We start from the raw sequence: 57,338 nt of genomic DNA on the forward strand, positions 1-57,338 counted from the left end.
GCATCGCCGCGGAGATCGTGCGCATGGGCGAGACCGCGGTGGCGCAGCTGGAAGCGGCGCTGGACGTGGTCGAGCGCCGCGACGACAACGCCGCGCTGCGCATCGTCGTCAACGACGAGGCGATCGACGCGCTCGAGCATGCGATCAGCAGCGACGTGATGCGGCTGGCGCTGCGTGGACCGATGGCCCGCGACCTGCGCGAGATCCTCGCCGGCCTGCGCATCCCGGCCGACATCGAGCGCATCGGCGACTACGCGGCGAACGTGGCCAAGCGCTCGATCGCGCTGAACACCTCGCCGCCGATGCCGCAGACGCTGGGCCTGCGCCAGCTCGGCAAGCTCGCCGCGCAGCAGGTCCGCGAAGCGCTGCTCGCCTACCAGAGCAACGACGCCGACGCCGCGCTGCGGGTCCGCCAGGGCGATGCGCTGCTGGACGCGCAGTACACCGCCCTGTTCCGCGAACTGCTGACCTACATGATGGAAGATCCGCGCAACATCACCCCGTGCACGCATCTGCTGTTCATGGCCAAGAACCTGGAGCGGATCGGCGACCACGCCACCAACATCGCCGAGAACGTGTGGTTCCTGGTGCATGGCGACCAGCCGCTGCCGCCGCGCGACAAGCGCGACGAAACCAGCAGCACCTCGGGCATCTGAGTCCGGATTCACGCGGCCTCGACGCGGTCGATACGTGGCGACACATATCGACACGTGCAAATGATTGAATCTCCTGGAAATTTTATCGCCTATTCATCGGCTGGCGCCTAGCGTGTCGGTACGCGTGGAGCCGTTCTCCACCGACCACCCAGGAGACACCATGAAGCGCATCATCGGTTCGGTCCTCGCCCTGTCCTTGCTGGCCTCCGGCGGCGCATTCGCCGCCGGCCAGGACGACCACGATCGCGACCGCGATCCGCAGCAGGTGCGCAAGGACCATCAGGACGACAAGGGCCGCAAGGACCAGCATGGCGATCGCGGCCCGCAACAGGCGCGCAACGACGGCCGCCGCGACGATCATCGCGACGACCGCCACGACAACGGCCGCCATGAAGGTCCGCGCCACTACAAGCGCGGCGAACGCCTGGCCTCCGATCATCGCGGCGACCGCGTGCCCGACTACCGCAAGCGCGGCCTGAAGGCGCCGCCGCGCGGCCACGAGTGGCGCCGGGTCGACAACCAGTACGTGCTGATCGCCGTCGCCACCGGCGTCATCAGCAGCGTCATCGCCAACAGCCGCTGAGGCGGCGGCGCACACCAGGCCCCGCTTCGGCGGGGCCTTTTCGTTGGCGGACGGCGCAGCGCCGCATGCGGCGCACGGCGCCAGCGGGTACGCTTGGCGGACACGGCCAGCGTGGCGACGCCGGCACCACGACCGCCTGCCAGGAGAGTCCGCATGTCCATTCCCTCGCGTCCGTCCACCGCCCTCGCCGGCGCCGTCCTGCTCGGCGGCCTGGGCCTGTCCGCCTCCGCGCTGGCGATGACCGACCTGGCCCAGGGCTATGCGCTCGGCGCCCAGGCCGCGGCGCCGCCGAGCGCCGACAAGGCAGCGACCACGGTGCCGGCGCAGCCCAAAACCAATGCCAAGTCCACGGAGGCCGCCGGCGCCGACAAGGCCGCCGAGGGCACATGCGGTGCGCATGCGCAGGACGCCGCTACGGCCAAGCCGGACAAGGCCGCCGCCCAGCATGACGACAAGGCGATGGCCGAAGGCAAGTGCGGCGAAGGCAAGTGCGGTGGCGGCGGCTGATTCCGCGCCGCGCCTGCTGCCTGCGGCGAGCGCCGGACTCGGCCTGCGCCGCGGCCTGCTGCCGGAACTGCTGCAGGCAGCGCCGGCCGCGTTCGATTTTCTCGAGTGCGCGCCGGACAACTGGATCGGCGTCGGCGGTCGCCTGGGCGCGATGCTGGATGCGCTGGCCGCGCGCCATCCGCTGAGCTGCCATGGCCTGTCGCTGTCGCTCGGCGGCATGATGCCGCTGGACGCGGACCTGCTGCGGCAGACCCGGCGGTTCCTGGATCTGCACCGCGTCGCGCTGTACAGCGAACACCTGAGCTACAGCGCCGACGACGGCCAGCTCTACGAACTGCTGCCGCTGCCGTTCACCGACGAGGCGGTGCGCCATGCCGGCGCACGCATCGCCCAGGCGCAGGATGCGCTGGGCCGGCGCATCGCGGTGGAGAACGTGTCCTACTACGCCGCGCCCGGCCAGGCGTTGGGCGAAGCCGAGTTCGTTGCCGCGGTGCTGGCCGAAGCCGACTGCGACCTGCTGCTCGACGTCAACAACGTCTGCGTCAACGCCGCCAACCACGGCTACGACGCCCGCGCCTTCCTTGCCGCGATGCCGAGCGCACGCATCGCCTCGTACCACATCGCCGGGCATCGCGACGACGCCGCCAGCGCGCTGAAGATCGACACCCACGGCGCGGCGGTGGCTGCCGACGTGTGGGATCTGCTCGACACCGCCTATCGGCTGCATGGCGTGCGCCCGACCCTGCTGGAGCGCGACAGCCAGTTTCCGCCGCTGTCCGAGCTGCTGCACGAGGTGCAGCGCATCCGCGACGCACAGGCGCAGGCCACGTCGGCGCAAGCAGCGCAGATGGCGCAAGCGGCGCATGGCTGATTCCCTGCACGCGCAGCAGTTCGCGCTGGCCCTGCACCTGCGCGATCCGCAGCGGCACGCGCCGCCGGCGGACATCGAGCCGCGGCGGCTGGCGGTGTACCGCGCGCTGTTCTTCGACAACCTCGCGCAATTGCTCGCCTCGCATTTCCCGGTGCTGCGCGCCACCCTGGGCGAGGACGCGTGGCAGGCACTGCTGCGTGCGTTCTGCGCCGGGCACCGCGCGCGCACGCCGCTGTTCCCGCGCATCGGCGGCGAGTTCGTGCGCTTCCTGCAGCAACGCGGCGAGGACGCGCAACGGCCATGGCTGGCGGAACTGGCGCACTACGAAACGGTCGAGCTGGAGGTGCAGATCGACGATGCGCCATTGCCGCCACACGATCCGCACGGCGACCTGCTCGACGGCGTTCCGCAACTCTCGCCCTGGCTGCGCCTGCTGCGCTATCGCTGGCCGGTGCAGCGCATCGGCCCGGCCTGGCAGCCGGGCGAGGCACCGGCGCAGGCGACCTGCCTGCTGGCGCGGCGCGATGCCGACGGCCAGGCCCGCTTCGCCGAACTGGCGCCGCTGGCGCATGCCCTGGTCGAGTGGCTGCGCGACGGCGAGCACAGCGGACGCGCGCTGCTGCTGCGCCTGGCCGCCGAGCACGACCAGGACCCGGCCGCGCTGCTGCACGACGGCGCCGCGCTGCTCGAGCGCCTGCGCCAGCAGGGCAGCGTGCTCGGTACCCGCGTGCCGGCCTGAGGCGCGCAACGCGTTAACCAAGCACGGGGGCATTTCGGTCCACCGGTCCTGCCACTGTGGGAGCGACTTCAGTCGCGACGGGCCTTACCCGGAACGCCCGTCGCGACTGAAGTCGCTCCCACACCACTCCGCCGACGGCGCTCCCTCGATCCGGACGTCGCGTCACCGATCCGCAGAACTTCGTCGCGCCGCGTGGCGCGGCGCCTGTGTCGAAGGCGCGCGCCCGACTCGATCCGTCTTCGCCAGGCCCGCGCGCCCCATCGCGGCCGAGGTTTAGCCGCGCTCTGCTACCCTGCACGCATGAACGATCACGTCGAAAGCCCGTCCCAACCCCTTGCCGCCACCCCGATGTCGCGGCGTTTCCGCGGCTATCTGCCGGTGGTGGTGGACGTGGAGACCGGCGGCTTCGACTGGAACCGGCACGCGCTGCTGGAGATCGCCGTGGTTCCGATCGAGATGGACGACGCCGGCCAGCTGTACCCCGGCGCCACCGCCAGCGCGCATGTGGTGCCGGCGCCCGGCACCGCCATCGACCCGAAGTCGCTGGAAGTCACCGGCATCATCCTCGACCACCCGTTCCGCTTCGCCAAGCCCGAGCGCGAGGCGCTGGACCACGTGTTCGCGCCGGTACGCGCGGCGGTGAAGAAGTACGGCTGCCAGCGCGCGATCCTGGTCGGCCACAACGCCCACTTCGACCTGAACTTCCTCAACGCCACCGTGGCCCGCTGCGGCCACAAGCGCAACCCGTTCCACCCCTTCAGCGTGTTCGACACCGTGACCCTGGCCGGCATCGCCTACGGCCAGACCGTACTGGCCCGCGCCGTACAGGCGGCCGGCTTCGACTGGAACGCCGCCGACGCGCACAGCGCGGTCTACGACACCGAGCAGACCGCCCGCCTGTTCTGCAAGATCGCCAACGCGTGGCCGGCGCCGCAGATCGGCTGAGGCAACCGACAAGCCAGAGAAGGATCGATGGACGTGTGGACTCTCATTTTTGCGATCGCCGCGTCCACTGCCGCCAGCGCAGACGTTTCCGGGGACTATCAGGCAGTCACCGAGACCGAGTATGCGATCGATCTGACTCTGCAGAAATCCGGCCAAGCGCGCCTGATCTTCCGTACGTGGGAGGCAGATGGTTCCGCAACGCCTTCCACGAAGATCTTTACCGGCGCCTGGTCCCGCTCCGGCACGATCATCGACCTGAAACTCGAATCGGGCCAATCGGCACGCTTCAGAGCGAACGAGTGTCTGCCGTATGCCGAGTTCGGACAGACCGGCTGCTCTTACGGCCTCAGCCTCGTAAGCACCACACTGCGAAAGCGCTACGGCCTGCAGCGCTTCGGGCTTTGGCGCTCCGAGTCCTTGCGGGTTCAGCGCTAACTCATTCAAACAGGCGACGGCGCTTCGCGTTCAATCGAATTCGGGTATCGGGGGACGACGTGAGAACAATGGCGAAAGCGAGCCTGGGATTCGCCACCGGATGGCTCGCCGCCATGTTGGTGTCCCTGGTCAGCTACGTTGCGTTCTGGCCGACACGCGTCTATCGCTTCGAGCCTGACGGGCTGATCGGCATCGCCCTGATCGGCGCACTGTGGGCGGCGGCCCTCCCACTGCTGGTGGTTTGGATTGCGAGCCTTCGCCGCCCGCCGCCGCCAGCGCTAGCCGCATCCGTCTGTGCCGTGGTGCTCCTGCTGCAGGGATTGTGCCGCTCGATCAAGCCCTGGCAGCACTACGGCACGTTTCCAGTGTGGATGCTGCTACGCGACTTCCTTCAGGCGTTACCCACCACCCTCACCGCTGGCCTGGTGTTCGGCCTGGTGGTACGCAGCCTCGGCCGCGACAATTCCTACAAGCCAACACCGTTCTGGCGAATGCCTTGAGCAAACGTCGGGGAACAATGGACCCGATGAACCGCTAGTGCCGCGCCTTCGGCCCTTGCGCCGAATCACGCTATCCCCCACCACGACACTTATCCAACACACACCCGGTCCCGCCCCCCGCTCTTCGCCCGATACAAGGCCACATCCGCGCGCTGCAGCAGCTGACTCGGCGTCTCCTCCCCGCTCAGCGCGACCAGCCCGGCGCTGAAGGTGACCCGCAGCGATGGCGCGTCGGCCCACTGCAGGCGCGCGTGGAACAGGTCGCGCAGACGCGCGGCCATGCGCTCGGCGTCGGCCAGCGGGGTGTCGCCGAGCAGTACCGCGAATTCCTCGCCGCCCAGCCGCGCCGGCAGGTCGGAGCCGCGGCAGGCGCTCAGCAACAGTTGCCCGACCTCGCGCAGCACCGCATCGCCGGTGGCGTGCGAGTAGCCGTCGTTGATCTGCTTGAAGCGGTCGATGTCGATCACCAGCAGGCACAGCGGAGTGCCGCTGCGTTGCGCGCGGCGCAGCTCGCGCAGCAGCACTTCGTCGAAATGGCGGCGGTTCGGCAGCGCGGTCAATGCGTCCTCGTGGGCCTGGCGCTCGAACGCGTCGGCCTGGTCCTGCAGTTCGGCCAGCAGCTGGCTCTTGTCGGCGTCGGCGCGCAGCAGCCGCTCGGTCTGCAGTTGCAGGGCGCCGGTGCGCTGCTTGACCAGCCGCTCCAGGCGCAGATTGCGCCGCTTGTAGCGGGCGATCAGGTAGCGGTACAGCGCCACCAGCGCGAACAGCAGGGCCAGCGCGGCAGCGGCCTGCACGCTGCCGCGTTGCCACCACAGCGGGGCGACGCTGAAATGCCAGACCGCCTCGCGCGCGCTCCAGGCGCCATCCGGATGCGCCGCGGCCACGCGCAAGGTGTAGTCGCCCGGCGGCAGGCCGATGAATTCGACGCTGCGCTGCTGGCCGCGCTCCACCCACTCCTTGTCCAGGCCGTCGAGACGGGTGCGGTAGCGGATGCGCTCGGGCAGCAGGTAGCTGAGCCCGACGTAGGACACCGCGATGCGCGTGGCGCCGGGCAGGCGCGACTGGCGCCGCCAGGCGAACGGCCGCCCATCCAGCAGCACGTTCTCGATCGCCGCTGGCGGCGGCAGGCGTTCGCGGAAGCGCTGCAGCCGGCGCGGATCGACCGTGCTGATGCCGCCGGCGGTGACCAGCCACACGCTGCCGTCGCCGCGCAGGATTTCCGATGGGCCGGAGCTGCCGTTGCCTTGGGCATTGGCCATGCCGTCGATCTCGTTGTAGCGGCTCACCTGCAGTCTGCCAGCGCGGCCGTCGGCGACCGCGTTCAGCGCGTCTGCGCTGGTCCGCAGCACGCCACGGTTGCTGCTGATCCAGACGTTGCCGAGGCGGTCGCGGACCAACTGGAACACGGTGTCCACCGGCATGCCCTGCTCCAGCCCGACCCGCGCCAGGCGGCCGTCGCGATAGCGGTGCAGGCCGCGGTCGGTGGAAATCCACATGTCGCGGCCCAGCGCCTGGAAGCCGAACACGCTGCGCGCGCCGCCCAGCGGCTCCAGCGGCAGCCGCTGCACGCGGCCGTCGCGCAGCACCGAGGCGCCTTCGACCGAGCCGATCCACAGCGCGCCATCGATGCTCGCCAGCGCGGTGATCAGGCCCTGCGGCAAGCCCGGCACGTCGGCCACGCGCGCCTGTTCGCCGTCGATGCGCACCAAGCCGCGCTGGGTGCCGATCCACACCGTGCCGGCGCGGTCCACGCTGATCGCGCGGACGTGGCCGCTGGGCAGGCCGTCGCCCTTGTCGTAGTGGCGGCGCACGCGGCCGTCGCGCAGCCGGTATACGCCGTCGGCGTAGGTGCCGACCCACAGGTCGCCGTCGCTGCCGCGCGCCAGGCTCAGCACCGATGGCGCGCTGCCGTCGGCGTTGCGCAGGCCCGCCGGCGCAATGCTGCCGTCCGCCGCCATCCGGTCCAGGCCGGCGGCGCTGCCGATCCACAGCGCGCCGTCGGGCGCTTCCAGCAGCGCGCGCACGTAGTCGCCGCTGAGTCCGTCGCGGCGCGTGTAGCTGGTGAACAGGGTTTCGCGCAGCCGGAACAGGCCGCCATTGGCACCGATCCAGATGCTGCCCTCGGCGTCTTCGAGCAGGCTCACCACGCGCCCGTTGGGCAGCACTTCGCCCGGCGCCATGTGCTCGATGCCGTGCCGGCCGATGCGCAGCAGGCCCTGGTTCTCGGTGCCCAGCCACAGCGCGCCGTCGCGGTCGCGCAGCATCGCGGTGAAGTGGCCGTAGCCCGGCAGGCGGTGCACCAGCACGGCGCGCTCGTCCTGCAGCCGGTACACGTTCTCGCCGGCGACCAGCCACAGCGTGCCGGCGGCGTCGCGGTACGGCCAGGCCAGGCCGGGCGGCAACCCGAAGGCGTCCGGCGCGCGCCGCAGCACGCCCTGCGCGTCGCGGTACAGCAGGCCGTCGAGGCTGCCGATCCAGACCCGGCCGCGGTCGTCCACCGCCATCCGCGGGAAGCTGTTGGCCAGCGGCAGGTCCGGCGGCGCCGGCTGGTAGTCGAAGCGGCCGTCCGGCCACAGGCAGCCCAGGCCATTGCCTTCGAACAGCAGCCATAGCCGTCCCTGGCGGTCTTCGGTCATGGCGTGGATCAGCGCGCGCGGCCAGCCCGGCGGCTGCAGCCAGAAGCGCCAGTTGCCGGCGCGGTCGTAGCGGCCCAGGTTGCCGCGCGAATCGCTGAGCCACAGCGCGCCGTCGCGGCCGACGTACAGCGCACCGACGCCGTTGTCGGGCAGGCCGGGCCGGGTGCTGCGATCGATCACCGCGAAGTCCAGGCCGTTGTACCGCACCAGGCCTTCCCAGGTGGCGAACCACAGGCGTCCGTCCGGGGTCTGCGCCAGGTCGCGCAGCGAGTTGTGCGGCAGGCCGTTGCGCGAGGTCCAGGCATCCACGGCGTAGTCGCGCAGCGGCGGCGGCCCGGCCGCGGCCGGGTCGGCAGCCGCGGCCGGCCCCATTCCGAGCGACAGTGCGCACAGCATCAGCAGCAGCCACGCATGCGCGGCGCGGCGGACGGCCGCCGCATGCCCCGACGCCGCCGCCCTCACCGGATCGATCCGGCCCGGAGGGCGCCAGCGCGTGCCATCGCTCCCGATGCGGGTCGCAAGAGGCTTGCGCGGGCGCGGGCTGAACCAGCGCGTCGGCGAGCAGGCGCCGCCGCGTCATGACGCCGCGCCGGACCGGCGCCAGCACGGCCCTGCGGGTCGGTGCTGCCAGGCAGCGGACGCCATGCCCGGGGGCACGGCGGCCGGCCAGGATCGGCGAGACGGGGGCGATGCTGGCTCATTGCCGGAACGGAACACGGGAACAGCGCACATGGTAGGCAAAAATCCGCCGCCGCGGGTGGACGCGCGTGCCGCGCTCAGTTCCGGCGCAGCGGCGCCGCCCATTGCACGCAGGCTTCCAGGCCGCCTTCGGGCAGGTTGCGCAGGCGCAGCGTGGCGCCGTCCTTCTCGGCCAGCGCACGGGCGATGGTCAGGCCCAGGCCGGCGCCGCCGGTTTCGCGCGAGCGCGACGTTTCCAGGCGCACGAACGGGGCGAACACCGTCTCCAGCTCGTCCTCGGCGATGCCCGGGCCGCGGTCGCGCACGTACACGGCGAGCGTCCCGTCGGCATGGCGCTCGGCGGCCACCCGCACCGATCCGCCGTATTTCAGCGCGTTGTCGACCAGATTGGAGAACAGCCGGTGCATCGCCAGCGGGCGCAGCGGCAGCACCGCGCCGCAGCCGTGTTCGAAGACCGCGTCGGCGCCGGCCTCGGCCGCGTCCTCGACCACGCTCTGCAGCAGCGAATCCAGGTCCAGGGCGGCGCGCTGTTCGGCGGTCTCGGCGCTGCGCGCCAGTTCCAGGCCTTCGCGGATCAACGCCTGCATCGCCGCCAGGTCGCCGATCAGGCGCTCGCGCAGCGCTTCGTCCTGCACGTTCTCCAGCCGCAAGCGCAGCCGCGTGGACGGGGTCTGCAGGTCGTGGGTGATCGCCGCCAGCATCTGCGTGCGTTCGCCCAGATGCCGCTGCAGGCGCTGCTGCATCGCATTGAAGGCCTGCGCGGCGCGGCGCACTTCCAGCGGCCCGCGCACCTGCAGCGGCGGGCGCTGCAGGTCCTGGCCGAGGTCGGCGGCGGCATCGGCCAGCCGCTGCAGCGGCGTGCTGGCGATGCGCGCGACCACGTAGGCCAGCAACGCGATGGCCAGCGCCAGCAGCGACAGGAACAGCGGGTCCACCGCCAGCGCGGTCTGCCGCGCGATCGGCTGGGTCTGCAGGCCCAGCCGCAGCGGCGTGCCGTCGTCCAGGCGCAAGGCGATCAGCCGGCAGGTCGGCGGTTCCAGCGAGGCGTCCTGGCGGTCGAAGTCGCGGCGCTGCGGCGGCGGCAGGAAATCCGGACGCTGCGGCATGCAGGCGGGCATGTCCAGGCGCGACACCTGCGCCGGCGCGAGTGCGCCGCCGCGCGCGCCGAGCACCGCGGCGAAGACCGGGTCCGGCGCCTGCCCACGCGTCGTGGCCGGCAGGATGCGGATGCCCGGCCCACCCAGCGACAGCAGCCGCGCGCGCAGTTCCGGGCCGGCGCTCTGCAACAGTTCGACGAAACTCTGCAGGCGGTCGGCGGCGCGCTCCATGTTCTGCCGGTCGAATTCCTGGCGGCGCTTGGCATTGGCCAGCAGCGTGGCGAAGCTGGCCGCGCAGGCCATGCCCAGCAGCAGGATCAGGAACAGGCGCCCGGCCATCGAGGCGAAGAACCGGCGCAGCCGCTTCATTCCAGCGCCACCGCCGCGGCCAGCACGTAACCTTCGTTGCGCACGGTCTTGATCAGGCCGTCGCCGCCGCTGTCGCCCAGTTTCTGCCGCAGGCGGCTGATCTGCAGGTCGATCGCGCGGTCCTGCGCCTCGTACTGGCGGCCGCTGCTCAGCGCGACCAGCTGTTCGCGCGACAGCACCTTGTTGGCATGGCCGACGAACACCCGCAGCAGGCGGAATTCGGCACCGGACAGCACCACCACCCTGCTGCCCGGATCGACCAGGTGGCGTTGCTCCAGGTCGAACAGCCAGCCGCCGAAGCGCGCGCGGCGGATCGCCAGCGGCTCCAGGTTGGCCGGCAGCGCCTCGGTCCGGCGCAGCACGTTGCGGATCCGCGCCAGCAGTTCGCGCGGTTCGAACGGTTTGGCCAGGTAGTCGTCGGCACCCATCTCCAGGCCGAGCACGCGGTCGATCGGCTCGCTGCGCGCGGTCAGCATGATCACCGGCGTGCTCGACTTGGCGCGCAGGTCGCGGCATAGGGTCAACCCGTCCTCGCGCGGCAGGTTCAGGTCGAGCACGATCAGGTCCACGTGTTCGCGCTCCAGCACCTGGCGCATCTGCGCGCCGTCGCTGGCGGTGCTGACCTGATAGCCGGAGCGGCCCAGCTGTTCGGCCAGGAGGGTGCGGATGTCGACGTCGTCGTCGACCACCAGCAGGCGATGCATCGTCGGTTCTTCCTTCATGCGGCGATGATCCATCCTAGCCGATCGGCGCGCGCGCCCGATCCGTGTCGCCGCGTATCGCCAGCCTGGCCGGAAACACTTCGATACGGGCCACGCTGAACCCGATACACGCCGACACAGAGCGTGCGTTGAGGCCGGGCGGGCGCGGCCGCCATGCTGCTGTCGACGCCGCAGCACGCGGCCAGGCTACAGGTCCCGCCTCCGTGAAATCCGCGCTTCCCAAGACACGACGCAACCGCATCGTGCTGCTGATCCTTGCGCTGCTGCTGCTCGCCGCGATCGCGGCCTGGTGGCTGCGGCCGCCGCCGGCACCGACCCTGGCCACGTCGCCGGTAGTGCGCGGCGACATCGAGCAGACCGTCGAGGCCACCGGCACGATCAAGCCCTCGCAACTGGTCAGCGTCGGCGCGCAGGCATCCGGCCGCATCGAGTCGCTGAAGGTCAAGCTCGGCGACAACGTCAAGGCCGGCGACCTGATCGCCGAGATCGATTCGCGCACCCAGCTCAACACGCTCAAGAGCGCGCAGGCGGCGCTGCAGAACGCGCGCGCCACGCGCCAGGTGCAGATCGCCAACCTGCGCCAGTACGAACTGGCGTTCAAGCGCCAGCAGCAGATGCTGGCCGCCGAAGCCACTTCGCAGGCCGACTACGACAGCGCGCGCGCCACGCTGGAAGGCACCCGCGCGCAGATCGCCGCGCTCGACGCCACCATCGCCGAGCAGCAGACCACGGTGGACAGCGCGCAGACCACCCTGGGCTACACCAAGATCACCGCGCCGATCGACGGCACCGTGGTCGCGGTGGTGTCCAAGCAGGGGCAGACGGTCAACGCCAACCAGAGCACGCCGACCATCGTCATGCTCGGCAACCTCAACACCATGACCGTGTACGCGGAGATCTCCGAAGCCGACGTGGTCAAGACCAAGGAAGGCCAGCCGGTGTACTTCAGCATCCTCGGCAATCCGGACAAGCGCTACACCAGCACACTGCGCGACATCGCCCCGGCGCCCGAATCGGTGACCAGCGAGGACAGCACGTCCACGACCACGTCCTCCTCGTCCACCTCCACCTCCAGTTCGGCAATCTACTACTACGGCCTGTTCGACGTGGACAATGCCAGCCGCGAACTGCGCACCTACATGACCGCGCAGGTCAGCATCGTGCTCGGCAAGGCCAGCAAGGTGCTGAGCATTCCCTCGGCGGCGCTGGGCGACAAGCGCGGCGACGGCCGCTACACGGTGCAGGTGGTCGGCGCCGACGGACGCCCGCAGCCGCGCACCGTGAGCATCGGCCTCAACAACAACGCGCAGGCCGAAGTGAAGAGCGGCCTGCGCGAGGGCGAGCAGGTGGTGGTCGGCGAGGCCACCGCCGCGACCAAGCAGGCCGCGAGCGAGAAGAACAGCCAGCGCCGCGGCGGTCCCGGCGGCGGTCCGCCGCCGATGGGCATGTGAGGCGCCGGCCATGAGCGAAGCACTGCTGCAGCTGCGCGACCTGCGCCGCGAATTCCCCGCCGGCGACGAGACCCTGGTGGTCCTGCGCGACGTCAACCTGGATATCGCCGCCGGCGAGATGGTGGCCATCGTCGGCCAGTCCGGTTCCGGCAAGTCCACCCTGATGAACATCCTCGGCTGCCTGGACCGGCCCACCGCCGGCAGCTACCGCGTGGCCGGCCGCGCCACCGGCGCGATGCAGCCGGACGAGCTGGCGCAGCTGCGCCGCGAGCACTTCGGCTTCATCTTCCAGCGCTACCACCTGCTCGGCGACCTCGACGCCAGCGGCAACATCGAAGTGCCCGCGGTGTATGCCGGCATGCCTGCGGCGGCGCGCAGCGCGCGCTCGGCCGAGCTGCTGCGCCGGCTCGGGCTCAGCGACCGCGCCGGGCATACCCCGGGCAAGCTCTCTGGCGGCCAGCAGCAGCGCGTCTCGATCGCGCGCGCGCTGATGAACGGCGGCCAGGTGATCCTGGCCGACGAACCCACCGGCGCGCTGGACACACGTTCGGGCGAGGAAGTGATGGCGATCCTCGGCGAGCTGCATGCCGAAGGCCACACCATCATCATCGTCACCCACGACATGTCGGTGGCGCAGCACGCGCAGCGCATCATCGAGATCCGCGACGGCGCGATCATCGCCGACCGCGCCAACCCGGCGATCGACGCGCGCCGCGCCGCGCGCCGCCTAGAGCCGCCCGCGGCCGGCGGAAGCCGCTTCCAGGCGCTGCGCGACCGGTTCACCGAAGCGTTCCGGATGGCGCTGCTGGCGATGAACGCGCACCGCCTGCGCACTTTCCTGACCATGCTCGGGATCATCATCGGCATCGCCTCGGTGGTCTCGGTGGTGGCGCTGGGCAACGGTTCGCAGCAGCAGATCCTGTCCAACATCTCCGCGCTCGGCACCAACACCATCGAGGTCTATCCGGGCAGCGGCTTCGGCGACATGCGCTCGGGCCGGGTGCAGACGCTCAAGGCGCGCGACGCCACCGCGCTGGCGCAGCAGAGCTATGTGGACAGCGCCACGCCCAACGTCTCCACCTCGGTCACCGCGCGCTACGGCAACCAGTCGGCCACCGCCCAGGTCAGCGGCGTCGGCGAGCAGTATTTCCGGGTCAAGGGACTGAAGCTGGCCGAGGGCGCGTTCTTCGGCGCCGAGGCGGTGTCGGGCATCGAACAGGTGGCGGTGATCGACCAGAACACCCGCGCGCAGTTCTTCGGCAAATCGCCGCGCAGCCCGATCGGCCAGGTGATCCTGCTCGGCAACGTGCCGGTGCGCGTGGTCGGCGTGGCGCAGAAGCAGACCACCGGCTTCGGCAGCAGTTCCACGCTGAGCGTCTGGGTGCCCTACACCACCGCGATGTCGCGCATGCTCGGCCAGAGCTACGTGTCCAGCATCACCGTGCGCGTGTCCGACGCCACCCCGATGGATGCGGCCGAGCAGGCGCTGACGCGGCTGCTGAAACTGCGCCACGGCAGCGAGGATTTCTTCCTCAGCAACAGCGCCGAGATCCGCGAGACCATCGAGAAGACCACGCAGACGCTGACCCTGATGATCGGTGCGATCGCCGCCATCGCGCTGGTGGTTGGCGGCATCGGGGTGATGAACATCATGCTGGTGTCGGTGACCGAGCGCACCCGCGAGATCGGCGTACGCATGGCGGTCGGCGCGCGGCAGAGCGACATCATGCAGCAGTTCCTGATCGAGGCGGTGCTGGTGTGCCTGCTCGGCGGCCTGCTCGGGGTCGGCCTGGCGCTGGCGCTGGGCCGGGTGTTCGCCGCGGCCGGCGGCAGCTTCAGCATGATCTTCTCGACCGGCTCGATCGTCGCCGCCTTCGCCTGCTCCAGCCTGATCGGCGTGGTGTTCGGCTTCCTGCCCGCGCGCAACGCCGCGCAACTCGATCCCGTGGAGGCCTTGGCCCGCGAATGAACATGCTCTCCTCGATGCGCCCGGCGCTGTTGCCGCTGGCCCTGCTCGCCACGCTGTCCGGCTGCGTCAGCACCGGCCAGTACCGCGCCGCGCCGATCGCCGTGCCGCAGCAGTACGCCGCCGGTGCCGACACGGCGGGCGACGCGCGCCAGCCGCTGGCGCTGCAGGCCACCTACCCCGCCCACGACATCGCCGCCGACGCGTGGTGGCAAGGCTTTGGCGATCCGCGCCTGGACCGGCTGGTGGCGCGTGCGTTGGCGGTCAACGCCGACCTGGCCACGGCCGGCCTGCGCCTGCGCAAGGCGCGGCTGCAGGCCGGCCTGAGCGAGACCGAGCTGTGGCCCAGCGCCAGCGGCAGCGTCAGTGCCTCCGGCAGCCGCGCCACCGACCATCACGACGACGTCGCCCGCAGCAATGCCGCCAGCGTGTCGCTGAGCTGGGAGATCGACCTGTGGGGCAAGCTGCGCGCGCAGCGCGATGCCGACCGCTGGGAAGCCGAAGCCACCGACGAGGACCGCGAGAACACCGCGCTGGCCCTGGTCGGCGAGGTCTGCGACCAATACTGGCAACTCGGCTATCTCAACCAGAGCATCGCCGCCGGCGAGGAGAATCTCGCGCGCCTGGCCAAGACCCTGCAACTGGTGCAGGTGCAGTTCCAGGCGGGCGACGTGTCGCGGCTGGAAGTGCGCGAGGCCGAGCAGAACCTGGAAAGCCAGCGCACCGAGCAGAGCAAACTGCTGCAAGAGCGCGTGGAAGCCCGCAACAAGCTGACCGTGCTACTGGACGGACAGCCCTGGCCGCAGGCCGAGGAACCGCAGAATCTGGACGCGTTCGCGCGCCCGCCGCTGGCGCCGGGCCTGCCGGCGCAACTGCTGGCGCGCCGCCCGGACCTGCGCGCGGCCGAACTGCGGTTGCGCAGCGCACTGGCCGACATCAAGGTCACCGCGACCAGCTATTACCCGACCCTGAGCCTGACCGGCTCGCTCGACGGCAGCAGCGCCACGCTGGCGAACGTGCTGAAGAATCCGCTGGCCACGCTCGGCGCCGGGCTGACCCTGCCGTTCCTCAACCTGCGCCAGGCCCAGCTCAATACCCGCATCACCGGCACCAGCTACGAGATCGCCGCCAGCACCTTCCGCACCACGCTGTACACCGCCCTGGGCGATGTCGACAACGCCTTGTCGGCGCGCACGCAACTGGAAACGCAGGTGGCCTCGGCGCAGAACGCCTTCGACGCCGCGCGCGACGTGGAGCGCATGTACGAAGTGCGCTACCGCAGCGGCGCCACCGACCTGCGCACCTGGCTGGACGCGCAGCAGACCCGGCGCAGCGCGGAACTGACCCTGGCCCAGGCCAGGCTCGACCAGCTCAACAACGACGTCACCCTGTACCAGGCACTGGGCGGCAGCGGTGCGACGCCATCGGATGAAGGTGCAACGTCGGCAACGGCCGTGGCGGCGACGAGCGCAGCAATCGACCAGCGCTGAAGCGGAACATCGCCGCGAACGGCTCCAGGCGGCTTGGGGCCATGGGCCGGACCGAAGGTCGCCCCGCAAGGGCCCGGTCGGGGCTGAAGCCCCTCCTACAGTGCACCCAGCCGGCTCGCCGCAATCCCTCCAGGAACGGCTTCGAGTGGCCTTGTGTCATCCGCCGGACGCAGCCCCGACCTTCCGCCATCATGCAGTCGGGGCTGAAGCTCCTCCTACAGTGCACCCAGCCGGCACCTCCGCCGTCCCCGCACAAACTCCTGTAGGAGCGGCTTCAGCCGCGACAGGCAGCGTGGCGGGCCTTCGGCCTTCGGATACCGAAGCCCCTCCAAAGCGCATCCGGCCAAGCACGCGGCGCCCACTGTGGGAGCGACTTCAGTCGCGACGAGCGAAGTGGGGAGTCGAACGACTTTGGTCAGGTCGGGGCTGAAGCCCCTCCTACGAATGCACCAGGCCGGCGCATGCGTTGCGTGCAGCAAAACCCTCCACGACGCGACGCGCGTGGACGGCGCCTCACCCCATGCGCTGCCGCACCGCCTCGAACAGGGTCACGCCGGTGGCCACCGACACGTTGAGGCTCTCGATGTCGCCCGGCATCGGGATCTTGACCAGGCCGTCGCAGTGCTCGCGGGTCAAGCGGCGCAGGCCGTCGGATTCGCCGCCCAGCACCAGCGCCACGTTGCCGCGCAGGTCCTGCGCGTACAGCGAGGTCTCGGCCTCGCCGACCAGGCCGTAGATCCACACGCCCTGCTTCTGCAGGTCGCGCAGGCAGCGCGCCAGGTTGGTCACCGCCACGATCGGAATGCGGTCGGCAGCGCCGGCCGAGGTCTTGCGCACGGTGGCGTTGACCGGCGCCGACTTGTCCTTCGGGATCACCACGGCGGTCGCACCGGCCGCGGCCGCACTGCGCAGGCAGGCGCCGAGGTTGTGCGGATCCTGCACGCCGTCGAGCACCAGCAGCAGCGCGCGGCCCTCGGCGGCGGCGACCAGGCCTTCCAGTTCGTTCTCGCCCCAGGTACGCGCCGCCGCATAGCGTGCGGCCACGCCCTGATGCCGCACCGAGCCGCCGACGCCGTCCAGCGCCTGGGTGTTGACCCGCCGCACCTCGATGCCCTTGCGCCGCGCGTTCTCCTCGATCTCCACCAGCCGCGGATTCTTGCTGCCCGCCTCGATCAGCACTTCGCGCACGTTGTCGGCATCGTTCTCGATCGACGAGGCCACGGCGTTGACGCCGACGATCCACTGGTTCTGCTTGCTCATGAGGCGGGGACTGCGAGGAAGGAAAGCGGGAATGGTAGGCGTTGCCGGCGCCCACGTCACATCGCCTGCGGCGCATGACCGCGCCGACCGGGCATCTGCGCCCTGCGCAGCAGGGCGACAGGACCCGGCGGCACAGCAGCCGCGCCGCGGCGATGGGCAGCCGGCGCGCACGGGCCTCCCGCTTGCCCGGCACGCCCGGAAGCCGCCTGCCGCGACCGCGACGACACCGCGGCACGCCCGAACGCCTACGCGGCGGCACTGCCCCGTGCCACCCACGCCTTTGGCGGAAACCGCGACGGGCAGACCCTGGACCGGCGTCCACCGCGCCCCTGCGACGGCACGCTCAGTCCGGCCAACGCTCGGTGTCGTGGTCCGGATGCTGGTGCGACACCACCTGCGCCAGGAACGGCGCCGCGTCCAGATCGGCCTCGGTGCGGATCGACGGCAACCGGTGCAGGCCGTCCACGAACGGCAGCTTGCCTTCCAGCCCGTACTGGATCCGCGGCGGCAGCGCCGCCGGGTCGTCGAACGCACCGGCGGCCACCGCGATGCCGTCCGGCGCTTCGTAGGTCAGCGGCGTGCCGCAGTCGGCGCAGAAACCGCGCCGCACCAGGTTGGAAGAGTGGAAATGCTTCAGCGCGCCACGCGTCCACACCAGGTCCGCACCGCGCGTGGAGACCAACGGCGCGTAATAGGCACCGAATGCCTTCTGGCACATCCGGCAATGGCAGATCGAGGCGTCGTCGAGCCGGCCGCGCACCCGGAAGCGCACCGCACCGCACTGGCAACCGCCACTGTACTGGTCGTGATTCATGCATGCTCCCTGGTTGCGGTCCTGGCAGCCGTTCGGCCCAGCGTGTTTTACCAGAACACCGCGATACGGGCAGTGGTCTGCGCGCACCTTGCCCAGGACAAGTCTCCTCGCCGCAGGGGCGACCTATTCTGCGCCGCCGCGATCGTGGAGCTGCGTTTCGAATGCCACCTTGCCCAAGCGGCTCTTGACCCGATACGTCCCTTCGCCGAGTTCCGCAGATTTAAACAGATCGCGCCTGTCGATGAATCCCGGCACTTCGTGCATCCAGATCCGTTCGACCTTTGCGCTTCCTTGGCGCGCGACTTCGCAATACCAGGCTTCGCCAACGTCGGAGTTCAACAGCTTGACCACAGTGACGTTCCGCTTGCCGTCCTTACTGCGTTTTGCAAGCCTTCCGATCGGAACCAGCAGTTGCAAACCAGCATTCAAGATCGCGTCAGCGGTGGAGTCCACGAACCTGACGAGCGCGTCGTTGCCGCCACGGCTTGTGGCAATTGCAAGCAGCGCGCCACGCAGTGCTTCCAATAGCCTGATGTCCTGGCCCGGCCGGCCCAGCGACAAAAAATTTTCGAAATCAAAGTCTTCGACAAACACATGGGTCACGCCCAACACGTTATCGAACGCATCTTCTTGGCCGCGCGGGCCCAGTGACACCACGATCTTGCTGGAGCCGTCGATCTCCACCGTCGGCAGCAGCGCCATGAACATCTGCGTGATGTGATGGCTCAACCGACGAATACCCATGCCCTCCGGGAGAACGGCCGCGTCGCTTTCCTGCAGGACGAGTAGATTCAGATGCATTGCTGTTCGCAACCATGAACCACATCGCGCGAACGGTGTGCCCGCCGCGCGCCACTTGCGCGATCGCGGCGGGCGCCAGGCGGCCCGCCGCGACGCCGCGCCGTCAGTACTTCTTTTTCTTGCGCTTGGCCGGCTGCTGCTGCCCACGTTCCGGCGGCGGCGGCATGTCGGTCATCGGCTCGCCTTCCACGACCAGGCGGAAATCGATCTTGCGCTCTTCCATGCTGGCCTTGAGCACCAGGATGCGGACCCGGTCGCCGAGGCGGAACTGCATGCCGCGGCGCTCGCCGGACAGGGTCTTGCGCACCGCGTCGAACTGGTAATAGTCCTGCGGCAACTGGGTCACGTGGATCAGGCCGTTGACCTTGGACTGGTCCAGTTCCACGAACAGGCCGAAGCTGGTGACGCCGCTGACCACGCCGTCGAACTGGCCGCCGACGTGCTTCTCCATCCACGCCGCACGGTAGCGCTCGTCGACCTCGCGCTCGGCCTCGTCGGCACGGCGCTCGCGCTCGGAGCACTGCAGCGCCAGCGCCGCCATCTCGCGCGGCGAATACAGGTACTTGTCCGGCGCGCCGCGGGTCAGCGCGTACTTGATCGCGCGGTGCACCAGCAGGTCGGGATAACGGCGGATCGGCGAGGTGAAGTGCGCGTACGCCTCCAGCGCCAGGCCGAAGTGGCCGGCGTTGTCCGGCGAGTAGACCGCCATGCTCTGGCTGCGCAGCAGCACCGACTCCAGCAAGGCCGCGTCGGGGCGCTCGCGCACCTTCTTCAGCAGCTTGGTGTAATCGCCCGGCACCACCTTGCTCCATGGCGGCAGGCTCAGCTTGAATTCCTTGAGGAACTCGAGCAGGTCGGCGTACTTGGACTCCGGCGGCCGCTCGTGCACGCGGTACGGCGCCGGGATGCGCGCCTCCAGCAGGTGCCGCGCCGCGGCCACGTTGGCGGCGATCATGCATTCCTCGATCAGCTTGTGCGCGTCGTTGCGCACCAGCATCCCGGCCTGGGTCACCTCGCCGGTGTTGTCGAGCACGAAGCGCACTTCCGAGGTCTCGAACTCGATCGCGCCGCGGCGCGCACGCGCCTTGGCCAGCACGTGGAACAGCTGGTACAGCCGCTCGATCTGCGGCAGCACCGCGGCCACGTCCTTGCGTACCTGCTCGTCTTTCTCGCCCACCGCCTGCCACACCTGGTCGTAGGTGAGCCGCGCATGCGAATTCATCACCGCCTCGTAGAAGCGCGCGCCGGCCACCTCGCCCTGGCGATCGATCTGCATGTCGCAGACGAAGCACATGCGGTCGACCTTGGGATTGAGCGAGCAGATGCCGTTGGACAGCGTCTCCGGCAGCATCGGCACCACGAAGCCCGGGAAATACACCGAGGTCGCGCGGCGGATCGCTTCCACGTCCAGCGGCGTGCCCGGACGCACGTAGTGCGACACGTCGGCGATGGCCACCACCAGGCGGAAGCCTTCGGCGTTCGGCTCGCAGAACACCGCGTCGTCGAAGTCCTTGGCGTCGGCGCCGTCGATGGTCACCAGCGGGGTCTGCCGCAGGTCCACGCGGCCCTTGATCGCGGCCGGCTCCACCGTCATCGGCACCGCCGCGGCTTCGTCGAGCACCGCCTGCGGGAATTCGTACGGCAGCTCGCGGCCGTGGATGGCGGTTTCCACCACCAGCGACGGGGTCAACTTGTCGCCGAGCACCGCGATGATCTTGCCGATCGGCGGGCGCCGCCCGTCCGGGGTGGAGGTGAGTTCGCACACCACCAGCTGGCCGTCGCGGGCCTCGCCCATCGCATCGGTCGGGATCTGGATGTTGCGCTGGATGCGCTTGTCGTCCGGCACCACGTAGGCGATGCCGCCCTCCATGCTGAAACGGCCGATCAGCCGGCTCAGGCCGCGCTCGAGCACGCGCGCGATGCTGCCTTCGCGGCGGCCGCGGCGGTCGATGCCGGTGACGTTGGCCAGCGCGCGGTCGCCATGCAGCACCTTGCGCATCTCGTAGGGCGGCAGGAACAGGTCGTCACCGCCTTCGTCCGGGCGCAGGAAACCGAAGCCGTCGGGATTGGCGATCACCACGCCGGGGATCAGGTTGGTCTGCTGCACCGGCGCGTAGCCGCCGCGGCGGTTCTGCACCAGCTGCGCCTCGCGCAGCATCGCGCCCAGGCGCTTGCTCAAAGCCTCCATGCGCGACGGTTCGGTCAGGCCGAGCTGCCCGGCCAGTTCCTCGAGCGTCTGCGGGCCGTCGCAGCGGTCCAGCAACTGCAGGATCGCCTCGCGGCTGGCGATCGGCTCGGCATAGCGCTCGGCCTCGCGGGCGGCGAACGGATCGGCCACCGCGGCGGCCGGCTTCTTGCGCGAGGACGGTGCGGGCACGGGCTCGGGCGGATGCAGCGGCTGCAACGGCGGCTTGGGGCTACGCCGCAGGAAACTGGGGAGGCTGGGCATCCACGACGGCATCTTGGATTTCTTCGGCGGCGGCGGAGCCGCCGGGGCGCCGGCCTTGCTGGCGGGCGTGTCGTGGGATGCGGATTTGCCGGGCTTGCCGGACTTGGTTTTTCTATTGGTCATCCACCCATGGTACTCGCTGGGTCGTCAACGCAGGCAAACCGGCGACCAGACCCGGCGGCAGAGCGGCCCAGAAACGACGAGGCCCGCGTCAGCGGGCCGGTCGTTGCGGGAGTTCAGCGCTCCCGCGTGTTGCATGTGGTGCCCAGAAGAGGACTCGAACCTCCACGAAGTTGCCCCCGCTAGCACCTGAAGCTAGTGCGTCTACCAATTCCGCCATCTGGGCGATGGAGGCCGCGAATTCTGCGGGCGTCGCGCGCCCTTGTCAATGCCGGCGCGCGACGCGCGGTCCGGCGACGCGCGCCACCGCCAGACCCAATGCGCATTCCGGAATCCCCCCGGCTCGATCGCCCGACGCGCCAGGCGCCGCGCATCCGCCTGCGGCATGCGACGGCGCCGCCCACAACGCAGCGCGGCGCCGGATCGCAAGCGGCGACGTCCGGGCGGCATCGGCATGCGCGAGCACGGCGCATTCGGCAGAAAACCGCATCTTTCGTGCGGATCCGGACACGACACGAAACCCGTGCCGGGGCGAGCGGACCTGCTTCGAACAAGCGCTGTGACGCAGCCGGGAGAACGCGATTTTGTCGGTTGACCGCGCAGCGCAAAGGGCTAGCGTGCGTGCGGCGAACCGCCCCTCCCCCACGCTCCGGAGCTCCGCATGAAGTCCCTGCCCCTGTCGCTGCTCGCCGCCTCGCTGCTCGCCTTCGCCCACCCCGCCGGTGCCGCCACGCGGCTCGATTCGCTCGCCGAGATCGAACGCTCGCTGGAGAGCGGCGCCTCGGTCGCGGTCGCGATCGACCTGAGCCAGTGCACGCCCAGTGCCGGCGGCGCCACCCCGACCCAGACCCGCGGCGGCCTGCGCATCGGCGCATACCGGGTGATCGAAGACGGCACCCTGTCCTTCGCCGACGAGCACCTCACCGTGGGCCGCGACGGCAAGCCGATCCAGCAGTTCCTGCGCTACCAGGTGCACCCGGACAGCCGCATCGACTTCAGCATGGCCGTGTTCGCCCTGCCCGGCTACCAGCAGAACGGCGCCACGCTCGGCTACCGCTGCGCGATCAACCAGGGCCTGCGCTTCACCGCCAGCTGATGCGCCGGCAGGCGGTATGTGCACCGCAGGCACGGCGCACGTACCGCCGAAGCGCGCGTGCAAAACGCCGCTTGACAGCGACACGCGCAACCGACAAAATTCTCGGCCTGTATCGCCCAGGTGGCGGAATTGGTAGACGCACTAGCTTCAGGTGCTAGCGGGGGCAACTTCGTGGAGGTTCGAGTCCTCTCCTGGGCACCATTCGATACAGCAGCAAAGAAAAACCCGCTCCGGCGGGATTTTTTTTGCCTGCCGTTTGCTGCCGTGCCGCGATGGTTCGCGCAGCGCCGCGGCCGGCACACGACTCCGTGCAGGCCTGCATGGATGTTTTCTGCTGGAGGGACACCTCCGCCCCGAGGCTTCACTGGAAATGGCGTGTCTGCGCTGACGCCCCTTCCACGAGGTCAGCCGCTGACGCGTCGATGCCGCACGGCGCCTCGGCGGTTGCCGATGCGGCCGGCATTCCTACCCAAGTCGCGGTGTCGCGACCGGAGCGTCATGCCGCCGATCGACCGGCATGCGCGGACCAGTTGCAGCGGCGATGCGGCGCACTACAGCCGCTGTCGTGTGGCCGCGGCGTGGGACCCGCGAAAACCTGCTTGACAGTCCCCGGCGCTGCCAGCAGAATTCCGCGCCTGTATCGCCCAGGTGGCGGAATTGGTAGACGCACTAGCTTCAGGTGCTAGCGGGGGCAACTTCGTGGAGGTTCGAGTCCTCTCCTGGGCACCATCGATACGGCAAGCGTTGTAAAGAAAAACCCGCTTCGGCGGGTTTTTTGTTGCCTGCGGCGCAGGCGATGCCCGCCGCAATCGGCAGCAGCGAACGAACCAGGCAGGATTCCGCGCCCGTGGCGCGGCAACGTACGTCGCCACGTCCCGGCCGCCGCAAGGCGCCGCCCCGCACGCAACGGCGCAGCCGCCGCGCGCTCAGCGATGCGGCGGGCGGAACGCGCCGATGTCCACGCGCACGCCGTCCACCCACACCGCGACCATGTACGCCCGATAGCCCGGGTTGTGGCGCTCGGCCGCGCGCGCGGCCAGATACGCGTTGGCGGCGTGGACCAGGACGTACAGTGCCGGCTCCAGGTGCGCCACGCGCCGCAGCTTCACTTCGTAGGTGGCCATGCCCCACCCTCCGCCGCGACGGCGGCCGCACGCCGCTCGCTCGCCGCGGCCTGGCCTGCCCGGGGAAAGAACGCCGCGGGGCGCCGCTGCGCCGTCGCTGCAACGGCAATGGAAACTAGGCGAAATACCATGCACTCCTCGGTCGTCCGTGTCCGCTGTGCGCGCCCTCACGCGTCAGCGCGGCCCGCACCGCCAAAGTATTGAATCTCCGAACATCTAGAGTCAAGCATGGCTGTACGACAAGGTTACGGATGCTCCATATCTTGGTAGGCCCCGTAACTGCAAGGCCCACCGCGATGAAAAGCTTCGGCGACCGTTTGCGCGAAGCCAGGAAAGCCGCCGGGCTCACCCAGGAGCAATTGGGTTTCGCGCTGGGCGTGACCAAGTCGTCGGTGTCGGCGTGGGAGAACAATCGCGAGACGCCGAGCTTCCGCCTGTTGCCGAACCTGCGCGGCGTGCTCAAGCGCTCGCTGGACGAACTGATCTGCGGCCAGGGCGGCGCGCGCCTGCACGACCTGCCGGCCGATTACGCGCTGCAGGCGCACGACACGCACGAACAGGCGCTGCTGACCCGCTACCGCAACCTGCCGGCGCGGCGCCGCGAAGCGGTGCTGGAACTGCTCAAGCCGGACAAGGGCTGAGCGCGCCGCCGCATCCGCCAGCTAGCCTCCCCTGTAGGAGCGGCTTCAGCCGCGACAGGCACCTTCGGCAAACTCCTGTCGCGGCTGAAGCCGCTCCTACATGGCTTCACGGCAGCGCGTTTCAACCGCCGACGCCGATCTCGCGCAGCGCCTCGCCCCAGATCCGGTAACCGTCCTCGCTGGGATGGGTGCTGTCGGGCATCAGCGCCTGCGGCAGGCGCCCGTCGGGCTGCAGGAAGCGCGCGCCGATGTCCAGCCAGCGCACCGCCGGATCGTGGCCGAAACGCGCGGCCAGCAGGCGGTTGGTCTGCGCGATCGGGGCGCGCAGCGGCGCGTCGGCGGCGAAACCGCGCGGCAGGATGCCCATCAGCACGATCTTGCTGCGCGGCAGCCGCCGGCGCACCTCGGCGACCACCGCGGCCACGCCGTCGGCCGCCTCCTGCGGCGTGCTGGCCCGCGCATTGTCGGTGCCGGTGAGGTTGTTGGTGCCGATGTTGATCACCACCCAGCGCGGCGCCAACCCGTCCACTTCGCCCTGCCGCAGCCGCCACAGCACGTTCTGGGTGCGATCCCAGCCGAAGCCCAGGTTCAGCACCCTGGCCGCGCCGAAGGTGCGCTGCCAGGCCTGCGCGCCGCCGACCCGGGTGGCCTGCGGCGGCCCGCCCCAGAAGTGGGTGATCGAGTCGCCGAGCATCACCACGTCGGGCCGCAACCCGCGCGCCGCCTCCAGCGCCGCATGGTGGCGCGCGTACCAGTCGTAGGAATCCTGCTCCAGCCACGGCACCGGCACGAGCGCGGGATTGACCTCGGTCATCGCCGCCAGCGGCACCCGCGGCGGCTCGCCGAGCAGGCGCGCCAGGGTCGGCTCGATCGCCTCGGCCATGCGCCGCTGGCCGCGCGTATCCGGGTGCAGGGCGTCGCCCGGCGGATGCAGCCGCGGATCGTAGAACAGGCTCTGGTCGAGCGCGCCGTCCTTGCGGAACACCGCGCCGATGTCGAGATAGGCGACGCGCGGATTGTCGCCGTAGCGCACCGCCAGCGCGCGGTTGACCTCGGCGTCGCGTGCGCTCTTCTGCGCCGATCCGGCGCTGGGCAGCAGGCCGAGCAGCAGGATCCGCGTCTTCGGCAGGCGCTGTTCCAGGGTCGCCACCACCGCGTCGATGCCGAGCACGGTGTCGGCGGCGCTGTGCCGCTCGTGGCCGGTGTTGTTGGTGCCGATCAGCAGCATCGCGACCTTGGGCTGCAGGCCATCCACTTCGCCGTGCTGCAGCCGCCACAGCACGTGCTCGGTGGCATCGCCGCTGAAACCCAGGTTCAGCGCGCCGCGGCTGCCGTAGAAGGTCTGCCAGGTCGGCTGGAAATCCTCGTCCGGCGCATTGGCCTTGTCGTAGTTGTGGGTGATCGAGTCGCCGATCAGCAGCAGCGGCGTGTCCGGATGCGCGCGCACCTGCGCCAGCACCTGCTGGTGGCGCTGCGCCCACCAGGCTTCATGCAGGCGGTCGGTCGGGGTGATCGCCGCCACATTCGGCTCGGCCTGCGCGCTGCCGACGCCGAGGGCGCCGAGGCACAGCAGCAGCGCTGCACACTGCCGGGCGCGTGCACCGCCGCCACGCGGCCGCGAGGAATCCGAGCGAGACCACAAGGCGCGCAGAAAACGCTGCATGTCCGAACCTGCCGATGCTTGCGAGAGAGCGGCATTCTGGTCCGCCGCGCGCCGCGGCGGCAAGCGCGCCTGCCGCCGCCGCACAAACGAAACCCCGCACGCGGCGGGGTTTCGTCGTTGCCGGCACGGCGGACTCAGTGACCGCCCGCCGCGGCCGCGCCGCCGCCGCCCGCGAACGGCGGCTTGGCCAGCCACAGGAAGAAGATGATGCCCAGGAACGTCCAGCCCAGCAGGTAGAAGATGTCGTTGAAGCCCATCTGCGAGGCCTGGTGGTTGATGGTGTTGTTGAGGAAGGCGGCACCGGTCTGCAGGTCGCCCTGCCCCATCGCCTGCACCTGCTCCTGCATCCCCGGCGTGTACGTGGAGATGTGCTCGGTCAGGTGCGCGTGGTGCAGCTGGGTGCGCTTGGCCCACAGGTAGGTGGTCAGCGAGGCGGCGAAGCTGCCGCCCAGCGTGCGCAGGAACGTGGCCAGGCCGGAACCGGCGGCGATCTCGCGCCCGTCCAGGTCCGACAGCAGGATCTGCAGCACCGGCATGAAGAACAGCGCCACGCCCACGCCCATCAGCAACTGCACCCCGGCCACGTGGGCGAAATCGACCTGCAGGTTGAAGTCCGAACGCATGAAGCTGGTCGCCGCCATGAAGATGAAGGCGATGCTGGCGAGCATGCGCAGGTCGAAGCGCGAGGCGTACTTGCCGACGAACGGGGTCATCAGCACCGGCAGGATGCCGATCGGCGCGGTGGCCAGGCCGGCCCAGATCGCGGTGTAGCCCATGTCGCGCTGCAGCCACTGCGGGATCAGCAGCGACACGCTGAAGAACGCGGCGTAGGCCACGATCAGCGCCATGGTGCCGGCGCGGAAGTTGCGGTGGCGGAACAGGCGCAGGTTGACGATCGGATCCTTGTCGGTCAGCTCCCAGATCAGGAACACCGCCAGCGCCACCGCCGAGATCGCGGCCAGCACCACGATTTTGTCCGAACTGAACCAGTCCTCGTCGTTGCCCAGGTCCAGCACCAGCTGCAGGCAGCCGACGCCGATGATCAGGGTGATCAGGCCGACGTAGTCCATGCGCGGGCGCTCGGTCGGTTCCGGACGGCCGCGCAGCTGCGAGCCGACCACGAGCGCGGCGATGATGCCCAGCGGCACGTTGATCAGGAAGATCCATTCCCAGCTGTAGTTGTCGGTGATCCAGCCGCCCAGGATCGGGCCGGCGATCGGCGCGACCACGGTGATCATCGCCAGCAGCGCCAGCGCCTGACCGCGTTTCTCGCGCGGGTAGATCGACACCAGCAGGCTCTGCGTGATCGGATACATCGGCCCGCACACGAAGCCCTGGATCGCGCGCGACACCACCAGCATGCCCATGCTCTGCGCCAGGCCGCACAGCAGCGAGGCGATGGTGAAGGACAGCGTGGCCCACACGAACAGCTTGGTCTCGCCGAAGCGCCGGCTCAAAAAACCGGTCAGCGGCAGCGCGATCGCATTGCTGACCGCGAACGAGGTGATGACCCAGGTCGCCTGCTGCGAACTGGCGCCGAGGTTGCCGGCGATGGTCGGCAACGAGACGTTGGCGATGGTGGTATCGAGCACCTGCATGAACGAGGCCATCGCCAGGCCCACCGTGCACAACGCCACGCTGGGCGGGCGGAACGCGGCGGCCGGTGCGCCCGGAGCGCCGGGCGCGGCAGGAGTGGCAGCTTGGTTGGACATGGCCGGACTCAGTTCGCCTTGGCGGCGTCGGGCAGGTTGGCGTGGATGATCTGCGCGATGGCCTCGTCGGCCTGGCCCAGCTGCTGCGCATAGACGTCGGTATCCAGCAGCGTGCCGGTGGCGAACTTGGTCGGCAGCACGCCGCCGTTCTGCTGGTGCAGGTTCACGTCCACCTTCATCGACAGGCCGATGCGCAGCGGGTTCTGCGCCAGCTGCTTGGGATCGATGGCGATGCGCACCGGCACGCGCTGCACGATCTTGATCCAGTTGCCGCTGGCGTTCTGCGCCGGCAGCAGCGAGAACGCGCTACCGGTGCCCAGGCCCAGGCTCTGCACCGTGCCCTGGTAGCGCACCGCGCCGCCGTACAGGTCCGACTCCAGTTCCACCGGCTGGCCCAGGCGCATGTGCTTGAGCTGGGTTTCCTTGAAGTTGGCTTCCACCCACACCTGCTCCAGCGGCACCACCGCCATCAGCGCGGTGCCGGGCTGCACGCGCTGGCCGACCTGCACCGAACGCCGCGCGACGTAGCCGGACACCGGCGCGACGATCGCGCTGCGGGCATTGTTGAGGAACGCCTGGCGCACCTGCGCGGCGGCGGCCTGCACGTCGGGCTGGTGGGCCACGCCGTTGTCGTCGATCAGCGCGCGGTTGCGCTCCACCGTCTCGCGCGAACCGCTGACCGCGGCCTCGGCGGCGGCCAGCTGGTCGCGCGCATGCGCCAGTTCCTCGGCGGAGATCGCGCCGGTGGCGACCAGGCTGCTGCGGCGGGCGACGTCGGCGCGGGCGCGCTGCAGGGTCACCTGCTGCGACGACAGTTCGGCCTGCGCGCCTTGCACGCTGCGGAACAGGCCGCGCACCTGGCGCACGGTGCGCGCCAGATTGGCTTCGGCCTGCTGCAGCGCGACCTGGGTGTCGGCCGGATCGAGCTTGACCAGCAACTGGCCGCGCTCCACGCGCATGCCGTCGTCGGCGCCGATGCTGACCACGGTGCCGGCCACCATCGGCGTGATCTGCACCAGGTTGCCCTGCACGTAGGCGTCGTCGGTGTCTTCGTGCCAGCGGCCGGAGACGAAGTACCAGATCGCCAGCGCGATCAGCACCAGCACCACCAGCACGGCCAGGCCGCGCAGCAGCATGCCGCGCCGGCTCGGGGCGGGAGCGGAGGAATCGGGAGTCGTTGTCTGATTCATTGCAGCGGTCTCAGGAATGCGTGGAAGCGGAGGAGGTCGACGGCGCGTCGGCGGCGGAGGTGGCTTCGTAGCCGCCGCCCAGCGCCTGGTTCAGGCGCACCGACACCAGGATCTGGTTGGACTGCAGCGAGGCCAGGCGCTGCTGCGCCTCGAGCAACTGCTGCTGCACGCTCAGCACGTCCAGGTAGTTGCCGATGCCGGCGCGGTAGCGCTGCTGCGCCAGGTCGAAGGCGGCCTGCGCGGTGCCCACCGCCTGCCCCTGCTGTTGCGCCTGCTGGGCCAGCGAACGCGCCGCGCTGACCTGATCGGCGACCTCGCGCAGCGCCGCCACCAGCGCCTGGTTGTAGGTGGCCACCGCCAGGTCGTATTGCGCATCGCGCTCGGCCAGCTGGCTGCGCAGGCGACCGCTGTCGAACAGCGGCAAGCTCACGCTGGGCGCGAACACGCCGAGCAGGGCGTCGCCCTTGAACAGGTCGGCGGGATTGGTCGCGGCGACGCCGCCGAGCGCGAGCAGGTTGATGGTCGGATAGAACTGCGCCTTGGCCGCGCCGATGCTCTGCGACGCCGCCTCGACCCGCCAGCGCGCGGCGACCACGTCCGGGCGGCGCCCGAGCAGATCGCTGGGCAGCACCGACGGCAATTGCACCGCCACCGGGTCGAGCGGCCGCGGGCGCTCGATCTCAAGCCCGCGATCCGGGCCGCGGCCGAGCAGCGCCGCCAGCGCGGTACGCGCCTCGTCGATCTGCTGCTGCGCCGCCTGCTGCTGCTGGCGCGCGGCCGGCACCCGCGCCTCGGCCTGGCGCAGCTGCAGGTTGCTGTCGATGCCGGCGCCGACCCGCTGCCGCACCAGCTTCAGGCTGTTGTCCGAGCGCGCCAGCTCTTCGCCGGCCAGGTCGTACAGGCGCCAGGCGTAGCCGAGCTGCGCATAGGCGCGGGCCACGCCGGCCGACAGGTCCAGACGCGCGGCCTGCGCATCGACCTGCGCCGCATGCGCCTGGTCCACCGCCGCTTCCCAGGCCGCGCGCTTGCCGCCCCACAGGTCGAAGCCGTAGCTGAAGTCCAGCAGCGCCTGCTCGTTGTGGATGTACTTGCCGCCGATCTCGTCGCCGGCCAGTCCCTTGGGCAGTTGCAGGCCGGTATAGCCGGCCGACAGCGACAGCTTGGCGCCGCGGTCGGCATTGGCCGCGCCGGCCTGCGCCTGCGCCAGGCGCAGCCGCGCGTCGGCCGCTTCCAGGTTCGGCGTGCCCTGCAGCGCCTCGGCGATCAGCGCGTCGAGCTGCGGGTCGCCCAGCGCCTTCCACCAGTCCTGCTGCGGCCAGGCGGCCGGCGCCAGCTGGTCGGCGGCCAGGGTCTTGCCGGCCTGCAATTGCCGGTCGGCATCGAGCCGGCGGCCCTGCGGTTCCAGGCCACGGCTGCTGGCGCAGGCGGCCAGCGCCAGGGTGAGTGCCGCGGCCGCGAACGGGCGCAGGCGATGGGACGAAGCGGAGAGGTTCATAAGCGGAGTCATGGCGAATTGAGGGAGTCGCGGACGCGGGTCAACAACGATGTGAGGTGTTCGCGCTCGTCGGCCGAGAGGTCGCGCAGCGCGCTGGCGATGGCCTCGTCGCCGCGCTGCTTGAGCTGCTGCCACAGCGCGCGGCCCTCGTCGGTCAGCACGATCTGTAGGGCGCGGCGGTCCTGCGCATGCGCTTCACGGCGCACCCAGCCCAGGTCCTGGAACTTGTCCAGCAGGCGGGTGACCGCGCTGGGGTTCTGGTCGATGGCCTGGGCCAACTCGTTGGCGGTGCAGGGCGACATGTACGCCAGCGCCTTCATGCCGATGTAGTGGCTGAAGCCCAGGCCCAGCTGGAGTTCGGTCATCGAGGCGTCCAGGCGGCGCATCAGCCCGTCGCGCACCTGCCGCAGCAGCAGGCCGAACGAGGGCGGACCAGGGAGGGAGGGAGCGCAGTTCATGGACGCCAATTATTTTCATCTGGAAATATATGTCAAGAAAATATCTCAAAAATAATTAAATGCTGCATTGCAATAGCGGAACGCTGGCGAGCGGCTACTCTATCGCCGCAGCGGCCTGGCCCAGTATTACAATCGAGACAATGGATATCGAAAACCAGCCATTCGCCTCCCTCCCCTCGCCACAGCGCGGCGCATCGGCCGACCTGCACGATCCGCGCATCGCCGAATGGTTCGATCAGGCCGACGGTCCGCCGCTGCTGGCGTTCCTGGCGCAGACCCCGGTCGCGCTGGAACACGAGGTGGACTGGCACCGGCATGTCCGCGGGCAGATGATCTGCGTGGAAGAGGGCTTGCTCGGCACCCGCACCGAGCACGGCCACTGGACGCTGCCGCCCGGTTGCGCCGGCTGGATGCCGCCGCAGGAGCTGCACACGGTGCAAATCGCCGGACCGCTGCGCATCTATGTGCTGCTGGTCCACCCGGCAGCCTGCGCGGAGCTGGCCGATCGTCCGTGCGTGATCGGCATGAACGGCCTGCTGCGCGAGCTGCTGCTGCGGGTGGCCGCGTGGGGCATGCCGCAGGCCCTGGATGCGGACCAGCAGCGGATCTGCGCGGTGCTGCTGGACGAACTGCGCCAGGCGCCGATCGAGCGCCTGCACCTGCCCATGCCCAGCGACCGCCGCCTGCTGCGCATCGCCGCGCAATTGCTGGCCACCCCTGCCGATCACCGCTCGCTGGCGCAGTGGGCGCAGTGGGCCGGACTGTCGCCGCGCAGCTTGAGCCGGCATTTCCGCGAGGAAACCGGGCTCAGCTTCGCCGGCTGGCGGCAGCAGGCGCGACTGGCCGAGGCGCTGCGCCAGCTCAGCGACGGCGCCAGCGTCGCCGACGCCGCGCATCGGCTCGGCTACAGTAGTCCCAGCGCCTTCGTCACCGCCTTCCGCAGCCATTTCGGCAGTCCGCCGGCACGCTATCTTGCCGCTGCCGGCCGCGCCGGCCGCGCCGGCGCGACGCGCGGCTTGGCATCGCCGGCCGCATCCGGATAATCGACCGGCTGACCTGCGGCGCCCGCCGCCGCGTTCCCCTATAGGTATTTCCTGCGCATGACCGATCTCGCCCGCCCCGCCTTCCATGGTTTCGAACAGCTGCCGCTGCGCGAATACGCCGAACGCGCCTATCTCGACTACTCCATGTACGTGGTGCTGGACCGCGCCCTGCCGTTCCTCGGCGACGGCCTGAAACCGGTGCAGCGGCGCATCATCTACGCGATGAGCGAGCTGGGCCTGAACGCCACGGCCAAGCCGAAGAAGTCCGCGCGCACCGTCGGCGACGTGATCGGCAAATACCACCCGCATGGCGACAGCGCCTGCTACGAGGCGCTGGTGCTGATGGCGCAGCCGTTCTCCTACCGCTACCCGCTGATCGAAGGCCAGGGCAACTTCGGCTCCACCGACGACCCGAAGTCGTTCGCGGCGATGCGCTACACCGAATCCAAGCTGACCCCGATCGCCGAAGTGCTGCTCGGCGAGCTGGGCCAGGGCACGGTGGACTGGTCGCCGAACTTCGACGGCACCATGGACGAGCCGACCTGGATGCCGGCGCGGCTGCCGCACCTGCTGCTCAACGGCACCACCGGCATCGCCGTGGGCATGGCCACCGACGTGCCGCCGCACAACCTCAACGAGATCGTCAGCGCGCTGATCCGCCTGCTCGACGATCCCGACGCCAGCGTCGCCGACCTGTGCGAACACGTGCGTGGGCCGGACTACCCGACCACCGCCGAGATCATCACCCCGGCCGCCGACCTGCGCGCGATCTACGAGACCGGGCACGGCAGCGTGCGTGCGCGCGCCACGTTCCAGAAGGAACACGCCAACATCGTGGTCACCGCGCTGCCCTACCAGGTGTCGCCGTCGAAGGTGATCGAGCAGATCGCGCAGCAGATGCGCGCCAAGAAGCTGCCGTGGCTGGAAGACATCCGCGACGAGTCCGACCACGCCAACCCGGTGCGGGTGGTGCTGGTGCCGCGCTCCAACCGGGTCGACGCCGAGCAGCTGATGGGCCACCTGTTCGCCACCACCGACCTGGAGCGCAGCTACCGGGTCAATCTCAACGTGATCGGCCTGGACGGCCGCCCGCAGGTCAAGAACCTCAAGACCCTGCTGGAGGAGTGGCTGCGCTTCCGCAGCGACACCGTGGTGCGCCGGCTCAACCATCGCCTGGAGAAGGTCGAGCGCCGCCTGCACCTGTTGGAAGGCCTGCTGGTCGCGTTCCTCAACCTGGACGAAGTGATCCGCATCATCCGCAGCGAGGACGAGCCGAAGCCGGCGCTGATCGCGCGCTTCGCGCTCAGCGAGGAACAGGCCGACTACATCCTGGAAACCCGCCTGCGCCAGCTGGCGCGGCTGGAGGAGATGAAGATCCGCGGCGAGCAGGACGCGCTGGCCAAGGAGCGCGAACAGCTGCAGGCGGTGCTGGCCAGCAAGACCAAGCTGAAGAAGATGATCAAGGACGAACTGGTCGCCGACGCCAAGAAGTTCGGCGACGCGCGGCGCTCGCCGCTGGTGCAGCGCGGCGCGGCGCAGGCGATCGACGAGACCGAACTGGTGCCGAGCGAGCCGATGACCATCGTGATGTCGGAGAAGGGCTGGATCCGCGCGGCCAAGGGCCACGACGTGGACCCGGCCGGCCTGTCCTACCGCGACGGCGACAGCCTGCTGGCCGCGGTGCGCGGGCGCAGCACGCAGCAGGTGGCGTTCCTGGATTCGGAAGGCCGCGCCTACTCCACGCTGGCGCATTCGCTGCCCTCGGCGCGCGGCAACGGCGAGCCGCTGACCGGGCGTTTCGCGCCGGCGTCAGGCGCGTCGTTCCAGGCCATGGCCAGCGGCGAGAACGACAGCCGGCTGGTGCTGGCGTCCTCGCACGGCTACGGTTTCGTCACCCGCTTCGAGAACCTGACCAGCCGCAACAAGGCCGGCAAGGCGATGCTCAACCTGACCCCGAACGCCAAGGTGCTGCCGCCGGCATCGGTAAGCAACCTGGACACCGACCGCATCGTCGCGGTGACCAGCGCCGGCCACCTGCTGGCGTTCCCGATCGCCGACCTGCCCGAGCTGGACAAGGGCAAGGGCAACAAGATCATCGACATCCCCAAGGCCAAGCTCGGCACCGAGCGGGTGGTGGCGATCGCCGCGGTCGCACCGGGCAATACGCTGCTGGTGAAGAGCGGCCAGCGCACCATGTCGCTGTCGTTCAAGGACCTGGACGCCTACCTGGGCGTGCGCGCGAGCCGCGGCGGGCTGTTGCCGCGCGGCTGGCAGAAGGTGGATGGCCTGGCGGTGGAGTGATTGAAGAGCCGGGATTGGGGATTCGGGATTGGGGATTCGCAACAGCGAGCAGCAAACAGCAAATCGGCCCTTTCGGGCCGATTTTTTTGCTCTAAAAAGCCAGCGCGCATACCAACCAGAAGCGGCTTGAGGGCTTGTCGATGGCCATAGAATCCACTCCCTTCGGCCAGAATCATGCGACCGCGCGTGCAGAGCTATGGATACGCGCGCTCTGCGCGCCAATCTCAGGGCGGAGTTGGCTGGATGATCTGTTCGCGGCCATGCGCCCGGGTCTGCAGCGCCACGCTACCGCGTTTGGACGCGCCCAGCGCTGGATCGTTCCTCGCACGGCGGCCAGCGCTGATTTGATCGCCTTCCCGCAGCGGTGTCAGGCGACTGACTGCGACGTACGCGGCGAAATGGGCACCTGTCGGCGTCCCCATAGGATGAAGGCCGCCAGCGGCAGCAGGACTGCGTTCAAGGGCAAAGCAGCGAACTCGCCACGCATCGAGTGGAACGCAATGGCGGCGAGTTGAAGCAATACGCAACCCAGCGCTGCCAGAACGGTCAAGTTGGGCCGGATACGCGTCAGCGCGGGCAAGAGGAGGCCAAGGCCGCCAGCCACGTCGATGGCGCCGGTCACGTGCAGCAACAACGGATGCTCGACCGGCCACGAGGAATGCCACATCGCTGCCAGGGCTTCGGGAGCCATGAACAATTTCTGGAAACCGAAAAGCAGGAACGCCAGGAACATCAGCGTTTGCACGATCCACAGGCTGATGCGCAAGGCCTTGCCCGCAGCAGGCTGGGAAGTGACGAAGATTTGCATTGGAGAATTCCAGTCGATTGGGGATGGGATTTACGGCAGGTTGTGCGATATGCGCCCGGGCGGCCGCCAACGCCCATGAAGCGCCGTCCGGTCCGTGGCTGACGCCTTCGATTCCGATCGTCTGCACATGGGTGATGCCCATGAAGCCGAGCACCAGGCGCAGATAGGGCCTGGCATGGTCCAGCGCCGCGGTTTGGCCTTCGAAGTGGATGCCGCCAGCAACGACCCCACTGTAGGCACGGCCACCAATCGTGTAAACGGGTAAAATATCGATCCAACTTATCCATTTTGTGGATGGACCTTGAAGCCTCACCCCACCATCGATCAACTGGAAGTCTTCGTGGCGGTGGTGGAGCACGGCGGATTTTCGGCCGCCTCCCGAGCGCTTCACCGCACGCAATCGGTCGTCAGCTACACGGTGGCGAACCTGGAAGCGCAGCTCGGTTTGACGTTGTTCCAACGCTCGGGCACCAAGCGCCCTCGCCTCACGGAGGCTGGGCGCTCGGTCCTGGAGGACGCACGCAGGCTGATGGGAGACCTGGACCTGCTACGTTCGCGCCTGAAGGCACTCAACGACGGGCTGGAAGGCCAGTTGGGCGTGGCCATAAGCAACGCGGTGCCCTCCGACATCGTGGTCGAGGTCCTGCGTGCGTTTCGCGAGCGCTATCCGACGGTGTCCTTGAACGTCACTGTCGGCACGCTCGGCACCGTGATGGAAGCCGTCCTCTCGGGCAAGGCTGTCCTCGGCTTTGGGGGTGCGATGGACAACGCAGGCAGCGCCGTCGTGACCGAGCGCATCGGCTGGGCCATGACGGTGCCTGTCGCCGCGCCGGGTCATCCGCTGGGCCGGCTGGGACGCGAACTGCAGCCGGCTGACGTGCGGGACGACACGCAAATCGTCGTCTATGACGCCTCGGGGCTGACCAAGGGACGGGACTTCAACGTGTTCTCGCTCAAGACCTGGCGCGTGAGCGACAACGCGACCAAGCTGCTGTTCATCCGCAGCGAGTTGGGCTGGGGCGGGCTGCCCGAGTCGCTGGTCCGCGAGGATTTGGCCGATGGACGCTTGGTGCGGCTCCCGTTTCCGGCCTTCGATCAGGGCAAGTCACCGATCTACGCGATTCGCAGCGCGGTCAACCCGCCGGGGCCAGCGGCTCGGTGGCTGACCGAGGAGACGGAACGCCAGTTCCAGCGTTTGAGCGCGGAGTAACCACTCTGCAGCGCGGGCGGGAGGCGGTGCCAGGGGCTCAGGCGTCCTTGCCGGACACGCCGCCGTCGCCGATCTTCGAGGTCTGGTACAGGGCCATGCCCAGGCGCTTGATCAGGCCCAGTTGCTGTTCCAGCCACCAGGCGTGGTCTTCTTCGGTGTCCTGCAGCTGCTTGAGCAGGATGTCGCGGCTGACGTAGTCGCCGCGCTCCTCGCACAGCTTCATGCCGGCGGCCAGGTTCGCGCGCACTTCGTATTCGACCTTCAGGTCTTTTTCCAGCATCTCTTCGACCGTGCGCCCCGGCTCGAACGCATGCGGACGCATGTCCGGGTCGCCTTCCAGGAACAGGATGCGCCGCAGCAGCGCATCGGCGTGCTCGGTCTCCTCTTCCATCTCGTGGTTGATGCGCGCGTACAGCGCCTGCAGGCCCTGGTCCTCGTAGCGCCGCGAGTGGATGAAATATTGATCGCGTGCGGCGAGTTCGCCGCGCAGCAGGTCCTTGAGGCATTGCACAACTTCAGGATGTCCCTTCATGGGGCAGGCTCCGTAACGTCTAAGGCGGCCATAGTGCCCGAGCCGCGCGCACCGCGTTCCAATCGGAATCATTAGCATCCCGATTTTCCATCGGCACGGACGCGTGCAGCGGCGCGAGCGAAGCTGACCCCGGCCCAACCGCTCGCGAACGCCCGCCGGATGTACGCAAGAACGACACGCAGTCGCGTCTAGAATCCAGGATTGGCCGGCGGAGATGCCTGGATGCGGAGCAAGTGGAAACGGGGACTGCTGTGGCTGGCGGCGCTGGCGATCGGACTGGTGTTGGCGACATGGCTGCTGCTGCGCGGCAGCCTGGCCACGCTAGACGGCCAGGTCGATCTGGATGGGCTGGCGGCGCCGGTGCGGATCCAGCGCGACGCGCAGGGCACGGTCACCATCGACGCCGGCAACGAGGCCGATGCGATGCGTGCGCTCGGCTATGTGCATGCGCAGGAACGCTACTTCCAGATGGACCTGATGCGCCGCGCCGCGGCCGGCGAACTGTCCGACCTGGTCGGCAACGCCACGCTCGGGGTGGACAAGCAGCGCCGCATGCATCGCCTGCGCGCGCACGCCGCCGCGCAGCTGGCCAGCTTCGGCGGCAGCCATGCCGCGGCGCTGCAGGCCTACAGCGCCGGCGTCAATCGCGGCCTGCACGCGCTGCGGGTACGGCCGTGGCCCTACCTGCTGCTGGTCAAGGCGCCGCGCGATTGGCAGCCGGTGGACTCGGTGCTGGCCGGCGACGCGATGTATTTCGATCTGCAAGGCCGCCAGCTCGAGCGCGAACTGTCGCTGTATCGCCTGCAACAGCACTTGCCGGCACCGCTGTTCGCACTGCTGCGCCACGACGGCAGCAGTTGGGACGCGGCACTGGACGCCCCGGCGCGCGGCGACGCCACGCTGCCCGACGCCAGCCTGGTCGACCTGCGCACCCTGCCCGATGCCCCGCGCGATGGCAGCACCGCGGACCATGCCGCACCGGGCAGCAACAACTGGGCCATCGCCGGCAGCCGCAGCGCCGACGGCCGCGCCATCGTCGCCAACGACATGCATCTGCAGTTGGGCGCGCCCAGCCTGTGGTTCCGCGTGCGCCTGCGCTATGCCGACGCGCAGGCGCCGGGCGGCCGCGTGGACGTCACCGGCTTTTCGCTGCCCGGCCTGCCGGCGGTGATCGTCGGCAGCAACGGTCACATCGCCTGGGGCTTCACCAACAGCTACGCCGACACCAGCGACTGGTACCGGTTGACGCCGTGCGCGGCCACGCCGCAGCCCGGCTGCACCGCGGTCGTTCATCACCGCGAAAGGATCAAGGTGGCCGGCGGCCTGGACGTCACGCTGGACGTGGAAGACACCGCGTACGGCCCGATCCTGCAGCACGAGCCGGACGGCACCGCGCTGGCGCAACGCTGGGTGGCGCAGTTGCCCGGCGCGCTGAACCTGGGCCTGGCCGACCTGGCCCGCGCCGATTCGCTCGCCAGCGCTTTCGCCAGCGCGCAGCACATCGCCACGCCGGCGCAGAACCTGGCGCTGGCCGACAGCGCCGGGCATATCGGCTGGCGCGTGCTCGGCGCGCTGCCGCTGCGCGGACCCAATTGCCGCAGCGACGCACTGGTCCATGACGTCAGCGCGGCGGTACCGGCAGCGCAGCGCTGCGCGCCCTGGCCGGTCTCCACTGCGCATTCGCCGCAGCGGATCGATCCTGCCGACGGGCAACTGTGGACCGCCAATGCGCGCGTCGTCGGCGGCGACGAATTGGCCATCCTCGGCGATGGCGGCTACGCGCTGGGCGCGCGCGCGCAGCAGATCCGCGACGACCTGCGCCTGCATCCGCAGCTGGACGAACGTCAACTGCTGTCGATCCAGCTCGACGATCGCGCGCTGCTGCTGCAACGCTGGTGGACCTTGCTGCAGCAACGCGACGGCGGCGCCGCCACGCCTGCGCTGCATGCGCTGGCGCAGGCCGGCAAGCATTGGGAGGGCCGCGCCAGCACCGATTCGGTGAGTTACCGGCTGGTGCGCGCCTGGCGCCTGGCGCTGCTGACCCGGATCCGCGACGGCCTGATCGCCCCGGCGCGTGCCGAACTCGGCGCCGACTACGCCATGCCGCCGCTGCCGCAGCTGGAAGCGGTGGCCTGGCCGATGCTGCAGCAGCAACCGGCGCACCTGCTGCCGCGCCGCTACGCCAGCTGGCAGGCCTTGCTGGAGGATGCCGCCGCCGAGGTCCGCGACCAACCCGACCAGGACGCGCCGTTGCCGCAGCGCCGTTGGGGCGAACAGAACACCGCCGCGATCTGCCATCCGCTGGCGCGCTCGCTGCCGGGAGTGCTGCGGCGGTGGCTGTGCATGCCGACCGAGGGCTTGCCCGGCGACAACGACATGCCGCGGGTGCAGCGTCCGGACTTCGGCGCCTCCGAGCGCATGGTGGTCGCGCCCGGCCACGAAGCCGACGGCATCGCGCACATGCCCGGCGGCCAGAGCGAGCATCCGCTGTCGCCGTTCTGGGGCGCCGGCCACGACGACTGGGTGCAGGGCCGCGCATCGCCGTTCCTGCCCGGCCCGGCCCGCTACACGCTGACATTACGGCCACCTGCGCGACAATGAGGCCCTTGTCGCGCTGATGCGCACCACGCGATCCGACCTGCCGCCGCGGCCCGCGCGCGGTGCCCGCGGTCCTCCCCTCCCTCCCCCAAGCGGAGCCTGTATCCGATGAATGTCCGTCCCCTGCTCGCCCTGTTGTTGCCGCTCGCCGCCTGCCTGTCGAGCGGCTGCGCCACGGCCGCCGCCCCCGCCTCTGCCGCCACCGACTGCAGCGTGCGCGCCGAGCCGGGCGACGACCTGCAGGCTGCGGTGGACCGCGTGCCCAACGACGGCAAGCCGGCCACGGTATGCCTGACCGCCGGCGATTTCCACGTGACCAAGCTGCTGTCGATCCAGCGCGACGGCCTGCGCCTGCGCGGCCAGGGCGACGCCACCGTGCTGCGCATGCAGGACGGCGTACAGCAGCCCGTGATCGTGGTCGGCGACTACCAGAACGAACGCCCGCAGCGGCCGATTCGCGACGTCGTGGTCGAGCAGTTGCAGATCGTGGGCGGCAGCGCCGAGAAGGAATTCATGCCCGAGCGCCCGTACCTGAGCAACAGCCTGGTGGTGGTGCGCGCCGGCCAGAACATCCGCCTGTCCGGGCTGCGCGTGAGCAAGTGCCGCAGCGCCTGCCTGCTCAGCGAGTACGACAGCCGCGACCTGCTGATCGAGCGCAACGACGTGTCCGGCGCGATCTGGGACGGCGTGTCGTTCAACCGCACCGCCAAGGTCAAGCTGATCGACAACTACATCCACGACAACGTCGCCGCCGGCATCACCACCGAGCACCTGGAAGACAGCGAGATCCGCAACAACCGCCTGGAACGCAACGGCAGCCAGGGCGTGTACCTGGCCGATGCGCGGCGCAACCTGTTCGTCGGCAACCAGTTCACCGGCAACAAGGGCGCCGGCATCTACCTGGCCTGCTCGATCCGCCAGCGCACCCCGGAGATCCTGTGCTGGGACAACAGCATGAGCCAGGACAACACCTTCGAGAACAATATCTTCAAGGACAATCCCTACACCTACACGATCGGAGTGGACCGCGCCGCCAACTGCAGCGGCCCGGACTTCCGCCAGAACCTGTGGCGCAAGAACAACCAGGCCGACGCCTCCGGCGTGGACATCCAGCCGGAGCGCTACGGGCGCTGCATGCGCTTCGAGTGAGGCCGGGACCCGGGACTCGGGACTCGGGACCGGAAGAACGGAAGTCGGTAGAGCCTCGGATCGCGGCAGCGCGCTTTTCCGAGTCCCGAGCCCCGGGTCCCGTTCCCCTCAAGCACATCCCGGCCAGGCCGATAACCGGGGATCGATCCTGGGCAATCGAGGCACCGCACCGTGGGCATCGCCTACGCCAAGACCCGACAGCCGCAGGTCTTGAAGGGCATAGATGACGTACCAGACCCACATCCGCCAGGTGCTGGCGCCTTCCATCATGGCGGTGCAGTGGCTGACCATCGTGGTGTGGCTGGCGACCCTGCTGCTCAATCCGCACCTGCAGCGGCCGCTGGACCACGCCTATGCGCTGGCCTTCGCCGCCCTGCTCGGCACGGCGGCGAGTTCGGCGCTGGCCAGGCGGTTCTGGCAGTGGCGCTTGAGCGGTGCGCTGTACGTACTGGCGCTGGCCGCGGCCTACCGGCTCGAACTGCACGGCATGGGGCGGCACGGCGACTTCTGGCTGCTGCCGGTGTCGGTCACGCTGTGCCTGGGCGTCAACCTGCTGTTCCTGTTCTCGCGCGACTACCTGCTGGTGCTGGCCTGCACCTGGTCGATCATGCTGGTGGCGCATCCAGCGCCGATCCCGGCCAGGTCCGACCTGCCGCTGCTCGCGCTGCTGGTCGCGGCGGTGTCGCTGATCGGCTTCGCGCTCAACCGCATGTTCGTGCGCAGCATGCGCACCACCTTCGCGCTGCAGGAAGACTACCGGCGCATCTCCGAAACCGATGCGCTGACCGGGCTGGCCAACCGGCGCGCGCTGACCGAGCAGCTACAGACCCTGGCCGCCTTACGCGGCGAGCGCGCGTTGCATTTCGCGATGCTGGACATCGACGACTTCAAGCAGGTCAACGACACCTATGGTCACGATGTCGGCGATGCGGTGCTGCTGGCGCTGGCCGCGGAACTGGCGCGACTGGGTGACGGCTGCCGGGTCGGCCGGCTCGGCGGCGAGGAGTTCGGCATCCTGTTCGAACGCATGAGCGATGCGCAGGTCGGCGAGTTGCTGCATCGGTTGTTGGACCGTGTCTGCACGCTGCGGGTGAACGACGTGGCGTTCGCGTTCAGCGCCGGGGTCGCGCGGCTGCACCCCGGCGGCACGGTGTCGGACCTGCTCAAGCGCGCGGACCGCGCGCTGTACGCGGCCAAGCGCGAGGGCAAGGGCCGCATCCGCATCGAAACCGGCGCCGGCGCGACGCCCGCGGACCGCGCCAGCGAACACGGCGGCCCGCTGCCGCAGCCATCGGAGTGAGCCGCGGCCGCTGCGCAGGCGGCCGCACGATCGCGGCAATCGCCGTACTGCCAAGCATCGCCGCTGCCGCGTAGCGCCGGCACGTCGCCGGCGCTACGCGCAGGTTCACGCCCCCAGCGCCTGCTCGTGCACTCCGGCCACCGCGCGGCCGGACGGATCGGCCATCGTCGCGAAGCTCGCATCCCAGGCGATCGCCGCCGGCGAGGAACAGGCGATCGACTTGCCGCCAGGCACGGTCTCGGCCGCGGCCGGCGTGGGGAACGCGCGCTCGAACAGCGTGCGGTAGTAATAGGCTTCCTTGGTCTGCGGCGGGTTGACCGGGAAGCGCTTGTCGGCCGCGGCCAGTTCGCGGTCGCTGACCTGCGCCTCGGCGTGCGCCTTGAGCCCGTCGATCCAGCCGTAGCCGACGCCGTCGCTGAACTGCTCCTTCTGCCGCCACAGGATCGAATCGGGCAGATAGCCTTCGAAGGCCTCGCGCAGCACGCCTTTTTCCATGCGGATCGCGCCGCTGCTGGTCTTGTCGATCATCTTGTACTGCGCGTCCATGCGCATCGCCACGTCCAGGAACTCCACGTCCAGGAACGGCACGCGCGGCTCCACGCCCCAGGCCATCATCGACTTGTTGGCGCGCAGGCAGTCGTAGTTGTACAGCGCGTCGAGCTTGCGGATCAGCTCCTCGTGGAATTCGCGCGCGTTCGGCGCCTTGTGGAAGTACAGATAGCCGCCGAAGATCTCGTCGCTGCCCTCGCCGGACAGCACCATCTTCACCCCCATCGCCTTGATCCGCCGCGCCAGCAGGAACATCGGCGTGGACGCGCGGATGGTGGTGACGTCGTAGGTCTCGATGTGCCGGATCACTTCCGGCAGCGCGTCCAGGCCTTCCTCGAAGGTGTATTCGAAGCCGTGGTGCACGGTGCCCAGCGACTCGCCGGCGATCGCCGCGGCGGCCAGGTCGGGCGAGCCCTTCAGGCCGATCGCGAACGAATGCAGGCGCGGCCACCAAGCCTCGGCCTCGTCGTTGTCCTCGATGCGCTTGCGCGCGAACCGCGCCGCCACCGCCGCGACCAGCGACGAATCCAGGCCGCCGGACAGCAGCACGCCGTACGGCACGTCGCTCATCAGCTGGCGGTGCACGGCGCGCTCGAACGCCTCGCGCAGTTCCTGCTTGCCGACCTGTACGCCCTGCACGGCGTCGTAGTCGCGCCACGGCTTGCGGTAGTACTGGTGCAGTTCGCCGCTGGCGCTGTCGTAGTAATGGCCGGGCGGGAACTGGGCGACGTCGGCGCAACTGTCGGCCAGCGACTTCATTTCCGAGGCCACGCGCAGCCGGCCCTGGGTATCGTGGCCCCAGTACAGCGGGCACACGCCCATCGGATCGCGCGCGATCAGCACGCGGCCTGCGGCCTTGTCCCACAGCGCGAAGGCGAAGATGCCGTTGAGCCGGTTGAGCAGCGCCGCCGGCGCGTCCTCGCGGTACAGCGCATTGATCACCTCGCAATCCGAGCCGGTCTGGAACGCGTACGGCTGGGTCAGCTGCTTCTTCAGTTCGCGGTGGTTGTAGATCTCGCCGTTCACCGCCAGCGCCAGCTGCCCGTCTTCGGAGAGCAACGGCTGCGAGCCGCCGGCCGGATCGACGATGGCCAGGCGCTCATGCACCAGGATCGCGCCGTCGTCGACATACACGCCGCTCCAGTCCGGACCGCGATGGCGCTGCCGCTGCGAGCAGTCCAGCGCCTGCCGGCGCAGCGCCTGCAGGTCGTCGCCCGGTTGCAGGCCGAAGATGCCGAAGATCGAACACATGGAAAAGCTCCTGGATGGTGTGTGGGGGTAACAGGTCGTTGCGGCGATGGTCTGCAGCGGTTGCCGGCCGGCACCGCGCTGCGGCGAAAAATCTCACACATAAAAAAACCCGCATCGGCCGATGCGGGTTTTCTGGATACTGGGCGTGGTGTTTCGGTAGCGCCTAGTCGCAGACCCGCATCGGCCGCGCACGATTATTCGCCAGCGCATTATTGCGGCCGTTGGCGTGGATCGGGCGGAGGGCGGACAGCGAGGTCATGCGGCGAACGTAACCCGGCTAGCGCAACGGCGCAACTGTTACGACAGCAACCGTTCGATCAGGCGCAGGTACAGCGCCGGCAGCGCCTCCAGGTCGGCGACGCGCACATGCTCGTCCACCTGGTGGATGCTGGCGTTGACCGGACCGACCTCGATGCATTGCGCGCCCAGCGGCGCGATGAAGCGCGCATCGGAGGTGCCGCCGCCGGTACTCTCCTCTGGCGCCGCGCCGGCGAAGTCGCCCAGCACTTCGCGCGCGACGCTGCGCAGGCGCCCTTCCGGGGTGTAGAACGGCTCGCCGCTGCGGTGCCAGCGCAGCGTGTAGTCCAGGCCGTGGCGGTCGAGCAGCGCGGCGATCTCCGCTTCCAGCCGCGGCGCGTCCCAGTGCGGGTTGTAGCGCAGGTTGAAGGCCACCTGCAGGTCGCCGGGGATCACGTTGTTGGCGCCGGTGCCGGCATGCACGTTGGAGATCTGCAGGCTGGTCGGCGGGAAGCTCTCGTAGCCGTCGTCCCAATGCCGCGCGACCAGCTCGGCCAGCGCCGGTGCGGCGAGGTGGATCGGATTGCGCGCCTTGTGTGGATAGGCCACGTGGCCCTGCACGCCCTGTACCGCAAGCGTGGCGGACAGGCTGCCGCGGCGGCCGACGCGCAGCAGGTCGCCGAGCCGTTCGGTGGAGGACGGTTCGCCGGTGATGCACCAGTCGATGCGCTCGCCGCGCGCACGGAACGTCTCGGCGACCTTGCGCACGCCATCCAGCGCGTCGCCTTCCTCGTCGGAGGTCAGCAGCAACGCCAGCGTGCCGGGGTGCTGCGGATGCGCGGCGACGAACCGTTCGGCGGCGACCACGAACGCGGCCACCCCGCTCTTCATGTCGGCGGCGCCGCGTCCGTACAGCACGCCGTCGCGGATCTGCGGCACGAACGGGTCGCTGGCCCAGGCCTCGCGCGGCCCCGGCGGCACCACGTCGGTATGGCCGAGCAGCGCCAGCACCGGCGCGCCGCTGCCGTGCGTGGCCCACAGATTGTCGACCTGGCCGAAACGCAGCCGTTCGATGGCGAAGCCGGCACGCGCCAGCCGCTGCGCGATCAGGTCCTGGCAGCCGGCGTCGTCGGGCGTGACCGACGGGCGGGCGATCAGGTCGCAGGTGAGGTCAACGACGTCGGTCATGGCGGGGAATCACTGTAGGAGCGGCTTCAGCCGCGACAAGATGCAAGAGTGTCACGCACGCCATCCATTGCGAACGATCCAGGTCCGATGGGGTTCTGACGTCATGGTCGCGGCGGAAGCCGCTCCTGCAGGGAGCGCAACGGCGCGCGACCGACGCTCAGCCCACGCCGAAGCGCTGCTTGAAGCCGTTGTCCGAGAATCCCTGGCTGAGCTGGCCGTCGTCGGTGACCACCAGCGGCCGCCGGATCAGTTGCGGGTATTCGCGCAGCAGCAGTTTCCATTCGGCGTCGGACCCCGGCGTTTTCTTGTTGTCCGGCAGTTGCCGCCAGGTGGTCGAGGACTTGTTGATCAGCGCATCGAAGCCGCCGGCCTTGCCGGCCCACTCGACCAGGGTCTCCGGGCTCGGCTTGTGTTCGCGGTAATCGACGAACGCATAGGCCACGCCGAAGCGGTCCAGCCACTTGGTCGCCTTCTTGCAGGTGTCGCAGTTCTTCAGTCCGTACAGCGTGGTCATGTCATGGAGTTCCTGTGGTTGCGCGGCGCGCATCGGCGCGCGCCATCAGGCCTGCGGCAAGCAGTTCGGGCGCCTGCCCGCGGGCAGGCAAGAAAATCACCGGGGCGTTGGCCGCCTGCACCCGCAGCGCCAGGCGCACCGGCGGAATCAGCCAGGCCGGCTCGACCGCGCGCAGCTCGCGCAGGTCGATGCGCTGCCGCTGCCCCTGGCGCTCGACCAGCAAGGCATCGCCGGCGTCGTAGACCTGGGCCCAGCGCGCCGGTTGCCGCAGCCAACGCAGGGCCATCGCAACCACCAGCGCCGGCACGATCCAATGCCACGGCCCGCCGGTCGGAACCGTAGGGTCGCGGGTCAGCACGCCGACCGTGTAGAGCACGACCCAGCCCAGCCAGAATGCCGGGATGCCCCACCTCACCCAGCGCGACGCGGCCCGGGAGAGGATGCCGTCGCGCGCGCCCGGTTGCGTGCTCAATCGGCCAGGCCGCGCAGCAAGTCGTTGACGCTGGTCTTGCTGCGGGTCTTGGCATCGACCTGCTTGACGATCACCGCGCAGTACAGCGAGTGCGAGCCGTCCTTGGACGGCAGCTGGCCGGACACCACCACGCTGTACGGCGGCACGTAGCCGTAGGAGACCTCGCCGGTGGCACGGTTGTAGATGCGCGTGCTCTGGCCGATGAACACGCCCATGCCGATCACGCTGTGGTGGCCGACCACCACGCCTTCCACCACTTCCGAACGCGCGCCGATGAAGCAGTGGTCCTCGATGATGGTCGGGCTGGCCTGCAGCGGCTCGAGCACGCCGCCGATGCCGGCGCCGCCGGACAGGTGGCAATGCTTGCCGATCTGCGCGCACGATCCCACCGTGGCCCAGGTATCGACCATGGTGCCCTCGCCCACGTGCGCGCCGATGTTGGTGAAGCTCGGCATCAGCACCACGTCCTTGCCGAAGTAGCTGCCGCGGCGCGCGATCGCGCCCGGCACCACGCGCACGCCGGCCTTGCGGAACTCGGCCTCGTGGTAACCGGCAAAGCGCGACTCCACCTTGTCCCAGAACGGCGCCGGCTGCGCCTCGACCACGGCCATCTCGTTGACCCGGAAATACAGCAGCACCGCCTTCTTCAGCCACTCGTTGACCTTCCAGCCGCCGTGCCCGTCGGGCTCGGCGACGCGGAACTCGCCGCTTTCCAGGCCATCGATGACGCGGTTGACCACCGGCCGGGTCGAGCCTTCGATCTCGTCCAGGGTCAGGGCGGCACGGCGCTCGAAGGCGCTGTCGATGGTGAACTTCAGTTCGTCGGCGCTGGGGCCGGCGGCCGGCTTGGAACGCACCGGCCTGGCCGGCGATTTCGGCGCGGCCACCGGCTTGGCGGCGGCGCCGGGGGTGGCGGGCTTCCTGGCCGCGGCCTTCTTCGCGGCGGTCTTGCTGGCGGCGGCGGTCTTGGCAGCAGGCTTGTTGGCGGCGGCAGGCTTCTTGGTGGCCATTAGCGGGATTCTCCAGGCGGGGTATCGGGGTCCAGACAGGCCTGCAGTGCGGCGTGCAGCGCCTGGCGGGAGGAATCGGGCAACGGCAGGTTGTGCTCGTCGGTGATCTGGAACACGTCCTCGGCGCGCTCGCCGAAGGTGGCGATGCGCGCGTCGTGCACGCGCAGCTGCTGGCGGCGCAGCACCTGCGCCACGTTCGACAGCAGCCCGGGCCGGTCCGGCGCGACCAGGCTCAGGCGGGTGCGGCGGCCGTCCACGCTCTCGCGGAATTCGATGCGCGGGGCGAAGCGGAAATGCCGCAGCTGGCGCGGCACCACGCGCCGCGCCGGGCGCAGCCGGGTCAGGTCGCCGGACAGCGCCTCGCGCAGCGCCGCTTCCAGTTGCGCGGTGTCGCCGCTGGCGAAGGCATCGGCCGGCATCACCTCGAAGGTATCGAAGATCGCCTCGTGCGGCGCGTCGAGCACGCGTGCGCGGTGGATGCCGTAGCCGAGCCGGTCCAGGGTCATCACGATCGCGGCGAACAGGCCGTCGCGGTCGGGCGAATAGACGAACACTTCCAGCGCGTCGTCGTCCGGGGTGACCGGGCGCACCTTGACCAGGGTGCCGCCCAGTTCCACTTCCATCAGCGAGCTCGCCTGCCAGGCCAGCTGTTCGGGGCGGAAGCGCAGAAAGCTCTCGTCCGGCATGCCGGCGAACTGGCGGTCGATGACCGCGTCGTCATGGCCCTGGATGTGCATCAGCGCGCGGGTCGCCTCGCGCGCCTCCTGCACCCGCTCGGCGAACGGGCGCGGATGCTCCAGACCATCGCGCAGCGCGCGCCGCGCGGCGAAATACAGGTCGGCCAGCAGCCGGTCCTTCCACGCATTCCACAGCTTGGGGCTGGTGCCGGCGATGTCGGCGCAGGTCAGCAGGTACAGATAGTCCAGGCGCTCGCGGTCGCCGACCAGGGTGGCGAAGCGGTGGATCACGTCCGCATCGGAGATGTCCTGCTTCTGCGCGGTCACCGACATGCGCAGGTGCTGCTCGACCAGCCACACCACCAGGTCGGTATCGGCCGCACTGAGTCCGTGGCCGGCGCAGAACGTGCGCGCATCCACCGCGCCGAGTTCGGAATGGTCGCCGCCGCGGCCCTTGGCGATGTCGTGGAACAGCCCGGCCAGCAGCAGCAGCTCCGGCTTGCGCAGCCGCGGCCACACCTCGTGCGCGATCGAGAAACGGTCGTCGGCGCGGGCGCTGGCGAACACCGCGATGTTCTTCAGCACCATCAGCGTGTGCTGGTCCACCGTGTACACATGGAACAGGTCGAACTGCATGCGCCCGGAGACCTGCGCGAACGCCGGGATCCATTGCCCGAGCACGCCCAGCCGCGCCATCCGGGTCAGCGTCTGCACCGCGCGCGGGCCGCGCAGCAGCGCCAGGAACCGCTCGCGCGCCAGCGCGCTGGCGCTGCCGTACGCGGGCAACTGCGGCAGCGCTTCGGCCAGCGCGCGCGCGGTCAGCGAATGCAGGCCGCGCACCTCGCCATGCGCGGCCCAGATCGCGAACAGCGCGAATACCTGCACCGGATCGGCCTGCGGCCAGGTCTCGGCATCGGCGGCCAGGTAGCCGCGGCGCAGCGAGAAGCCGGCGCCCAGCGGCTGCGGCTGCGCCTCGCCGTCGAACTGTTCCTCGAAGCGCTGCAGCAGGCGATCGCTGAGCCGGCGCACGATCGCCGCGCTGCGGTAGAAGCGCTGCATCATCTTCTCCACGCCCAGGCTCTCGGCGTCGTCGGAGAAGCCCAGCCGCTGCGCCAGGGTCTTCTGGTAGTCGAAGCGCAGGCGCTCCTCCGGGCGGTTGGCGACCAGGTGCAGCCCGTAGCGCAAGCGCGCCAGCTCGCGGCGCTCGCGGCGCAGCGCCGCGGCTTCGTCGCTGCCGACGTGACCGAGTCCGACCAGCGCCTCCAGGTCGCGCACGCCGAACGCGCGCAGCGCCATCCAGCCCAGCGTGTGCAGGTCGCGCAGGCCGCCCGGGCCGTCCTTGATGTCCGGCTCCAGGTTGTCGGCGGTGTCGCCGAAACGCTGGTGGCGGGTCTGCAGTTCCTCGCGCTTGGCCAGGAAGAACGCGCGCGGCGTCCACACCTGTTGCGGCGCGATCGCCGCGGCCAGCGCCGCCCGCGCGGCGGCATCGGCGAGCAGCGGGCGCGCCTCGATCAGCGCGGTCAGCACGGTCTGGTCGGCGCAGGCGGTGGTGCATTGCGCGGCCGAACGCACTGCATGGCTGACCGGCACGCCGGCATCCCAGAGCAGCGCGAACAGCCGCGCCAGCGCCTGCTCGTGGGCGCGCTGGCGCTCGGGTTCGCCGAACACCAGCAGGTCGATGTCCGAGCGCGGAAACAGCTCGCCGCGGCCGTAGCCGCCGACCGCGTACAGCGCCAGCCCGGCATCGCGCGGCAGGCAGCGGTTCCAGGCATGCTTGATCAGTTGGTCCAGCGCGCGCGCGCGCAGCGCCAGCAGGCGGTCGATGTCGTCGCCCTGGTCGAAGCGCTTGCACAGCCGCGCGTCGGCCTGGACCAGCAGCTGCCGGGCCGCCGCGGCCCACTCGGCATCGTCGGCGGCCGCGTCGGGCATGCCGGCATCGGTACCGGCCGGCAACAGGCTCACGGCTCGCCGAGGCCGCCGGGCGACAGGGTCAGCACTTCCACGCCGTCCTCGGTGACCGCGATCATGTGCTCCCACTGCGCCGACAGCTTGCGGTCCTTGGTCACCACGGTCCAGCCGTCCGGCAGCACGCGGGTATGGCGCGCGCCTTCGTTGATCATCGGCTCGATGGTGAAGGTCATGCCCTGCTTCAGCACCAGGCCTTCGCCGGGGCGGCCGTAATGCAGCACCTGCGGCTCGTCGTGGTAGACCTTGCCGATGCCGTGGCCGCAGTACTCGCGCACCACGCTGAAACGCTCGCCTTCGGCGTACTGCTGGATCGCGTGGCCGACGTCGCCGAGCGTGGCGCCCGGGCGCACCGCGCGGATGCCGCGCCACATCGCCTCGTAGGTGGCCTCGACCAGCCGCCGCGCCATCACCGACGGAGTGCCGACGTAGTACATGCGGCTGGTGTCGCCATGCCAGCCGTCCTTGATCACGGTGACGTCGATATTGACGATGTCGCCGTCCTTCAGGACCTTGCTGTCGCTGGGAATGCCGTGGCAGATCACGTTGTTCACCGAGCTGCATACCGTCTTCGGGTAGCCGCGGTAGCCGACGTTGGCCGGCACCGCCTGCTGCACGTTGACGATGTGGTCGTGGCAGATGCGGTCCAGCTCGGCCGTGGTGACACCGGGCTTCACATGCGGCCCGATAATGTCGAGCACTTCGGCGGCCAGACGGCCGGCGATGCGCATCTTCTCGATGTCCTGGGGAGTTTTCAGATTGACGGTCATACCCGCCATTATCGCTCATTCGGGGCTTTCCTGAACGCGCCCGTGCGTACTGCCGGTTTTTCGGCACCGGGCTGCCGCCCCACCGTCTTCACAAACTTCAACCCGCGAAATCGGGGTTGTCATCAAAACCGAAAACTAGATGCACATCCAGAAATATGTGCACTGGCCCACACTTTGCATTGGCTCGGGCACCGACGGACTCCGTCATTCCGAAGAGCCTCACCTCATGCAAGCATTCCACCGCGCACTCGCCATCACCGCCTTGCTGGCCGCCGGGACCGGCGTGGCTTACGCCCAGACCGACTCGCGCACCTTCAACGTCAAGATCCAGATCACCAGCGTCTGCGACATCCAGACCGCCCCGACCGACGTCGATTTCGGCAGCGTCAACTCCACCCAGACCTCGATCAACAGCACCGGCACCTTGAACGTGCGCTGCACCTCGGGCACCCCGTACAACATTGCGCTCAACGCCGGCAGCGGCTCCGGCGCGACGGTGACCTCGCGCACCATGGGCAGCGCCGATGCGGGCAATACCGCACGCGTGCCGTACGCCCTGTACCGCAACTCGGCGCGTACCCAGAACTGGGGTTCGACCATCGGCAGCGACACCCAGGCCGGCACCGGCAATGGCGCGGTGCAACCGCTCGTCGTCTATGGCCAGGTCGCCAGCACCAACTACCCCGCCGGCTCGTACAGCGACGTCGTCACCGCCACCGTCACCTGGTAACCGGAGCGCTCCATGTCCCTGCACCGAATCCTTTCGTTGCGCCTGCCGATCGCCGCCGCGCTGTGGCTGGCGGCGATCCTGGCGGCCGATGCCGCCAGCCTGCAGGTCGCACCGACCTCGGTGCAGCTGACCGCGGAACAGTCGGCGCAGGGCCTGTGGCTGAGCAACAGCGGCGACACGCCGCTGCAGGCGCAGGTGCGGGTGTTCCGCTGGCGCCAGCAGGACGGCGAGGACCTGCTCGATCCCAGCGACAGGATCGCGATCAGCCCGCCGATGCTGGAACTGGCGCCGCACTCGCGGCAACTGGTGCGCATCATCCGCCTGGACGATGCGCCCAGGACCACCGAGGAGACCTATCGGGTCCTGGTCGACGAACTGCCGTCGGCGGACGCCACGGCCAGCACGTCCGGCCTGCAGTTCGTGCTGCGCTACTCGGTGCCCATCTTCGTCAAGCCCGCGGACGCCGCGGCCCCCGCGCTGCAGGCACGGCTGATCCGCGACGCCGCCGCACCGGCGCTGGAAGTCGTCAACCGGGGCAGCCAGCACGCGCAGCTGGTGGACCTGCATTTCGTCGCCAGCGACGGCACCCGTGCCGCGATCGCCGACGGCCTGGCCGGCTACGTGCTGCCGGGCCAACACAAGCGCTGGCCGCTCCCTCCTGCGCTGGTACGTGCCGACGGCACGTTCAAGGCCACGATCAACGGTGAGCCCATTGCTCAGTCGCTCGCGCTGGACGCACAGGCTCCTTGAGCTGCTGCTGGCGCTGTGGGCAAGCGCCGCGCAGCTCGCCACCGCCCAGCCTGGCGGCCCGCCCCCGGACCGGGAAACGCTGTATCTGGAGGTCACCCTGAACGAAACCCGCAAGCCCGGGCTGTTCCGCTTCCAGCGCGACGGCGCGCGCATGCTCGCCGATGCGGCCACGCTGCGTCAGCTGGGCCTGCGCATCGACGCCGACGCCGACACCGCGGCGATCGCCCTGGAAGACCTGGACGGGGTGCGCTACCGCTACGACGCCGGCCTGCAGCAACTGGCGATCGATGCACCGGTGGCGCTGCTCGACGTGCCGCTGACCCGCATCGACGCGCAGGACAGCGGCCCGGCGCTGCCGGCGACCAGTTCGCCCGGCGCCCTGCTCGACTACGACGTGTATGCCAGCCGCCAGGGCAGCGCCAGCAACCTCACCACCAGCGGCGAATTGCGCGCCTTCGGCCTGGGCGGCGGCCTGTTCGGCCAAGCCATGTTCCGGCAATCCTTCGTCGCCCGCCTCTACCGCGAGCCGCAGCGCGACTGGCGCAGCCAGGCGATCCGCCTGGACACGCAGTGGCAGTGGTCGCTGCCCGATCGCATGACCAGCGTGGTGCTCGGCGACACGCTCAGCAGCAGCACCAGTTGGAGCCGCACGCTGCGCCTGGGCGGCGTGCGCGTGGGCCGCGATTTCGGCCTGCAGCCGTACCGCGTGACCACCCCGCTGCCGGAATTCCTCGGCGAGGTGACCGTGCCCTCGAGCGTGGACCTGTACGTCAACGGCATCCGCCAGTACGGCTCGGAGTTGCCGGCCGGGCCGTTCCAGCTGTCGGCGGCGCCCGGCGTGGACGGCGCCGGCAACGCGCAGTTGGTGATCACCGACGCCTACGGCCGCAGCCGGTCGGTCGAATTCCCGTTCTATGCCACTCAGGACCTGCTGGCCGATGGCCTGGACGACTGGTCGCTGGCGCTGGGCCGGGTCCGCGAAGGCTATGGCAGCGACGCCTTCGCCTATGCCGGCGACACGGTCGGCAGCGCCAGCTGGCGCCGCGGCCTCAGCGCCGGCTTCACCGCCGAGGCCCATGCCGAGGCCGGTGCCGGCATCCGCAACGCCGGCGCCGGCGGCATCTGGCTGCTGCCGCGGGCCGGGGTGGTCGGTGCATCGCTGGCGCACAGCCAGGGCAATGGCCTGAGCGGCCGCCAGTACGCGCTCAGCTACCGCTGGAACAACGGCCGCTTCAACGTCTCGGTGGATACCCAGCGCGCGCAGCGCGGCTATCGCGACGTGGCCTCGCAGTACGGCGCGCCGCCGCCGCGGATCAGCGAACGCGCGCTGGCCGGCGTCAATTGGGAGCAGGTGGGCAACGTGTCGATGAGCTATGTGCGCTTGGCCTACCCGGACAGCGGCGACGTGCGCTATGCCAGCCTGTTCTGGACCCGCACGCTGCCGTGGCAGTCCTCGCTGAACCTGAGCGTCAACCAGAATCTGGACCAGGCCAGCGATCGCAGCGTGTACCTGGGCTGGTCGATCGCGCTCAGCGGCGCGCGCCAGGCCAGCGTCGCGCTGCAGCGGGTCGGCGAGCGCATGAGCGTGGCGGCCGATCTCAGCCGCTCGGCCGCCGCCGACGGCGGCAGCGGCTGGCGGCTGCAGGCGCGCAGCGGCCAGGACAGCGCCGGCGGCCTGGCCGAGGCCACCTGGCGGCGCGACACCGCACGCTATGCCGCGGGCCTGGCCAGCTACGGCGGCCAGGCCTACGGCTATGCCGAAGCCTCCGGCGGCCTGGCCTGGATCGGCGGCGGCTGGTTCCCCAGCCGCGATCTGGACCAGGCCTTCGCCCTGGTCTCCACCGGCGGCATCGCCGACGTGCCGGTGCTGCTGGAAAACCGCCCGATCGGGGTCACCGACGCGCGCGGCTTCCTGCTGATCACGCCGCTGATGGGCTGGCAGCACAACCAGGTGTCGATCGATCCGATGCGACTGCCGCCGCAGATGCGTCCGGAGCGGGTCGACCAGATCGTGGTGCCGCGCGACCGCACCGGCGTGGTGGTGGACTTCCCGATCCGCAACAGCGACGGCGTCCTGGTGCAGTTGCACGATGCGCGCGACGCGCCGCTGCCGGTCGGCAGCCGGGTGCGCGGCCCGGGCATCGCCGCGGTGGTCGGCTACGACGGCGAGGCCTACCTGGAAGGGCTGAAGCCCGGCCGCAACGAACTGGAGGTGGACATGGCCGCGGGCAGCTGCAGGGTCACGATCGAACACACGCCGCAACGGCGCCCGGCCCGCCTGGGACCGCTGCGCTGCGGCGCAGGGCCGGCGCCGTGACCCGCGGCGCATGGCAGTGCGGCGCCTTGCTGGCGCTGGCCGTGGCGCTGGCGCCAGCGCCGGCCACCGCCGCCACCACCTGTACGGCGGTGACCACCGCACTGGATTTCGGCAACGTCTCCGCCAGCGCCGCGACCGACAGCAGCGCGCAGATCACGGTCACCTGCCAGACCGGCGCGCTCAGCATCCTCGGCACGATCTACGTGCGCATGTGCCTGAACATCGGCGAGGGCGCGCAGGGCGGCGGCCTGGGCATCGCCCCGCGGCGCATGCTCAACCCGCTCAACGACAGCCTCGGCTTCCAGCTGTACCGCGACAGCGCCCGCAGCCTGATCTGGGGCAGCGCGCTGAACGCGTCCACGCCGCTGCAGGTGGACCTGACCTATTCGTCGCTGCTGACCGGCGGCAGCGGCAGCGCCAGCTACACCATCTATGGGCGCGTCCCGCTGCAGAGCGGCATCGCCACCGGGCTGTACCAGAACAGCTTCAGCGGGGCGTTCACCAACCTGCAGTACCGCTACGACGAGCCGCTGATCGGCACCCCGGCCAGCATGCCGGCCTCCTGCACCAACGGCGGCACCGGCGGCGCCACCGCGGCGCAGTTCCCGTTCGTGAGTTCGGCCAACGCGGCCCCGCTGTGCACCATCGCCAGCATCGCCGACCTGGACTTCGGCAGCCACTCCGGCCTGGTCGATACCGCGCTGAACTACACCACCGCGCTGAGCATGAACTGCCGCCGGCGCACCGCCTGGCAGGTCAGCCTGGACAACGGCCAGTACGCCAGCGGCAGCATCCGGCGCATGCGCAATGCCGCAGGCCAGTACCTGCGCTACGAGCTGTACCGCGACGCGGCGCGCAGCCAGCGCTGGGGCAGCACCCTGAACAGCGATACCCAGACCGGCACCGGGACCGGCAGCACCCAGTCGCTGACCCTGTACGGCCAGGTGCCGGCCGCGCAGACCCCGCCCCCGGGCAGCTACAGCGACGTGGTCAAGGTAACTGTGACCTACTGAGGGCTAAACGCCGGCGCGGAGGCGGTAAAGTTGCCGCACGGCACGCCGTTATCTGTCGCATCCTCCTGGGAATACCGCCATGACCGCCAACCCGTTCATGCAATCGCTGCTGCTCGCCGGCCTGTGCGCCGTCTGCGCGAGCGTGGCGGCGCAGAACCCAGGCGCGAACGAAAGCACGGCGTTCCGGGTCGGCATCCGCCTGCTGGGCAGTTGCGAGATCGATACCGCCGGCCGCCGCCAGCCGGGCGCGGCCGCCGCGCAGGTGGCCTGCAGCCGCCCGTTGCCCTACCAGGTCAGCATCGACGGCGCCGCCGCCCCCAACGCCGGTGCGCTGGCACTGAGCCTGAGTCTGGCCGACGGCCTGCAGCGCCAGGATGCGCGCTACGCCACGGTCGCGTTCTAAGTGGTCGGCCGCTCCCGCGGTCGGATCGCCGGCCTGCTGCTGGCGCTGCTGCCGGGCCTGGCCGCGGCCGCCGGCGTACGCATCAGCCCGACCATCGTGCAGATCCCGCCCGGCGCCCAGACCGCCGAGATCTGGCTGAGCAATACCCAGGACCGGCCCTGGCTGGCGCAGGCCAGGCTGTACCGTTGGCACCAGACCGAGGGCATGGAGCAATTGCAGGCGACCGACGACGTGCAGGTCAGCCCGCGCCTGATCGACATCCCCGCGCAGGGGCGGCAGCTGCTGCGGGTGGTGCGCACCGGCCCGGCCGCGACCGACGGCGAGATCGCCTACCGCCTGGTACTGGAAGAACGCCCGGACGCGGATGACGCCCCCGCCGACCCACGCCTGCTGCTGCGCTATTCCACCCCGGTGTTCCTGTCCCCGCCCGGTGCCGCGCCGACCGCCGCGCTCAGCGCCAGCCTGGTCGCCGGCGCCTACGGCCACGAACTGCAGGTACGCAACCGCGGCAAGGCGCACGCCCGGCTGAGCGACCTGAGCTTCGTCGGCGCCGACGGGCGCCAGCTGACCCTGTTCCACAACCTGGCCGGCTACGTGCTGGCCGGAGAACAGAAGCGCTGGCCGGTGCCGGCCGAGGTCGGCAGCGCGCGCGGCGGCCATTTCGCCGCCCGGCTCGACAGCCAGGGCGAGCTGCAGCCCCTGCTGGCCGAATGACCCGGCCGGCGCGCATTTGCGCGCAAGGCCGCGGCCCGCTATAGTTCCGCGGCTTCGTTGCGCCCGCCCGGGCCAGCGAACCGTCCACGCCGGACGCACCGGCGAATACACACCTGCCGCCATCGCCCGTGCCGGGGTGCTCCGCGAGGAGTTCGGTCACGGAGGCTGCAGGGAGGCCCAACCCCGGAATCGTCGTGCACGCCGTCGCAGGCCTGCACGTCCATGCGCGGCTTCACCCTATCCTGCCCGCGCACGGCCGGTTCCCCATCAGGAGTCACTGCAATGCCCCAAGTCACCATGCGTCAGATGCTGGAAGCCGGCGTCCACTTCGGCCACCAGACCCGCTACTGGAACCCCAAGATGGCGCCGTACATCTTCGGCGCGCGCGGCAAGATCCACATCATCAACCTCGAGAAGACGGTTCCGCTGTTCAACGACGCGATGAACTTCATCTCCAGCGTCGCGCAGAAGCGCGGCACCATCCTGTTCCTGGGCACCAAGCGCAGCGCCCGCGACTCGGTGAAGGAAGAAGCCGAGCGTTGCGGCCAGCCGTTCATGACCCAGCGCTGGCTGGGCGGCACGCTGACCAACTTCCGCACCGTCAAGCAGTCGGTGGCGCGCCTGAAGGAACTGGAATCGGCCGAAACCGACGGCACCTTCGACAAGCTGGTCAAGCACGAAGTGCTGACCCTGCGCCGCGAGCGCGAGAAGCTGCTGGCCTCGCTGGGCGGCATCAAGGAAATGAACCGCCTGCCCGACGCGCTGTTCGTCATCGACATCGGCCATGAAGACATCGCCATCAAGGAAGCCAAGAAGCTCGGCATCCCGGTGATCGCGGTGGTCGACACCAACTACAACCCGGAACTGGTGGACTACGCCATCCCGGGCAACGACGACGCCATCCGCGCCGTGCAGCTGTACGCCCGCGCCGCCGCCGACGCCGTGCTGGAAGGCAAGGCCGCCGCGCCGAACGCCGCCAGCGTGCGCGAGGAAGAGTTCAGCGAAGCCGGCGACGACAAGGGCCGCGGCCCGCGCAAGAACGGCAAGAAGGCCGAAGAAGCCGCTCCCGCCGCCGAGTAACCGGCGCGCCATGCGATTGCGCGAGCATGCGCAGTCGCCACCCGGCGCGCGCTGCGCGCCCGGGTCCGCGGGCGCCGCAAGCGCCCGTTTCCCAGAATTCCCGGCCGGCCGCAAACCGGCCCTTTCCCACCTTTTGTGAGGTCACCCCGTGGAAATCACCGCTTCCCTGGTCAAGGAACTGCGCGAGCGCACCGGCGCCGGCATGATGGAATGCAAGAAGGCGCTCACCGAGAACGCCGGCCATATCGACAACGCCGCCGAGTGGCTG

At 69.9% G+C, this 57,338-nt stretch carries 48 protein-coding genes, 3 tRNA genes and 1 pseudogene (2 of these 52 running past the window's edge); 29 read left to right on the plus strand and 23 right to left on the minus strand.

Annotated elements, in window-relative coordinates; all coding sequences use genetic code 11:
* The 8 genes from phoU to HDC36_RS07050 form a co-directional block, all read left to right on the plus strand.
* Positions 1-656: the 3' portion of a phosphate signaling complex protein PhoU gene (phoU, locus tag HDC36_RS07015; protein ID WP_179565788.1), read on the plus strand. The gene continues 55 nt to the left of window position 1, outside the view; the window shows 656 of its 711 coding nt (coding positions 56-711); its start codon lies off the left edge, out of view; it ends in the stop codon at positions 654-656.
* Positions 657-816: 160 nt separating this feature from the next.
* On the plus strand, positions 817-1,239 hold the full coding sequence (locus HDC36_RS07020) for an RcnB family protein (protein ID WP_179565790.1): 423 nt from the start codon (positions 817-819) through the stop codon (positions 1,237-1,239).
* 153 nt (positions 1,240-1,392) lie between these two features.
* Positions 1,393-1,746: a hypothetical protein gene (locus HDC36_RS07025; protein WP_179565792.1), complete on the plus strand. Its 354-nt coding sequence runs from the start codon at positions 1,393-1,395 to the stop codon at positions 1,744-1,746.
* Positions 1,733-2,617, plus strand: a complete 885-nt coding sequence (locus HDC36_RS07030; RefSeq protein WP_179565794.1) for a DUF692 domain-containing protein — start codon at positions 1,733-1,735, stop codon at positions 2,615-2,617. The genes HDC36_RS07025 and HDC36_RS07030 overlap by 14 nt, the downstream gene beginning before the upstream one ends.
* Complete coding sequence (locus tag HDC36_RS07035) at positions 2,610-3,356, plus strand: putative DNA-binding domain-containing protein (protein WP_179565796.1); 747 nt, start codon at positions 2,610-2,612, stop codon at positions 3,354-3,356. Before HDC36_RS07030 ends, HDC36_RS07035 begins: the two co-directional genes overlap by 8 nt.
* Positions 3,357-3,656: 300 nt before the next feature.
* Complete coding sequence (gene rnt / locus HDC36_RS07040) at positions 3,657-4,301, plus strand: ribonuclease T (RefSeq protein ID WP_179565798.1); 645 nt, start codon at positions 3,657-3,659, stop codon at positions 4,299-4,301.
* A 27-nt stretch (positions 4,302-4,328) separates the two neighbouring features.
* A complete protein-coding gene (locus tag HDC36_RS07045) occupies positions 4,329-4,736 on the plus strand; it encodes a hypothetical protein (RefSeq protein ID WP_179565800.1) in 408 nt (135 codons plus the stop codon).
* 113 nt (positions 4,737-4,849) lie between these two features.
* The gene (locus tag HDC36_RS07050; RefSeq protein ID WP_179565802.1) at positions 4,850-5,236 is read left to right on the plus strand and encodes a hypothetical protein; all 387 of its coding nucleotides are present in this window, start codon (positions 4,850-4,852) and stop codon (positions 5,234-5,236) included.
* A gap of 89 nt (positions 5,237-5,325) precedes the next feature.
* Here HDC36_RS07050 and HDC36_RS07055 read toward each other — a convergent pair whose 3' ends face one another.
* The 3 genes from HDC36_RS07055 to HDC36_RS07065 form a co-directional block, all read right to left on the minus strand.
* Positions 5,326-8,244: a ligand-binding sensor domain-containing diguanylate cyclase gene (locus HDC36_RS07055; RefSeq protein ID WP_255432703.1), complete on the minus strand. Its 2,919-nt coding sequence runs from the start codon at positions 8,242-8,244 to the stop codon at positions 5,326-5,328.
* Positions 8,245-8,648: 404 nt separating this feature from the next.
* Positions 8,649-10,037: an ATP-binding protein gene (locus HDC36_RS07060; RefSeq protein ID WP_179565804.1), complete on the minus strand. Its 1,389-nt coding sequence runs from the start codon at positions 10,035-10,037 to the stop codon at positions 8,649-8,651.
* Positions 10,034-10,759 carry a response regulator gene (locus tag HDC36_RS07065; RefSeq protein ID WP_179565806.1) on the minus strand — a complete coding sequence of 242 codons (726 nt, stop codon included), beginning with the start codon at positions 10,757-10,759 and terminating at the stop codon, positions 10,034-10,036. The genes HDC36_RS07060 and HDC36_RS07065 overlap by 4 nt, the downstream gene beginning before the upstream one ends.
* A 203-nt stretch (positions 10,760-10,962) precedes the next feature.
* Between HDC36_RS07065 and HDC36_RS07070 the strand changes: the two genes are divergently transcribed.
* From HDC36_RS07070 to HDC36_RS07080, 3 genes are read left to right on the plus strand one after another with little or no spacing between them, the layout of a single operon-like run.
* Entirely contained in the window at positions 10,963-12,210 is a 1,248-nt protein-coding gene (locus HDC36_RS07070) for an efflux RND transporter periplasmic adaptor subunit (protein ID WP_179565808.1), read from the plus strand.
* A 10-nt stretch (positions 12,211-12,220) separates the two neighbouring features.
* Positions 12,221-14,179 carry a MacB family efflux pump subunit gene (locus HDC36_RS07075; RefSeq protein WP_179565810.1) on the plus strand — a complete coding sequence of 653 codons (1,959 nt, stop codon included), beginning with the start codon at positions 12,221-12,223 and terminating at the stop codon, positions 14,177-14,179.
* Positions 14,176-15,666, plus strand: coding sequence for a TolC family protein (locus tag HDC36_RS07080; RefSeq protein WP_179565812.1), 1,491 nt, complete (start codon positions 14,176-14,178; stop codon positions 15,664-15,666). The genes HDC36_RS07075 and HDC36_RS07080 overlap by 4 nt, the downstream gene beginning before the upstream one ends.
* 513 nt (positions 15,667-16,179) lie before the next feature.
* Here the strand turns inward: HDC36_RS07080 and rlmB are convergent.
* The 5 genes from rlmB to HDC36_RS07105 all read right to left on the minus strand — a co-directional run bounded on the left by rlmB (position 16,180) and on the right by HDC36_RS07105 (position 21,336).
* On the minus strand, positions 16,180-16,926 hold the full coding sequence (gene rlmB / locus HDC36_RS07085) for a 23S rRNA (guanosine(2251)-2'-O)-methyltransferase RlmB (RefSeq protein ID WP_003467227.1): 747 nt from the start codon (positions 16,924-16,926) through the stop codon (positions 16,180-16,182).
* 343 nt (positions 16,927-17,269) lie between these two features.
* Positions 17,270-17,740, minus strand: a complete 471-nt coding sequence (locus HDC36_RS07090; protein ID WP_179565814.1) for a GFA family protein — start codon at positions 17,738-17,740, stop codon at positions 17,270-17,272.
* 123 nt (positions 17,741-17,863) lie between these two features.
* Positions 17,864-18,541, minus strand: a complete 678-nt coding sequence (locus tag HDC36_RS07095) for a hypothetical protein (RefSeq protein WP_179565815.1) — start codon at positions 18,539-18,541, stop codon at positions 17,864-17,866.
* A 103-nt stretch (positions 18,542-18,644) separates the two neighbouring features.
* Positions 18,645-21,113 (minus strand): ribonuclease R, encoded by a 2,469-nt coding sequence (rnr, locus tag HDC36_RS07100; RefSeq protein ID WP_255432637.1) that lies wholly within the window; start codon positions 21,111-21,113, stop codon positions 18,645-18,647.
* A gap of 136 nt (positions 21,114-21,249) precedes the next feature.
* A tRNA-Leu gene (locus HDC36_RS07105) sits at positions 21,250-21,336 on the minus strand.
* A gap of 435 nt (positions 21,337-21,771) precedes the next feature.
* Between HDC36_RS07105 and HDC36_RS07110 the strand changes: the two genes are divergently transcribed.
* The 3 genes from HDC36_RS07110 to HDC36_RS07120 all read left to right on the plus strand — a co-directional run bounded on the left by HDC36_RS07110 (position 21,772) and on the right by HDC36_RS07120 (position 22,935).
* Positions 21,772-22,206 (plus strand): VirK family protein, encoded by a 435-nt coding sequence (locus tag HDC36_RS07110; protein WP_179565817.1) that lies wholly within the window; start codon positions 21,772-21,774, stop codon positions 22,204-22,206.
* A 114-nt stretch (positions 22,207-22,320) separates the two neighbouring features.
* Positions 22,321-22,407, plus strand: a tRNA-Leu gene (locus HDC36_RS07115).
* Positions 22,408-22,848: 441 nt separating this feature from the next.
* Positions 22,849-22,935, plus strand: a tRNA-Leu gene (locus tag HDC36_RS07120).
* 197 nt (positions 22,936-23,132) lie between these two features.
* Here the strand turns inward: HDC36_RS07120 and HDC36_RS07125 are convergent.
* On the minus strand, positions 23,133-23,330 hold the full coding sequence (locus HDC36_RS07125) for a hypothetical protein (protein WP_179565819.1): 198 nt from the start codon (positions 23,328-23,330) through the stop codon (positions 23,133-23,135).
* A gap of 296 nt (positions 23,331-23,626) precedes the next feature.
* On the opposite strand from HDC36_RS07125, the gene HDC36_RS07130 reads away from it, so the two are divergent.
* On the plus strand, positions 23,627-23,971 hold the full coding sequence (locus tag HDC36_RS07130; protein WP_179565821.1) for a helix-turn-helix transcriptional regulator: 345 nt from the start codon (positions 23,627-23,629) through the stop codon (positions 23,969-23,971).
* Between the two features lie 121 nt (positions 23,972-24,092).
* Here the strand turns inward: HDC36_RS07130 and HDC36_RS07135 are convergent, their stop codons facing one another.
* From HDC36_RS07135 to HDC36_RS07155, 5 genes are all read right to left on the minus strand, one after another.
* Positions 24,093-25,634, minus strand: a complete 1,542-nt coding sequence (locus tag HDC36_RS07135) for a GDSL-type esterase/lipase family protein (protein ID WP_179565823.1) — start codon at positions 25,632-25,634, stop codon at positions 24,093-24,095.
* A gap of 134 nt (positions 25,635-25,768) precedes the next feature.
* The gene (locus HDC36_RS07140) at positions 25,769-27,346 is read right to left on the minus strand and encodes a DHA2 family efflux MFS transporter permease subunit (RefSeq protein WP_179565825.1); all 1,578 of its coding nucleotides are present in this window, start codon (positions 27,344-27,346) and stop codon (positions 25,769-25,771) included.
* Between the two features lie 8 nt (positions 27,347-27,354).
* On the minus strand, positions 27,355-28,536 hold the full coding sequence (locus tag HDC36_RS07145; RefSeq protein ID WP_179565827.1) for an efflux RND transporter periplasmic adaptor subunit: 1,182 nt from the start codon (positions 28,534-28,536) through the stop codon (positions 27,355-27,357).
* 10 nt (positions 28,537-28,546) lie between these two features.
* Entirely contained in the window at positions 28,547-30,031 is a 1,485-nt protein-coding gene (locus HDC36_RS07150; RefSeq protein WP_179565829.1) for an efflux transporter outer membrane subunit, read from the minus strand.
* Positions 30,032-30,039: 8 nt separating this feature from the next.
* Complete coding sequence (locus tag HDC36_RS07155) at positions 30,040-30,489, minus strand: MarR family transcriptional regulator (RefSeq protein ID WP_179565831.1); 450 nt, start codon at positions 30,487-30,489, stop codon at positions 30,040-30,042.
* 146 nt (positions 30,490-30,635) lie between these two features.
* Here HDC36_RS07155 and HDC36_RS07160 point away from each other — a divergent pair, with 146 nt between their 5' ends.
* Complete coding sequence (locus HDC36_RS07160; RefSeq protein WP_343204339.1) at positions 30,636-31,532, plus strand: helix-turn-helix transcriptional regulator; 897 nt, start codon at positions 30,636-30,638, stop codon at positions 31,530-31,532.
* A 57-nt stretch (positions 31,533-31,589) separates the two neighbouring features.
* Positions 31,590-33,833: a DNA topoisomerase IV subunit A gene (parC, locus tag HDC36_RS07165; RefSeq protein ID WP_179565835.1), complete on the plus strand. Its 2,244-nt coding sequence runs from the start codon at positions 31,590-31,592 to the stop codon at positions 33,831-33,833.
* 367 nt (positions 33,834-34,200) lie between these two features.
* Here the strand turns inward: parC and HDC36_RS07170 are convergent, their stop codons facing one another.
* Positions 34,201-34,641 carry a DoxX family protein gene (locus HDC36_RS07170; protein ID WP_179565837.1) on the minus strand — a complete coding sequence of 147 codons (441 nt, stop codon included), beginning with the start codon at positions 34,639-34,641 and terminating at the stop codon, positions 34,201-34,203.
* A 301-nt stretch (positions 34,642-34,942) separates the two neighbouring features.
* Between HDC36_RS07170 and HDC36_RS07180 the strand changes: the two genes are divergently transcribed.
* Positions 34,943-35,851, plus strand: a complete 909-nt coding sequence (locus HDC36_RS07180) for a LysR family transcriptional regulator (protein WP_179565839.1) — start codon at positions 34,943-34,945, stop codon at positions 35,849-35,851.
* 37 nt (positions 35,852-35,888) lie between these two features.
* Here HDC36_RS07180 and bfr read toward each other — a convergent pair whose 3' ends face one another.
* Positions 35,889-36,383, minus strand: coding sequence for a bacterioferritin (bfr, locus tag HDC36_RS07185; RefSeq protein WP_179565841.1), 495 nt, complete (start codon positions 36,381-36,383; stop codon positions 35,889-35,891).
* Positions 36,384-36,605: 222 nt separating this feature from the next.
* On the opposite strand from bfr, the gene HDC36_RS07190 reads away from it, so the two are divergent.
* The 3 genes from HDC36_RS07190 (at position 36,606) to HDC36_RS07200 (ending at position 41,430) form a co-directional block, all read left to right on the plus strand.
* Positions 36,606-38,984 (plus strand): penicillin acylase family protein, encoded by a 2,379-nt coding sequence (locus HDC36_RS07190; RefSeq protein ID WP_179565843.1) that lies wholly within the window; start codon positions 36,606-36,608, stop codon positions 38,982-38,984.
* 105 nt (positions 38,985-39,089) lie between these two features.
* Positions 39,090-40,130, plus strand: coding sequence for a right-handed parallel beta-helix repeat-containing protein (locus HDC36_RS07195; protein WP_179565845.1), 1,041 nt, complete (start codon positions 39,090-39,092; stop codon positions 40,128-40,130).
* A 223-nt stretch (positions 40,131-40,353) separates the two neighbouring features.
* Positions 40,354-41,430: a GGDEF domain-containing protein gene (locus tag HDC36_RS07200; protein WP_179565847.1), complete on the plus strand. Its 1,077-nt coding sequence runs from the start codon at positions 40,354-40,356 to the stop codon at positions 41,428-41,430.
* Positions 41,431-41,535: 105 nt separating this feature from the next.
* Here HDC36_RS07200 and asnB read toward each other — a convergent pair whose 3' ends face one another.
* The 7 genes and pseudogenes from asnB to map all read right to left on the minus strand — a co-directional run bounded on the left by asnB (position 41,536) and on the right by map (position 50,063).
* Complete coding sequence (asnB, locus tag HDC36_RS07205; RefSeq protein WP_179565849.1) at positions 41,536-43,230, minus strand: asparagine synthase B; 1,695 nt, start codon at positions 43,228-43,230, stop codon at positions 41,536-41,538.
* Positions 43,231-43,527: 297 nt separating this feature from the next.
* Positions 43,528-44,655, minus strand: coding sequence for a succinyl-diaminopimelate desuccinylase (gene dapE / locus HDC36_RS07210; protein ID WP_179565851.1), 1,128 nt, complete (start codon positions 44,653-44,655; stop codon positions 43,528-43,530).
* A 157-nt stretch (positions 44,656-44,812) separates the two neighbouring features.
* Complete coding sequence (locus HDC36_RS07215) at positions 44,813-45,169, minus strand: arsenate reductase (protein ID WP_179565853.1); 357 nt, start codon at positions 45,167-45,169, stop codon at positions 44,813-44,815.
* Position 45,170: 1 nt separating this feature from the next.
* A complete protein-coding gene (locus HDC36_RS07220; protein ID WP_179565854.1) occupies positions 45,171-45,641 on the minus strand; it encodes a hypothetical protein in 471 nt (156 codons plus the stop codon).
* A pseudogene (gene dapD / locus HDC36_RS07225) lies at positions 45,638-46,633 on the minus strand (2,3,4,5-tetrahydropyridine-2,6-dicarboxylate N-succinyltransferase); the annotation flags it as partial. The gene HDC36_RS07220 and the pseudogene dapD, both read right to left, overlap by 4 nt.
* 17 nt (positions 46,634-46,650) lie before the next feature.
* Positions 46,651-49,284, minus strand: a complete 2,634-nt coding sequence (locus HDC36_RS07230; RefSeq protein ID WP_255432705.1) for a [protein-PII] uridylyltransferase — start codon at positions 49,282-49,284, stop codon at positions 46,651-46,653.
* Positions 49,285-49,286: 2 nt separating this feature from the next.
* Positions 49,287-50,063 (minus strand): type I methionyl aminopeptidase, encoded by a 777-nt coding sequence (gene map / locus HDC36_RS07235; RefSeq protein WP_225209945.1) that lies wholly within the window; start codon positions 50,061-50,063, stop codon positions 49,287-49,289.
* Positions 50,064-50,289: 226 nt separating this feature from the next.
* Between map and HDC36_RS07240 the strand changes: the two genes are divergently transcribed.
* The 8 genes from HDC36_RS07240 to tsf all read left to right on the plus strand — a co-directional run.
* Complete coding sequence (locus tag HDC36_RS07240) at positions 50,290-50,793, plus strand: spore coat U domain-containing protein (protein WP_179565860.1); 504 nt, start codon at positions 50,290-50,292, stop codon at positions 50,791-50,793.
* A gap of 12 nt (positions 50,794-50,805) precedes the next feature.
* Positions 50,806-51,543 (plus strand): fimbria/pilus periplasmic chaperone, encoded by a 738-nt coding sequence (locus HDC36_RS07245; protein ID WP_179565862.1) that lies wholly within the window; start codon positions 50,806-50,808, stop codon positions 51,541-51,543.
* On the plus strand, positions 51,497-53,860 hold the full coding sequence (locus HDC36_RS07250) for a fimbria/pilus outer membrane usher protein (protein WP_179565864.1): 2,364 nt from the start codon (positions 51,497-51,499) through the stop codon (positions 53,858-53,860). The genes HDC36_RS07245 and HDC36_RS07250 overlap by 47 nt, the downstream gene beginning before the upstream one ends.
* Positions 53,857-54,873, plus strand: coding sequence for a spore coat protein U domain-containing protein (locus tag HDC36_RS07255; RefSeq protein WP_179565866.1), 1,017 nt, complete (start codon positions 53,857-53,859; stop codon positions 54,871-54,873). Before HDC36_RS07250 ends, HDC36_RS07255 begins: the two co-directional genes overlap by 4 nt.
* 79 nt (positions 54,874-54,952) lie before the next feature.
* On the plus strand, positions 54,953-55,276 hold the full coding sequence (locus tag HDC36_RS07260) for a hypothetical protein (RefSeq protein ID WP_179565868.1): 324 nt from the start codon (positions 54,953-54,955) through the stop codon (positions 55,274-55,276).
* A complete protein-coding gene (locus HDC36_RS07265; protein ID WP_179565870.1) occupies positions 55,277-55,990 on the plus strand; it encodes a fimbria/pilus periplasmic chaperone in 714 nt (237 codons plus the stop codon).
* A 282-nt stretch (positions 55,991-56,272) separates the two neighbouring features.
* Positions 56,273-57,070 (plus strand): 30S ribosomal protein S2, encoded by a 798-nt coding sequence (rpsB, locus tag HDC36_RS07270; protein WP_179565872.1) that lies wholly within the window; start codon positions 56,273-56,275, stop codon positions 57,068-57,070.
* Positions 57,071-57,218: 148 nt separating this feature from the next.
* A protein-coding gene (tsf, locus tag HDC36_RS07275; protein ID WP_179565874.1) for a translation elongation factor Ts crosses the window boundary here: on the plus strand, positions 57,219-57,338 show its 5' end (the start). 759 nt of this gene lie beyond the right edge of the window; 120 of the gene's 879 nt are visible here — the first part of the coding sequence; its start codon is at positions 57,219-57,221; its stop codon lies beyond the right edge, outside the window.

Origin of the sequence: Xanthomonas sp. JAI131 (assembly GCF_013410075.1) — a bacterium.
Classification (GTDB): domain Bacteria; phylum Pseudomonadota; class Gammaproteobacteria; order Xanthomonadales; family Xanthomonadaceae; genus Xanthomonas_A; species Xanthomonas_A bonasiae.

Coding starts and splice junctions, on each gene's coding strand:
- HDC36_RS07020 (WP_179565790.1), top strand. CDS start 817: ATGAAGCGCATCATCGGTTCGGTCCTCGCCCTGTCCTTGCTGGCCTCC.
- HDC36_RS07025 (WP_179565792.1), top strand. CDS start 1,393: ATGTCCATTCCCTCGCGTCCGTCCACCGCCCTCGCCGGCGCCGTCCTG.
- HDC36_RS07035 (WP_179565796.1), top strand. CDS start 2,610: ATGGCTGATTCCCTGCACGCGCAGCAGTTCGCGCTGGCCCTGCACCTG.
- rnt (WP_179565798.1), top strand. CDS start 3,657: ATGAACGATCACGTCGAAAGCCCGTCCCAACCCCTTGCCGCCACCCCG.
- HDC36_RS07045 (WP_179565800.1), top strand. CDS start 4,329: ATGGACGTGTGGACTCTCATTTTTGCGATCGCCGCGTCCACTGCCGCC.
- HDC36_RS07050 (WP_179565802.1), top strand. CDS start 4,850: ATGTTGGTGTCCCTGGTCAGCTACGTTGCGTTCTGGCCGACACGCGTC.
- HDC36_RS07055 (WP_255432703.1), bottom strand. CDS start 8,244: ATGGGGCCGGCCGCGGCTGCCGACCCGGCCGCGGCCGGGCCGCCGCCG.
- HDC36_RS07060 (WP_179565804.1), bottom strand. CDS start 10,037: ATGAAGCGGCTGCGCCGGTTCTTCGCCTCGATGGCCGGGCGCCTGTTC.
- HDC36_RS07065 (WP_179565806.1), bottom strand. CDS start 10,759: ATGAAGGAAGAACCGACGATGCATCGCCTGCTGGTGGTCGACGACGAC.
- HDC36_RS07075 (WP_179565810.1), top strand. CDS start 12,221: ATGAGCGAAGCACTGCTGCAGCTGCGCGACCTGCGCCGCGAATTCCCC.
- HDC36_RS07080 (WP_179565812.1), top strand. CDS start 14,176: ATGAACATGCTCTCCTCGATGCGCCCGGCGCTGTTGCCGCTGGCCCTG.
- rlmB (WP_003467227.1), bottom strand. CDS start 16,926: ATGAGCAAGCAGAACCAGTGGATCGTCGGCGTCAACGCCGTGGCCTCG.
- HDC36_RS07090 (WP_179565814.1), bottom strand. CDS start 17,740: ATGAATCACGACCAGTACAGTGGCGGTTGCCAGTGCGGTGCGGTGCGC.
- HDC36_RS07095 (WP_179565815.1), bottom strand. CDS start 18,541: ATGCATCTGAATCTACTCGTCCTGCAGGAAAGCGACGCGGCCGTTCTC.
- rnr (WP_255432637.1), bottom strand. CDS start 21,113: ATGACCAATAGAAAAACCAAGTCCGGCAAGCCCGGCAAATCCGCATCC.
- HDC36_RS07110 (WP_179565817.1), top strand. CDS start 21,772: ATGAAGTCCCTGCCCCTGTCGCTGCTCGCCGCCTCGCTGCTCGCCTTC.
- HDC36_RS07125 (WP_179565819.1), bottom strand. CDS start 23,330: ATGGCCACCTACGAAGTGAAGCTGCGGCGCGTGGCGCACCTGGAGCCG.
- HDC36_RS07130 (WP_179565821.1), top strand. CDS start 23,627: ATGAAAAGCTTCGGCGACCGTTTGCGCGAAGCCAGGAAAGCCGCCGGG.
- HDC36_RS07135 (WP_179565823.1), bottom strand. CDS start 25,634: ATGCAGCGTTTTCTGCGCGCCTTGTGGTCTCGCTCGGATTCCTCGCGG.
- HDC36_RS07140 (WP_179565825.1), bottom strand. CDS start 27,346: ATGTCCAACCAAGCTGCCACTCCTGCCGCGCCCGGCGCTCCGGGCGCA.
- HDC36_RS07145 (WP_179565827.1), bottom strand. CDS start 28,536: ATGAATCAGACAACGACTCCCGATTCCTCCGCTCCCGCCCCGAGCCGG.
- HDC36_RS07150 (WP_179565829.1), bottom strand. CDS start 30,031: ATGAACCTCTCCGCTTCGTCCCATCGCCTGCGCCCGTTCGCGGCCGCG.
- HDC36_RS07155 (WP_179565831.1), bottom strand. CDS start 30,489: ATGAACTGCGCTCCCTCCCTCCCTGGTCCGCCCTCGTTCGGCCTGCTG.
- parC (WP_179565835.1), top strand. CDS start 31,590: ATGACCGATCTCGCCCGCCCCGCCTTCCATGGTTTCGAACAGCTGCCG.
- HDC36_RS07170 (WP_179565837.1), bottom strand. CDS start 34,641: ATGCAAATCTTCGTCACTTCCCAGCCTGCTGCGGGCAAGGCCTTGCGC.
- bfr (WP_179565841.1), bottom strand. CDS start 36,383: ATGAAGGGACATCCTGAAGTTGTGCAATGCCTCAAGGACCTGCTGCGC.
- HDC36_RS07190 (WP_179565843.1), top strand. CDS start 36,606: ATGCGGAGCAAGTGGAAACGGGGACTGCTGTGGCTGGCGGCGCTGGCG.
- HDC36_RS07195 (WP_179565845.1), top strand. CDS start 39,090: ATGAATGTCCGTCCCCTGCTCGCCCTGTTGTTGCCGCTCGCCGCCTGC.
- HDC36_RS07200 (WP_179565847.1), top strand. CDS start 40,354: ATGACGTACCAGACCCACATCCGCCAGGTGCTGGCGCCTTCCATCATG.
- asnB (WP_179565849.1), bottom strand. CDS start 43,230: ATGTGTTCGATCTTCGGCATCTTCGGCCTGCAACCGGGCGACGACCTG.
- dapE (WP_179565851.1), bottom strand. CDS start 44,655: ATGACCGACGTCGTTGACCTCACCTGCGACCTGATCGCCCGCCCGTCG.
- HDC36_RS07215 (WP_179565853.1), bottom strand. CDS start 45,169: ATGACCACGCTGTACGGACTGAAGAACTGCGACACCTGCAAGAAGGCG.
- map (WP_225209945.1), bottom strand. CDS start 50,063: ATGACCGTCAATCTGAAAACTCCCCAGGACATCGAGAAGATGCGCATC.
- HDC36_RS07240 (WP_179565860.1), top strand. CDS start 50,290: ATGCAAGCATTCCACCGCGCACTCGCCATCACCGCCTTGCTGGCCGCC.
- HDC36_RS07245 (WP_179565862.1), top strand. CDS start 50,806: ATGTCCCTGCACCGAATCCTTTCGTTGCGCCTGCCGATCGCCGCCGCG.
- HDC36_RS07260 (WP_179565868.1), top strand. CDS start 54,953: ATGACCGCCAACCCGTTCATGCAATCGCTGCTGCTCGCCGGCCTGTGC.
- rpsB (WP_179565872.1), top strand. CDS start 56,273: ATGCCCCAAGTCACCATGCGTCAGATGCTGGAAGCCGGCGTCCACTTC.